This is a genomic window from Pseudomonas sp. MDT1-85, from assembly GCF_054898065.1.
In genome coordinates, this window is the sequence record NZ_CM142715.1 from 2,914,297 (window position 1) to 2,970,851 (window position 56,555).

General features: G+C 59.9%; 52 protein-coding genes (2 of these 52 only partly in view). 28 read left to right on the top strand and 24 right to left on the bottom strand.

The annotated features are described in order from the left end of the window. From ACYZT2_RS13225 to ACYZT2_RS13240, 4 genes are all read right to left on the bottom strand, one after another. Positions 1-221 carry the beginning of a LysE family translocator gene (locus ACYZT2_RS13225; protein ID WP_461972731.1) on the bottom strand. Its footprint begins 400 nt before the window's first position, so 221 of the gene's 621 nt are visible here — the first part of the coding sequence; the start codon lies at positions 219-221; its stop codon lies beyond the left edge, outside the window. Positions 222-509: 288 nt separating this feature from the next. Further along, positions 510-776 carry a DUF6124 family protein gene (locus ACYZT2_RS13230; protein WP_461972733.1) on the bottom strand — a complete coding sequence of 89 codons (267 nt, stop codon included), beginning with the start codon at positions 774-776 and terminating at the stop codon, positions 510-512. A gap of 54 nt (positions 777-830) precedes the next feature. Next, positions 831-1,121, bottom strand: coding sequence for a hypothetical protein (locus ACYZT2_RS13235; RefSeq protein ID WP_461972735.1), 291 nt, complete (start codon positions 1,119-1,121; stop codon positions 831-833). A 247-nt stretch (positions 1,122-1,368) separates the two neighbouring features. Beyond that, the gene (locus ACYZT2_RS13240; protein ID WP_008074349.1) at positions 1,369-1,581 is read right to left on the bottom strand and encodes a DUF1059 domain-containing protein; all 213 of its coding nucleotides are present in this window, start codon (positions 1,579-1,581) and stop codon (positions 1,369-1,371) included. A 225-nt stretch (positions 1,582-1,806) separates the two neighbouring features. Between ACYZT2_RS13240 and ACYZT2_RS13245 the strand changes: the two genes are divergently transcribed. Then, complete coding sequence (locus tag ACYZT2_RS13245) at positions 1,807-2,394, top strand: LysE family translocator (RefSeq protein ID WP_461972737.1); 588 nt, start codon at positions 1,807-1,809, stop codon at positions 2,392-2,394. 310 nt (positions 2,395-2,704) lie between these two features. Here the strand turns inward: ACYZT2_RS13245 and ACYZT2_RS13250 are convergent, their stop codons facing one another. Together ACYZT2_RS13250 and ACYZT2_RS13255 are read right to left on the bottom strand one after the other, a co-directional pair. Further along, positions 2,705-3,538 carry an AraC family ligand binding domain-containing protein gene (locus tag ACYZT2_RS13250; RefSeq protein ID WP_461972739.1) on the bottom strand — a complete coding sequence of 278 codons (834 nt, stop codon included), beginning with the start codon at positions 3,536-3,538 and terminating at the stop codon, positions 2,705-2,707. A 34-nt stretch (positions 3,539-3,572) separates the two neighbouring features. Beyond that, positions 3,573-4,076, bottom strand: coding sequence for a VOC family protein (locus ACYZT2_RS13255; protein WP_461973100.1), 504 nt, complete (start codon positions 4,074-4,076; stop codon positions 3,573-3,575). Positions 4,077-4,432: 356 nt separating this feature from the next. On the opposite strand from ACYZT2_RS13255, the gene ACYZT2_RS13260 reads away from it, so the two are divergent. The 4 genes from ACYZT2_RS13260 to ACYZT2_RS13275 all read left to right on the top strand — a co-directional run bounded on the left by ACYZT2_RS13260 (position 4,433) and on the right by ACYZT2_RS13275 (position 8,350). Further along, positions 4,433-4,888: a (2Fe-2S)-binding protein gene (locus ACYZT2_RS13260; protein ID WP_007906916.1), complete on the top strand. Its 456-nt coding sequence runs from the start codon at positions 4,433-4,435 to the stop codon at positions 4,886-4,888. 24 nt (positions 4,889-4,912) lie between these two features. Beyond that, positions 4,913-7,081 carry a xanthine dehydrogenase family protein molybdopterin-binding subunit gene (locus ACYZT2_RS13265; protein ID WP_461972742.1) on the top strand — a complete coding sequence of 723 codons (2,169 nt, stop codon included), beginning with the start codon at positions 4,913-4,915 and terminating at the stop codon, positions 7,079-7,081. Position 7,082: 1 nt separating this feature from the next. Then, positions 7,083-7,661, top strand: a complete 579-nt coding sequence (locus ACYZT2_RS13270; RefSeq protein WP_461972744.1) for a hypothetical protein — start codon at positions 7,083-7,085, stop codon at positions 7,659-7,661. A 74-nt stretch (positions 7,662-7,735) separates the two neighbouring features. Further along, complete coding sequence (locus tag ACYZT2_RS13275; protein WP_461972746.1) at positions 7,736-8,350, top strand: GGDEF domain-containing protein; 615 nt, start codon at positions 7,736-7,738, stop codon at positions 8,348-8,350. Here ACYZT2_RS13275 and ACYZT2_RS13280 read toward each other — a convergent pair. Continuing rightward, entirely contained in the window at positions 8,341-9,618 is a 1,278-nt protein-coding gene (locus ACYZT2_RS13280) for an amidase (RefSeq protein WP_461972748.1), read from the bottom strand. The two genes, ACYZT2_RS13275 and ACYZT2_RS13280, sit on opposite strands and share 10 nt — an antisense overlap. Then, a complete protein-coding gene (locus tag ACYZT2_RS13285; RefSeq protein WP_461972750.1) occupies positions 9,615-10,040 on the bottom strand; it encodes a VOC family protein in 426 nt (141 codons plus the stop codon). Before ACYZT2_RS13285 ends, ACYZT2_RS13280 begins: the two co-directional genes overlap by 4 nt. Before the next feature lie 113 nt (positions 10,041-10,153). On the opposite strand from ACYZT2_RS13285, the gene ACYZT2_RS13290 reads away from it, so the two are divergent. Further along, positions 10,154-11,020, top strand: coding sequence for a LysR family transcriptional regulator (locus ACYZT2_RS13290; protein WP_461972751.1), 867 nt, complete (start codon positions 10,154-10,156; stop codon positions 11,018-11,020). A 180-nt stretch (positions 11,021-11,200) separates the two neighbouring features. Here the strand turns inward: ACYZT2_RS13290 and fabI are convergent, their stop codons facing one another. The 8 genes from fabI to gloB form a co-directional block, all read right to left on the bottom strand. Continuing rightward, positions 11,201-11,995 carry an enoyl-ACP reductase FabI gene (gene fabI, locus ACYZT2_RS13295; protein WP_090282903.1) on the bottom strand — a complete coding sequence of 265 codons (795 nt, stop codon included), beginning with the start codon at positions 11,993-11,995 and terminating at the stop codon, positions 11,201-11,203. Between the two features lie 21 nt (positions 11,996-12,016). Further along, complete coding sequence (locus ACYZT2_RS13300; protein ID WP_461972753.1) at positions 12,017-13,627, bottom strand: ABC transporter ATP-binding protein; 1,611 nt, start codon at positions 13,625-13,627, stop codon at positions 12,017-12,019. A 1-nt stretch (position 13,628) separates the two neighbouring features. Beyond that, a complete protein-coding gene (locus ACYZT2_RS13305) occupies positions 13,629-14,648 on the bottom strand; it encodes an ABC transporter permease (RefSeq protein ID WP_448723916.1) in 1,020 nt (339 codons plus the stop codon). A gap of 1 nt (position 14,649) precedes the next feature. Next, positions 14,650-15,723 carry a microcin C ABC transporter permease YejB gene (locus ACYZT2_RS13310; protein ID WP_007906757.1) on the bottom strand — a complete coding sequence of 358 codons (1,074 nt, stop codon included), beginning with the start codon at positions 15,721-15,723 and terminating at the stop codon, positions 14,650-14,652. A gap of 4 nt (positions 15,724-15,727) precedes the next feature. Further along, a complete protein-coding gene (locus ACYZT2_RS13315) occupies positions 15,728-17,569 on the bottom strand; it encodes an extracellular solute-binding protein (protein ID WP_461972756.1) in 1,842 nt (613 codons plus the stop codon). Further along, positions 17,566-19,398 (bottom strand): extracellular solute-binding protein, encoded by a 1,833-nt coding sequence (locus ACYZT2_RS13320; RefSeq protein ID WP_461972758.1) that lies wholly within the window; start codon positions 19,396-19,398, stop codon positions 17,566-17,568. Before ACYZT2_RS13320 ends, ACYZT2_RS13315 begins: the two co-directional genes overlap by 4 nt. A gap of 169 nt (positions 19,399-19,567) precedes the next feature. After that, positions 19,568-21,022, bottom strand: a complete 1,455-nt coding sequence (locus ACYZT2_RS13325; RefSeq protein ID WP_461972760.1) for a transglycosylase SLT domain-containing protein — start codon at positions 21,020-21,022, stop codon at positions 19,568-19,570. 99 nt (positions 21,023-21,121) lie between these two features. Continuing rightward, positions 21,122-21,889: a hydroxyacylglutathione hydrolase gene (gloB, locus tag ACYZT2_RS13330; RefSeq protein WP_461972762.1), complete on the bottom strand. Its 768-nt coding sequence runs from the start codon at positions 21,887-21,889 to the stop codon at positions 21,122-21,124. A 65-nt stretch (positions 21,890-21,954) separates the two neighbouring features. Between gloB and ACYZT2_RS13335 the strand changes: the two genes are divergently transcribed. From ACYZT2_RS13335 to ACYZT2_RS13355, 5 genes are all read left to right on the top strand, one after another. Further along, positions 21,955-22,713, top strand: a complete 759-nt coding sequence (locus ACYZT2_RS13335; RefSeq protein ID WP_461972765.1) for a methyltransferase domain-containing protein — start codon at positions 21,955-21,957, stop codon at positions 22,711-22,713. A gap of 92 nt (positions 22,714-22,805) precedes the next feature. Continuing rightward, positions 22,806-23,258 carry a ribonuclease HI gene (rnhA, locus tag ACYZT2_RS13340; protein WP_003180633.1) on the top strand — a complete coding sequence of 151 codons (453 nt, stop codon included), beginning with the start codon at positions 22,806-22,808 and terminating at the stop codon, positions 23,256-23,258. A 208-nt stretch (positions 23,259-23,466) separates the two neighbouring features. Next, complete coding sequence (dnaQ, locus tag ACYZT2_RS13345) at positions 23,467-24,225, top strand: DNA polymerase III subunit epsilon (protein ID WP_461972768.1); 759 nt, start codon at positions 23,467-23,469, stop codon at positions 24,223-24,225. A 230-nt stretch (positions 24,226-24,455) separates the two neighbouring features. Continuing rightward, the gene (locus ACYZT2_RS13350; protein WP_461972770.1) at positions 24,456-26,711 is read left to right on the top strand and encodes an Orn/Lys/Arg family decarboxylase; all 2,256 of its coding nucleotides are present in this window, start codon (positions 24,456-24,458) and stop codon (positions 26,709-26,711) included. 14 nt (positions 26,712-26,725) lie between these two features. Next, positions 26,726-27,340 (top strand): GNAT family N-acetyltransferase, encoded by a 615-nt coding sequence (locus tag ACYZT2_RS13355; RefSeq protein WP_429427533.1) that lies wholly within the window; start codon positions 26,726-26,728, stop codon positions 27,338-27,340. Here the strand turns inward: ACYZT2_RS13355 and ACYZT2_RS13360 are convergent. Both ACYZT2_RS13360 and ACYZT2_RS13365 read right to left on the bottom strand, forming a co-directional pair. After that, complete coding sequence (locus ACYZT2_RS13360; RefSeq protein ID WP_461972773.1) at positions 27,306-28,199, bottom strand: LysR family transcriptional regulator; 894 nt, start codon at positions 28,197-28,199, stop codon at positions 27,306-27,308. The genes ACYZT2_RS13355 and ACYZT2_RS13360 overlap by 35 nt on opposite strands. A gap of 88 nt (positions 28,200-28,287) precedes the next feature. After that, on the bottom strand, positions 28,288-28,524 hold the full coding sequence (locus tag ACYZT2_RS13365) for a hypothetical protein (RefSeq protein WP_461972775.1): 237 nt from the start codon (positions 28,522-28,524) through the stop codon (positions 28,288-28,290). 184 nt (positions 28,525-28,708) lie between these two features. Here ACYZT2_RS13365 and ACYZT2_RS13370 point away from each other — a divergent pair, with 184 nt between their 5' ends. Next, positions 28,709-29,269 carry an NADPH-dependent FMN reductase gene (locus ACYZT2_RS13370; protein ID WP_461972777.1) on the top strand — a complete coding sequence of 187 codons (561 nt, stop codon included), beginning with the start codon at positions 28,709-28,711 and terminating at the stop codon, positions 29,267-29,269. A 202-nt stretch (positions 29,270-29,471) separates the two neighbouring features. Here ACYZT2_RS13370 and ACYZT2_RS13375 read toward each other — a convergent pair whose 3' ends face one another. Then, positions 29,472-30,422: a DUF1853 family protein gene (locus tag ACYZT2_RS13375; protein WP_461972779.1), complete on the bottom strand. Its 951-nt coding sequence runs from the start codon at positions 30,420-30,422 to the stop codon at positions 29,472-29,474. A 124-nt stretch (positions 30,423-30,546) separates the two neighbouring features. Between ACYZT2_RS13375 and ACYZT2_RS13380 the strand changes: the two genes are divergently transcribed. The 8 genes from ACYZT2_RS13380 to ACYZT2_RS13415 all read left to right on the top strand — a co-directional run bounded on the left by ACYZT2_RS13380 (position 30,547) and on the right by ACYZT2_RS13415 (position 41,242). Next, the gene (locus tag ACYZT2_RS13380) at positions 30,547-31,437 is read left to right on the top strand and encodes an NAD(+) kinase (protein ID WP_461972781.1); all 891 of its coding nucleotides are present in this window, start codon (positions 30,547-30,549) and stop codon (positions 31,435-31,437) included. Next, a complete protein-coding gene (locus ACYZT2_RS13385) occupies positions 31,434-32,408 on the top strand; it encodes a metallophosphoesterase (RefSeq protein WP_461973102.1) in 975 nt (324 codons plus the stop codon). The genes ACYZT2_RS13380 and ACYZT2_RS13385 overlap by 4 nt, the downstream gene beginning before the upstream one ends. Next, on the top strand, positions 32,405-33,277 hold the full coding sequence (locus tag ACYZT2_RS13390) for a rhomboid family intramembrane serine protease (RefSeq protein WP_461972783.1): 873 nt from the start codon (positions 32,405-32,407) through the stop codon (positions 33,275-33,277). Before ACYZT2_RS13385 ends, ACYZT2_RS13390 begins: the two co-directional genes overlap by 4 nt. Before the next feature lie 31 nt (positions 33,278-33,308). Continuing rightward, positions 33,309-33,569: a YeaC family protein gene (locus ACYZT2_RS13395; RefSeq protein ID WP_038984092.1), complete on the top strand. Its 261-nt coding sequence runs from the start codon at positions 33,309-33,311 to the stop codon at positions 33,567-33,569. Next, the gene (locus tag ACYZT2_RS13400) at positions 33,566-34,396 is read left to right on the top strand and encodes a DUF2797 domain-containing protein (RefSeq protein WP_461972785.1); all 831 of its coding nucleotides are present in this window, start codon (positions 33,566-33,568) and stop codon (positions 34,394-34,396) included. The genes ACYZT2_RS13395 and ACYZT2_RS13400 overlap by 4 nt, the downstream gene beginning before the upstream one ends. A gap of 10 nt (positions 34,397-34,406) precedes the next feature. Beyond that, on the top strand, positions 34,407-37,064 hold the full coding sequence (pepN, locus tag ACYZT2_RS13405; protein ID WP_461972787.1) for an aminopeptidase N: 2,658 nt from the start codon (positions 34,407-34,409) through the stop codon (positions 37,062-37,064). A 697-nt stretch (positions 37,065-37,761) separates the two neighbouring features. After that, positions 37,762-38,829 carry a WD40/YVTN/BNR-like repeat-containing protein gene (locus ACYZT2_RS13410; protein WP_461972789.1) on the top strand — a complete coding sequence of 356 codons (1,068 nt, stop codon included), beginning with the start codon at positions 37,762-37,764 and terminating at the stop codon, positions 38,827-38,829. 28 nt (positions 38,830-38,857) lie between these two features. Next, positions 38,858-41,242 (top strand): efflux RND transporter permease subunit, encoded by a 2,385-nt coding sequence (locus ACYZT2_RS13415; protein WP_461972791.1) that lies wholly within the window; start codon positions 38,858-38,860, stop codon positions 41,240-41,242. Positions 41,243-41,429: 187 nt separating this feature from the next. Here the strand turns inward: ACYZT2_RS13415 and ACYZT2_RS13420 are convergent, their stop codons facing one another. Together ACYZT2_RS13420 and ACYZT2_RS13425 are read right to left on the bottom strand one after the other, a co-directional pair. Next, positions 41,430-42,149 (bottom strand): FadR/GntR family transcriptional regulator, encoded by a 720-nt coding sequence (locus tag ACYZT2_RS13420; protein ID WP_032835696.1) that lies wholly within the window; start codon positions 42,147-42,149, stop codon positions 41,430-41,432. A 204-nt stretch (positions 42,150-42,353) separates the two neighbouring features. Beyond that, a complete protein-coding gene (locus tag ACYZT2_RS13425) occupies positions 42,354-44,090 on the bottom strand; it encodes an IlvD/Edd family dehydratase (RefSeq protein ID WP_461972793.1) in 1,737 nt (578 codons plus the stop codon). A 189-nt stretch (positions 44,091-44,279) separates the two neighbouring features. Here ACYZT2_RS13425 and ACYZT2_RS13430 point away from each other — a divergent pair, with 189 nt between their 5' ends. The 8 genes from ACYZT2_RS13430 (at position 44,280) to ACYZT2_RS13465 (ending at position 51,019) form a co-directional block, all read left to right on the top strand. After that, positions 44,280-45,602: an MFS transporter gene (locus tag ACYZT2_RS13430; protein WP_461972795.1), complete on the top strand. Its 1,323-nt coding sequence runs from the start codon at positions 44,280-44,282 to the stop codon at positions 45,600-45,602. 156 nt (positions 45,603-45,758) lie between these two features. Continuing rightward, positions 45,759-46,751: an AraD1 family protein gene (gene araD1, locus ACYZT2_RS13435; RefSeq protein ID WP_461972797.1), complete on the top strand. Its 993-nt coding sequence runs from the start codon at positions 45,759-45,761 to the stop codon at positions 46,749-46,751. Between the two features lie 10 nt (positions 46,752-46,761). Then, on the top strand, positions 46,762-48,342 hold the full coding sequence (locus tag ACYZT2_RS13440; RefSeq protein ID WP_461972799.1) for an aldehyde dehydrogenase (NADP(+)): 1,581 nt from the start codon (positions 46,762-46,764) through the stop codon (positions 48,340-48,342). Between the two features lie 200 nt (positions 48,343-48,542). Beyond that, the gene (locus ACYZT2_RS13445; protein WP_258621942.1) at positions 48,543-48,839 is read left to right on the top strand and encodes a DUF5629 family protein; all 297 of its coding nucleotides are present in this window, start codon (positions 48,543-48,545) and stop codon (positions 48,837-48,839) included. Then, the gene (locus ACYZT2_RS13450) at positions 48,826-50,001 is read left to right on the top strand and encodes a lactonase family protein (protein ID WP_461972802.1); all 1,176 of its coding nucleotides are present in this window, start codon (positions 48,826-48,828) and stop codon (positions 49,999-50,001) included. The genes ACYZT2_RS13445 and ACYZT2_RS13450 overlap by 14 nt, the downstream gene beginning before the upstream one ends. Positions 50,002-50,156: 155 nt before the next feature. Then, positions 50,157-50,336, top strand: a complete 180-nt coding sequence (locus ACYZT2_RS13455; RefSeq protein ID WP_429434904.1) for a hypothetical protein — start codon at positions 50,157-50,159, stop codon at positions 50,334-50,336. Between the two features lie 207 nt (positions 50,337-50,543). Then, complete coding sequence (locus ACYZT2_RS13460) at positions 50,544-50,669, top strand: hypothetical protein (protein ID WP_301271561.1); 126 nt, start codon at positions 50,544-50,546, stop codon at positions 50,667-50,669. 92 nt (positions 50,670-50,761) lie between these two features. After that, positions 50,762-51,019: a hypothetical protein gene (locus ACYZT2_RS13465; protein ID WP_461972805.1), complete on the top strand. Its 258-nt coding sequence runs from the start codon at positions 50,762-50,764 to the stop codon at positions 51,017-51,019. Positions 51,020-51,132: 113 nt separating this feature from the next. Here ACYZT2_RS13465 and ACYZT2_RS13470 read toward each other — a convergent pair whose 3' ends face one another. The 3 genes in view from ACYZT2_RS13470 to ACYZT2_RS13480 are tightly spaced (each overlapping or abutting the next) and all read right to left on the bottom strand, a layout consistent with a single transcriptional unit that may run on beyond the window. Then, positions 51,133-51,729, bottom strand: coding sequence for a glutathione S-transferase (locus ACYZT2_RS13470; protein WP_461972807.1), 597 nt, complete (start codon positions 51,727-51,729; stop codon positions 51,133-51,135). Then, on the bottom strand, positions 51,726-55,367 hold the full coding sequence (locus tag ACYZT2_RS13475; RefSeq protein ID WP_461972809.1) for an AAA family ATPase: 3,642 nt from the start codon (positions 55,365-55,367) through the stop codon (positions 51,726-51,728). The genes ACYZT2_RS13470 and ACYZT2_RS13475 overlap by 4 nt, the downstream gene beginning before the upstream one ends. Continuing rightward, positions 55,364-56,555, bottom strand: partial view of an exonuclease SbcCD subunit D C-terminal domain-containing protein gene (locus tag ACYZT2_RS13480; protein ID WP_461972811.1) — the 3' portion only. Its footprint extends 53 nt past the window's final position; the window shows 1,192 of its 1,245 coding nt (coding positions 54-1,245); its start codon lies off the right edge, out of view — the gene reads right to left on this strand; the stop codon is at positions 55,364-55,366. The genes ACYZT2_RS13475 and ACYZT2_RS13480 overlap by 4 nt, the downstream gene beginning before the upstream one ends.

The window sequence follows — 56,555 nt, forward strand, 5'->3', positions numbered from 1 at the left end:
GCATAGAACAGCCATTCCGAGGTTTGCAGCACCACTGATAACCCGGCGGCGGCCAGGGCGATCATCCCGGCAAACGCCAGCAAACGACCGACGCCAGCCACGCAGGCGCGACGATAGCCATAGCGGGTGGCGTTGCTGATCGACAGTAGGTTATTCGGCCCGGGGGCCATGTTCAGGGCGAAACAGGCCGGGAGAAACAGGGTGAGGGTGGCGAGGTCCATGACGACGGTTCCAGTAACGAGAGCCGTATGTTTATCATGAGTGAGGAGTGGGCCGGCCCATACAGCGGCAGACGCAAATCGCCGTACACTTGTGCCGGCTTGGTTAAGGCAAATGCCAGTCGGTTAGCGCAATCCATGTGGGAGCGGGCTTGCTCGCGAAAGCGGTGTGTCAGGCAACATTAATGTTGGCAGATACTCCCTCTTCGCGAGCAAGCCCGCTCCCACAGGATCTGCGCCTTAGCTGACTGGCATTGCTTGGTTAAGTTCGCTTTTCAACAGACGAAGCGACTAGTTCTGCGGATCGATATTGTCCAGCGCCCGGTTTACCGCCAGCTCGCCCAGCATGATGTTCTGCTGAATTCCCAGCATGGTGTTGCGATGCGGGTTTTCCAGAAGGTTTGCAAAATCACTGAGCATGACACTGGCTGATGCCAGTGATTCGCAGGCATGGGCCAGCAAGCTTTCGGTATCCATGTCGGGGGCGACCATGAACATTCTGCTTGGTTTACGGGCAGCATCGAGAAAAACACGGGACAGACCACGATTGATCGGCATTTGCCTTAAATCGCGGTCTGTCCCTTTTAATTTAAGATCAACTGGAAGCGCGTGCTATTTGATCTGCACAATGACCGGACCTTCCGTCACGATCGGCGGGTTCGCGTGGATATTCGATGCGTTTTTCTGAATCCAGTCGCGCGCGACTTTCAAGCTCGCATCGCTGCCAGCCTTGTCCGTGCAAACAGTCACCGCCGTACCGCCATCACCCGTATTCAGCAGTGTGTAACTTACCAGGCCAGGCACTGTCCGCAGGGTAGCTTCGACGTCGGCCTTGCGCTCTTCTAAAAGCTCGAAAAGCTGCTTTGCTCCAGCACCCAAGTAGGTTCTTATAACCGCATACATGGTCGTCTCCTTTGGGAGTTACCCGTTTTTATGCCAATCCAGATCCGTTAATGGCCACCATTACTAAGGTTTCAGTTCGTCCCGGTTTATTCAGCTTAGCCAAACGCTGGCCACGAGCGAAATGCAACGACCATCGGCCACTTTTGGTCGGGGAAACAAGGGACAGACCACGATTGCTGGGCATATGCCTGAAATCGTGGTCTGTCCCTTTTATGTTCCCGTATGCTCCCGTAGGCGGGTCTCCTTCTCAAGCGGGACGCGGTGCTTCAACAGGCGGGGTGCCGTCGTGAAACATTGTTTTCAGTTGAGCACGCAGTTCCGGTGAATCGGTGTGCTTGTGAACGCTGACCGCATGCTGTGCGGCGGCCTCAAGCAGTTCGTTTTCAGAGTCTGCGGACAGCGCGACCGAGCATTTGGAATCGCTTGGAAACTCGCGGCAGTCGATGTATTTACGCGCCATGATCTTCTCCTCCCTACGACGAAGGCAGGCCGTGGCCTGCGTGAACGATCACTCGACGCGATACCCCGTACATCAAACACGATTGCAGGTCGCTTCGAGCGTGCCGACTCTTGAAGTATAGGCCCCGACAGGTTTGCAATAACGCAGAGGGGAGTTTTCTTCAATACGTCGTTCAGGCGGCTCTTTACCTTGAGGCCTGGTTCAACTGAATTGAAGAGGTATGCGATGAGTCTTGTTCTTTCCATGGCCGCGTTTGCGCTGGCCGCTTCCATTACCCCTGGGCCGGTGAACATCGTGGCGTTGAGCTCTGGCGCGCAGTTCGGCTTTCGCGCCAGTCAGCGGCATGTGGCCGGGGCGACTCTGGGGTTCGTGCTGCTGTTGGTGCTGATGGGGTTGGGTTTGCATGAGGTGTTGCAGCGTTGGCCGGCGCTGACGCGGGTGGTTCAATGGGCGGGCGTGGCGTTTCTATTGTTCATGGCTTTCAAATTGGCCACTGATAACGGTCAGCTCGATGCCAAGGAGTCAGGTCGGGCGCCGTCGATGCTGTATGGGGCGGTGATGCAATGGCTCAACCCGAAAGCCTGGCTGGCCTGCGTGGCCGGGATGGGGGCGTTTGTTGCCGATGGCGAAGCGCAGTTGGTGTGGCAATTTGCGGCGGTGTATCTGGTGATCTGCTACTTGTCGGTGGGTTGCTGGGCATATGCCGGGACGTTTTTGCGCGGCTACCTGAGCAATCCGGCGGGAATGCGCCTGTTCAATCGGGTCATGGCGTCGTTGCTGGCGGTGAGTGCGGGGTATTTGCTGTTGCCGTAGGTTTGCGATGGTGGTTCCCGGCACAACTCTTATTGCCATTGCTTTCCCTGTGGGAGCGGGCTTGTCCTAATGCCAATCAGTTAAGCAATTTCATCCGCGACGCACTCTTTGTAGCAGCTGGCGAAGCCTGCGTTCGGCTGCGTAGCAGTCGTGAATCCGGCTGATGCGGTCTGCCTGACATACCGCGATCTCTGATTTTACGACTGCTTCGCAGCCGAACGCAGGCTTCGCCAGCTGCTACAGATCGCATTACGGATTAACTGACTGGCATTAGGACAAGCCCGCTCCCACAGGTTTTGAGTCGCTTGACTCAGCCGCGATACTGCCCCGGTGTCGCCGCCAGATGCTGTTTGAACGCGCGCTGAAAATGCGCCTGATCAGCAAACCCGGCTTCCAGCGCCACATCGGCAATCAACTTGCCGCTACGCAGTCGGTCCCGGGCGAACTGGATGCGCTGGTTGACCAGAAACGCATGGGGCGTCATGCCGTAATGCTGCTTGAACGCGCGGATCAGGTACGACGGCGACAGTTGCGCCGCTTCGCAAATGTCCTCGAGCTTGAGCATCTGCGTGCAGTTATCGCGGATATAGTCGGCGGCCCGTTCCAGCTTGAAATTGGGTTCGCGCAGCGGTTGATCGACGGGGTTGAGCCGCTGTTGCACCTCGGTGAAAAACTCCACCGCCGCGCTGTGCTTGTACAGCGCGTCTTGCTGCGGGTTGATCAACACCTCGTACAAATTCTTAAGGCCGGTAAACAGTTCGACGTCACGATTGTGGGTGATGGAGAACCGGCGAAACGCCGAGTCCTGGCTGAAGCCGAGCTGATGCTGTAAATCGGTCAGCCAAGGCGTCTCGACGTACAGCATCAGGTACGACCACGGCTGGTCGTCGATCGGATTGCAGGCATGCACATCGCCCGGATTCATCAGCACCACGGTGCCGGCACTGACCTGAGATTCCGATTGCTCGTGGATATAGATGCTGCGCCCGGCGGTAATCGCGCCAATGGAGAAATGCGCGTGAGAATGGCGGCTGTAGCAGACCTCGCGACCGTCGGCGATGGAGCGGGCTTCGATGAAGGGCAGGGCGTCGTCGCGCCAGAAACGCGGGGCTTTGTCTGCATCTTTGGCAACGGTGTGCTTCATCTCGGTGTCCTCGGCGGTTCAGCTTTGGAGTGTATTAGCTCTCGCCGTCAAAGGCTCGTTGCAGCGGGGCAATGTCGAGTTTTTTCATTTGTAGCATCGCTGCCATCGCGCGCTGGGATTTGGCTGTGTCGGGGTCTTTCATCATGTCCATCAGAACGACCGGCACGACCTGCCATGACACGCCGAATTTATCCTTCAGCCAGCCGCATTGCTGGGCTTCAACGGGACCGCCCGCAGACAGGCGCCCCCAGAAGTGGTCGATTTCTTCCTGAGTGTGGCAATTGACCTGGAATGAGATCGCCTCATTGAACTTGAACACCGGGCCACCGTTAAGGCCTGTGAAGCTCTGCCCATCGAGTTCGAAGCTGACTGTCATCACTGAGCCTTCCGGCCGACCATGTAATTCGAAACCGGCCTTGCTGTAGTGGGTGGTGGCCGTGATTTTTGAATGATCGAAGATCGCGCAGTAAAACTTCGCGGCCTCCTCGGCCTGATCGTCGAACCACAGGCAGGGCGTGAGTTTTTGAACGCGGTGCATGGCGATGCTCCTCTGCGGGTTAATCACTCTGGATTATCAGCGTAGTCAGCCTGTGGTGGTCCGGTTGTGCCATAGATCGACAAGTCGCGAGAATTCCCCTCAACCCGTTTAGAGCGAATGGGCAGCGACCGGTGGTCGATGAACATGGCTTGTGGGTCAAATTGCGCTTAGCTGTAGGGATAACCCAAGGCGCGCGTAACCGCCGACCTTGTAGGAGCGAAGCTTGCTCGCGAAGAACGATAACGCGGTGTGACAGCAATGACGCCTTCGCGGGCAAGCCTCGCTCCTACAAAAAAAATGATGGCGTCGAGGCAGAGGCGCCCCTTCAGAACACCGTGAGTCTGAGGAAATCCGCAATGCTGACCCTTAATATCAATGGCAAGGACCAGGAACTGGATGTCCCCGCGGACATGCCGTTGCTCTGGGTGCTGCGCGATGTTGCGCACCTGACGGGCACCAAGTTCGGTTGCGGCATGGCCCAGTGCGGCGCTTGCACCGTACACGTCGACGGCGCGCCGCTGCGCTCCTGCATTACGCCCGCCACGGCGGTGGCCCACGGGCAGAAAATTCTCACCATCGAAGGCTTGTCCGCCGATGGCTCGCACCCGGTCCAGCAAGCCTGGGCCGAACTCGACGTGGTCCAGTGTGGTTATTGCCAGTCGGGGCAGATCATGTCGGCGGCCGCGTTGCTGGCGAAGATCCCCAAGCCCACCGACAGCGATATTGACCAGGCACTGTCCGGCAATATCTGCCGCTGCGGCACCTACCCAAGAATCCGCGCCGCGGTCAAACGCGCCGCCGAGATCGGTTGATATCACGTCGAAGGGAGCTGACCCATGAACAGAATCAACCCTGTCTCGCGTCGCGGTTTTCTCAAGGGCAGTGCGGTGTTGGGCGGCGGTCTGGTGGTGGCGTTTGTCATCCCGGGCGCCAATCGCTTTGCCCTCGGCGCCGAGAATCAAGGAAACGTCTTCGCCCCCAATGCTTTTTTACGGATTGGCAACGACAACAGCATCACCGTGCTGCTCGGTCATTCGGAAATGGGCCAGGGCATCTGGACTGGCCTGACCATGTTGATCGCCGAAGAGCTGGACGCCGACTGGTCGAAAATCCGCGTCGAGCATGCGCCAGCCTCGGCGGCCGATTATGGCCTGCCGGGGTTTGGCGGGATGCAGATCACTGGCGGTTCGACGTCGACCTGGATGGAGTTCGACCGCTATCGCCAGGCCGGAGCGGCGGCGCGCTTGATGCTGATCGAGGCGGCGGCCAAGCGATTCGACGTGGCGCCTTCGCAGATTCGCACCGAATCGGGCGTGGTCATTGCCGGCGACAAACGCGCCACTTACGGCGAACTCGCGGATGACGCCGCCAAGTTACCGGTGCCGGATCCGGCCTCGATCAAGTTCAAGGAAGCCAAAGACTGGAAAGTCATCGGCAAACCCACCAAGCGCCTCGACACCCCGGAGAAAATCACCGGGCAGGCGAAGTTCGGCATGGACGTGCAATTCGATGGGCTGATGACGGCGATGGTCGCTCGCCCACCGGTGTTCGGTGGCAGCGTAAAATCCTTCGAAGGCGCCGAGGCACTGGCGGTGCCGGGCGTGCACAAAGTGGTGCAGGTACCCACGGGTGTCGCGGTGATTGCCGATCATTATTGGGCGGCGAAGCTGGGACGCGACGCGCTGAAGGTCGAATGGGACCTGGGGCCGAACGCCGGGCTCGACAGCCAACAGCTGCTGGAGAGCTTTCGTAAACTCGCCGCCACCCCCGGCACTTCTGCCAGCAAGGCCGGGGATGCGACGGCGACGCTAGGCAAAGCGGCGAAGACCATTGAAGCCGAATACAGCGTGCCGTACCTGGCTCACGCGCCGATGGAACCGCTCAACTGCACGGTGAAAATCTCCAAGGATAAATGCGAAATCTGGACCGGCACGCAGTTTCAGACACTTGATCAGATAATCGCGGGGAAGATCACCGGACTCAAACCCGAGCAGGTCGAGATCCACACCCAATTCCTCGGCGGCGGCTTCGGGCGTCGGGCCAATCCGACCTCGGATTTTGTCAGCGAAGCGGTGTACGTCGCCAAGGCAGCGGGCGGGCCAGTGAAAACCGTCTGGGCCCGAGAGGACGACATTCGCGGCGGTTACTACCGCTCGGCGTTTTTGCATCAGGCGCGTATCGGGCTGGGTGCCGACGGCATGCCAATGGCCTGGAAGCATGTGCTGGTCGGGCAGTCGATCCTGACGGGCACCTCGTTCGCGGCGACCATGGTCAAGGATGGCGTCGACAAAACCTCCGTCGAAGGCGTGGCCGACAGTCCTTATCTTGTGGGGCTGGCCAACCACCAGGTCGAACTGCATTCACCGCAAACCGGCATCAGCGTGCTGTGGCTGCGCTCGGTGGGGCACACCCACACTGCATTCGTCATGGAGTCGTTGATCGATGAGCTGGCAGACGCCGCCGGCAAGGATCCGGTGGAATACCGACGCGCTTTGCTCAAGGCGCATCCACGGCATCTCGGTGTATTGAATCTGGCGGTAGAGAAAGCCAACTGGAAAGCACCGTTGCCGGACGGCCACGCATTGGGTGTGGCGGTGCATGAGTCCTTCGGCAGTTATGTCGCCCAGGTGGCCGAGGTGTCCCAGGACAATCTGGCAATTCGCGTGCACCGGGTGGTGTGTGCCGTGGATTGCGGCATTGCGGTCAACCCTCAGAGCATCGCCGCGCAGATGGAATCGGGCATCACCTTCGGTCTCGGATTTACCTTGCACAGCAAACTGACGTTCAAGAACGGTCAGGTGCAGCAGTCCAATTATCACGACTATCAGGTGTTGCGCCTGAACGAGATGCCGGTGGTCGAGGTGCACATTGTCCCCAGCAGCGACAAGCCCGGTGGCATCGGCGAGGTCGGTGTGCCTCCGGTGGCGCCGGCAGTGGCGAACGCGGTGTTTGCCCTGACGGGGCAGCGTCTGCGGGAACTGCCGTTGCAACTGTCGGGGGTGTGAGATGAGACGACATGCGCTTCTTGGCGCGGTGATGCTGATAGGCCTGGGTGGCTATGCCTCGGACCTGTTCGCTGATGATAAAGAGGCGGTGAAGGCGTTCGACACGGTGCAGAAAGTGTTCCAGAACCCGCGTTGCCAGAACTGTCATATCCCTGGCGACTCGCCGTTGCAGTTCGACGCCGGTGTTCCTCACGCAATGAATGTGGTTCGCGGCCTGGACGGTAAGGGCGCAGCCGGTTTGCCGTGTGCCAGTTGTCATGCCGAACGCAATCCGCCGGCCAGTTATGGCCCCAACTCGCCGCCCGGAGCACCGCATTGGAGCCTGCCGCCGGCCGCGCACAAAATGGCCTGGATCGGTCTGCCGGCCGACAAGTTGTGCGCGATGATCAAGGACCGTTCCAGCAATGGCGATCGTGATTTTGCGGCGCTGATCAAGCACGTCAGCGACGATAAGCTGGTGCTTTGGGGCTGGAATCCGGGTGAGGGGCGGGCGCCGGTGCCGGTGCCCCACGATATCTTCGTCACCCAGTTCAAACTCTGGGCCGATGCTGGAGGGCCGTGTCCGGTGGCAGGTAGCTGACCAGCGGCGCGTTTATAGGGAGTCATATCGGGTATGAGCGACTCTAACGTTCATACCCATCAAAGGAGTGAGTGATGTTAACCCCAGGCAAACCGCTCAAACCCGGCGCTGGCGCAGACATGCGTGCGCCGAATGCCCTCGACAGCGCAGATCGCGATGTACTGCGCGATCTGGCGCGAAAGGCCGAGCAAGAGCTGATGGGCGTGCAGATGGCGAGCATGGACGAACTGACGCTGCTCTCCAATCGTCATGGCTTCGAGGCCTTGGCTCAGTTAGGGTTGGAAGCCTGTCAGCAGTTGGGCAAACCAGCGACCCTGCTGTTTTTCGACCTTGATGACTTCAAGCGCATCAACCAGCTGTACGGTCGCGCCGAGGGCGACAATGCCCTGAAAACCTTTGCCGATGTCCTGCGCATCGCCTTTCGTGAAAGCGATGTGATCGGCCGGCTGGGCAGCGATGAGTTTGCCGCCTTGTTGACCGGCGCGGACGCCGTGGAAATCGCCGCGATCAGAGCGCGGCTCGAAGAAATACTCGATGAGCGCAATGCCACGGTGCATCGTGGCTATAACATTCGCTTCAGCGTCGGGCAGATCGAGTTTGATTCTCGGCTACACCAGACAGCGCAAGACTTGTTGGCCTTGGTCGATAAGGCGATGTGCGACCGACAGTTCGACGCTCCTCATTCTTGAGTGGCGTCTTGCAAGACCGCTGCAATGTGCTCGGCTGTTCGCAACAGCCGAGCATCGTCTCTGAACCTCCCGATTATCTGTAACCCTATAGGCAACATGGCTTGGGCGCGTATCAGCGGGATATTCACCTGCGGCCAGCCAAACGCGCCCCAGAACTTGATGAAATCCGACGGTCCGGTGCTTTCCAGGCCCATTGGTGCGACCATCCCGCAAGTGGCGCCGAGCATGGCGTCGAAAGGTTGGCAAAGCTCATTCAAGCGAGGGGCAAGATTAGCCAGGCGCGCCTTGGCGGCGGATTCCTGTTCCCACGCTGTCGCCGCCGCTCGCTCGAACATGGCCTGTATCGAAGGGCTCAATTGTGGCCGGTGTCGCTGAAATTCCTTCGCCAGTGAACGGGCACCTTCGCAATCGTTAATCAACTGATGATCGTCGAACACCCCCTCAAACTCATCCGGCAGCGGCACTTCGCTCACGTGATGGCCGGCGCTACGCAACTGATCCGCTGCCTGTTCCAGAGCACGGGCCACTTCGGGGTCTACTTGATCCCAGCGTGACGTACGGCAGAAACCCAATTGCAGCGGACGCCGTTCGACCTCAGGTACCAGGAAGCCGGGAATCAACACTCGCGCCACGAGGTGCAGATCGCGCATTGATCGTCCATACCAGCCCACGGTGTCGAAGCTCGGCGCCAGCGGTTTTACACCTTCCAGCGACACCAGGCCCAACGACGGTTTGAAGGCGAAGAGGCCGCAGTAGGACGCCGGCTTGAGCAGCGAGCCAGCGGTCTGTGTGCCCAGTGCCAAAGCAAAGAAACCTGCCGCCATCCCGGCTGCCGAACCCGCGCTGGAGCTGCCCGGCGTGCGAGCGAGGTCGTGGGGATTGCGGGTCGGGCCGGTGTGCATGTACGCAAACTCGGTGGTGTGGGTCTTGCCCATGATCAGCGCTCCGGCCTGGCGCAGCAGCGTCACCACGTGGGCGTCCCGGGACGGTTGATGGCCGGCATAAATCGGCGAATAGAATTGCGTCGGATAGGCAGCGGTGTCGAAGATGTCCTTGATGCCGACGGGCACGCCGGCCAGCAGGCCTCGGTCATTGTTTTGCGCAGCATCGACGCGTACCTGCTGGGCGTCGAACGAGACGAAGGCCTGGATATCCGATTCCTGCGCCTGAATGCGTTCAAGAAAGGCTTCGGCGATGGCGGCAGCGGTTGTATTGCCATTGACCACCGCTTCACTGAGGGCGGTGGCATCAAGGGTAGGGCCGATCATTTGGCGAACAACTGATTGATATTTTTGAATGCCTTGAACTCCAGGGCATTGCCGCAGGGATCGAAGAGAAACATCGTCGCTTGTTCGCCCACCGATCCCTGAAAGCGGATACCCGGTTCGATCACGAAGCGCGTGCCAAGAGCTTTCAAGCGCTCGGCCAGCGTCTCCCATTCCTCCATTCCCAATACCACACCGAAATGCGGCACCGGTACGTCGTGGCCATCCACGGCATTGGTATGGGCTACTTCCTGAGAAACGTTTTTCGGTGCCAGATGAATCACCAGTTGATGACCGAAAAAGTTGAAATCGACCCAGTGATCGCTGGAGCGACCTTCTTCCAGGCCGAACACTTCGCCATAGAAACGTCGGGCAGCGGCCAAGTCGTAAACCGGGATGGCCAAGTGAAAAGGGGACAATTGCATTGGGCGTGCCTCGACGGGTTGAGAATTAAGATCGAGTTTAGCCCTGTGCTTTTTGATTGAAAGAGGATAGTTTTTGCGGCGAGCTCAAATTATTTCGATCAATAGGGGGCCCCATGCTGCGTGAACTGAAAACCTTCATTGCCGTGACCCGTCATGGCACGTTCGCTGCGGCAGGTATGCACATTGGCCTGACGCAGTCGGCGGTCAGCGCGCAGATCCGCAACCTCGAACAGGCGTTGGGCATTCGCCTGTTCGATCGCACCGGACGCCAGGCGATTCTCAACGCGGCGGGGCAGCGGGCGTTGCCGATGGCGCGGGAAATCCTTGAGACCTTCAACCGCATGGCCGTCAGTGATAGCGTCGGCGAGTTTCGTGGCGAATTGAAGATCGGCGCGGTGGCCACCGTCCAGACCGGGTTGTTGCCGCGCGCGCTGTTGCGACTCCGGCAACAGGCGCCATTGCTGGAGGCGAAGCTGGTGCCGGGGGTATCCCTGAATCTGTTGAGTCAGGTGGACACCGGCGAAGTGGACCTGGCGATTCTGATCAAGCCGCCATTTGAACTACCCAAGGAATTGTCGGTGCAAGTCATTCGCCGGGAGCCGTTTGTGCTGATCGTGCCGGCAGACCTTGAGGGCGACGACCCGCTGCTGTTACTCGCCAACCACCCTCACGTACGCTACGACCGCAATTCTTTCGGTGGGCGCTTGGTGACTCGTTTTTTACGCGAGCAGCAGATCGATGTGCAGGTGGCTCTGGAGCTGGATGAGCTGGAAGCTATCGTCAAAATGGTCGAATGCGGGTTGGGTGTTTCGCTATTACCCGAGGCGGGGCTGTGGCTTGAGCATGGGGCGAAGGTGCGGATCATCCCGTTGGGTGAGCTGACGTTCTACCGGGAGATCGTGTTGTTGCAGCGTTATAGCCAGCGGAGCCTGCCGATTCAACTGCTGTTTGCCCAATGTCTGTCTCCAATTGACGACTGAACACCATCCCCTGTGGGAGCGAGCCTGCTCGCGATGACAATGTCAGACGCACTGCATGTATCGACTGACGAACCGCTATCGCGAGCAGGCTCGCTCCCACAGGGGGCTGCATCGATTTTGAAATGGCAGGCATAAAAAAACCCGCCTGAAGAGGCGGGTTTTTTGATGGCTAACCGAAGATCACTCTTCGATGTTGCCCATGGCGGTGGTGTTGAAGCCGCCGTCTACGTACATGATTTCGCCGCTGATGCCGGACGCCAGGTCCGAGCACAGGAAGGCGCCGGCGTTGCCGACTTCGTCGATGGTGACGTTACGACGCAGCGGGGTTTGCGCTTCGTTGGCGGCCAGCATCTTGCGGAAGTTCTTGATGCCGGAAGCGGCGAGGGTGCGGATCGGGCCAGCCGATACGCAGTTGACGCGGGTGCCGTCCGGGCCCAGGGAGCCGGCCAGGTAACGCACGCCAGCTTCCAGCGAAGCCTTGGCCATGCCCATCACGTTGTAGTTCGGCATGGTGCGCTCGGCGCCCAGGTACGAAAGGGTCAGCAGGCTGCCATTGCGGCCTTTCATCATTTCGCGGCCAGCCTTGGCCAGGGCCACGAAGCTGTAGGCGCTGATGTCGTGAGCGATGCGGAAACCTTCACGGGTGGTGGCTTCGGTGAAGTCGCCGTCCAGTTGGTCGCCCGGGGCGAAGCCGACGGAGTGCACGATGCAATCCAGGCCGTCCCACTTCTTGCTCAACTCTTCGAAGACCTTGGCGATTTCTTCATCGCTGGCCACGTCGCACGGGAAGCACAGCTCAGGGCTCGAGCCCCAGCCTTGTGCGAATTCTTCGACACGACCCTTGAGTTTGTCGTTCTGATAAGTGAAGGCAAGCTCAGCGCCCTCGCGATGCATGGCGGCAGCGATGCCGGATGCGATGGACAGCTTGCTGGCGACACCGACGATCAGTACGCGCTTACCGGCGAGAAAACCCATGTGTTGCTCCTCTTTTCAGGTTTATTGCGCAGTGGCTGGTGCCAGAAAAGCGGCTTCCAGCAACTGCTGTGTATACGGATGTTTGGGGGCGGCAAAGATACTTTGCGCGTCTCCCTGTTCGACCACTTGGCCATGCTTGACCACCATCAGCTGGTGGCTCAGCGCTTTGACGACAGCCAGGTCATGGCTGATAAACAGATACGTCAGGTTGTACTTGGTTTGCAGTGAACGTAGCAGCTCCACCACTTGGCGTTGCACGGTCCGGTCGAGGGCCGACGTCGGCTCGTCCAGCAAAATCAACGCCGGTTTTAGCACTAATGCCCGGGCAATGGCGATTCTCTGCCGTTGCCCACCGGAAAATTCGTGGGGGTAGCGGTGCCGGGTTTCCGGGTCCAGACCTACCTCCTTGAGTGCCGCAATAATCGCTTGTTCCTGTTCTGCCTCGGTGCCCATCTTGTGGATCCGCAGGCCTTCGCCGACGATCTGGCTCACGCACATCCGTGGGCTCAGGCTGCCGAACGGGTCCTGGAACACCACCTGCATTTCCCGCCGCAGCGGCCGAACCTCACTCTGCGTCAGGCAGTCTAGCTGCTTGCCTTCAAAACGGATGGTGCCTTTGCTACCGATCAGCCGCAATATTGCCAGGCCGAGCGTCGATTTGCCGGAACCGCTTTCTCCCACAATCCCCAGCGTCTGGCCCTGGGGCAGGCTGAAATTAATGCCGTCGACCGCTTTGATATGGTCCACGGTCTTTTTCAGAAAGCCTTTCTTGATCGGGAACCAGACTTTCAGGTCCTCGACCTGCAGCAACGGCGGGCCAATCACATTGGTCGCCGGCTTGCCGCTGGGCTCCGCTGCCAGCAGTTCCCGCGTGTACGGATGCTGCGGCGCGCGGAACAATTCTTCGCACGATGCCTGTTCGACGATGCAACCGCGCTGCATGACACATACCCGATGCGCAATTCTTCGTACAAGGTTCAAATCATGACTGATCAGTAACAACGCCATGCCCAGACGGGCCTGCAATTCCTTGAGCAGTTCGAGAATTTTCAGTTGAACGGTCACGTCCAGCGCCGTGGTCGGTTCGTCGGCGATCAACAGTTCCGGCTCGTTGGCCAAGGCCATCGCAATCATCACCCGCTGACGCTGGCCACCGGACAATTCGTGGGGCAGGGCCTTGAGACGCTTCTGCGGTTCGGGGATGCCGACCATTTCCAGCAGTTCCAGCGTGCGCTTTGTCGCGATTTTGCCGGTCAGGCCTTTGTGGATGCCCAACACCTCGTTGATCTGCTTCTCGATCGAATGCAGCGGATTGAGCGAGGTCATCGGCTCTTGAAAGATCATCGCGATCCGGTTGCCGCGGATGTGGCGGATGGTTTTCTCTTTCAGGGCCAGCAGGTTCTGGTCGGAATAGGTAATGGTGCCGGACGGATGCCGGGCCAGCGGGTAGGGCAGCAGTCGCAGGATCGAGTGGGCGGTCACCGATTTGCCGGAGCCGCTTTCGCCCACCAACGCCAGGGTTTCGCCGCGCTTGATGTCGAAGCTCACGCCTTCGACCACCCGCTGAACGCGCTCGCCGACGATGAATTCGACGGCCAGGTCGCGCACTTCGATCAGATTGTCCTGATTCATTTCACTTCCTCGGGTCGAAGGCATCGCGAGCGGACTCGCCGATGAACACCAGCAGACTCAACATCAGCGCCAGCACCGCAAACGCACTCATACCGAGCCACGGCGCTTGCAGATTGGATTTGCCCTGTGCCACCAGTTCACCCAGGGACGGCGCTCCCGGCGGCAGGCCGAAGCCGAGGAAGTCCAGGGCGGTCAGCGTGCCGATGGCGCCAGTCAGGATGAACGGCATGAAGGTCATGGTCGAGACCATCGCGTTGGGCAGGATGTGGCGGAACATGATCGCACCATTCTGCATGCCCAGCGCCCGGGCCGCGCGCACGTATTCCAGATTCCGGCCGCGCAGGAACTCGGCGCGCACCACATCCACCAGGCTCATCCACGAGAACAGCAGCATGATCCCCAGCAGCCACCAGAAATTCGGCTGCACGAAGCTGGCGAGGATGATCAGCAGGTACAGCACCGGCAACCCGGACCAGATTTCCAGAAAACGCTGCCCGGCCAGATCGACCCAGCCGCCATAAAAGCCCTGCAAGGCCCCGGCGATCACGCCGATGATCGAACTGAGAATGGTCAGCGTCAAAGCAAACAGCACCGAAATCCGGAAGCCATAAATCACCCGGGCCAGCACATCGCGGCCCTGATCGTCGGTACCCAGCAAGTTGTCGGTGGACGGCGGCGCCGGGGCCGGGACTTTCAGGTCGTAGTTGATACTCTGGTAGCTGTAGGGGATCGGCGCCCACAAGACCCAGGCATCCTTGGCCTTGAGCAGTTCACGGATGTAGGGGCTCTTGTAGTTGGCTTCCAGCGGGAATTCGCCGCCGAACGCGGTTTCCGGGTAGCGCTTGAGGGCCGGGAAGTACCAGGCGTTGTCGTAATGCACCACCAGCGGTTTGTCGTTGGCGATCAGTTCGGCACCGAGGCTTGCGCCGAACAGAATCAGGAACAGCCACAGCGACCACCAGCCACGCTTGTTGGCCTTGAACAGTTCGAAACGTCGGCGATTGAGAGGGGACAGGTTCATCTCAATGCTCCCGGCTTTCGAAGTCGATGCGCGGATCGACAAAGGTGTAAGTGAGGTCACCGATCAATTTCACCACCAGCCCCAGCAGGGTGAAGATGAACAGCGTGCCGAAAACCACCGGGTAATCGCGGTTGATCGCTGCCTCAAAACTCATCAAACCGAGGCCGTCGAGGGAGAAAATCACTTCCACCAGCAACGAGCCGGTGAAAAAGATCCCGATGAACGCTGAAGGAAAACCGGCGATCACCAACAGCATGGCGTTGCGAAATACATGGCCGTACAGCACGCGGTGACGGGTCAGGCCCTTGGCCTTGGCGGTGACCACGTATTGCTTGTTGATTTCATCGAGGAAGCTGTTCTTGGTCAGCAGCGTCATGGTCGCGAAGTTGCCGATTACCAATGCGGTCACCGGCAGTGCCAGGTGCCAGAAATAGTCGAGGATCTTGCCGCCGGTGCTGAGTTCGTCGAAGTTGTTCGAGGTCAGGCCCCGTAGCGGGAACCAGTCGAAATAGCTGCCGCCGGCGAACACCACAATCAGCAGGATGGCGAACAGGAACGCCGGGATCGCGTAGCCGACGATGATTGCCGAACTGGTCCAGACGTCGAAGTGGCTGCCGTGTCGCGTCGCCTTGGCGATCCCCAGCGGGATCGACACCAGGTACATGATCAGCGTGCTCCACAGCCCCAGGGAGATCGACACCGGCATCTTTTCCTTGATCAGGTCGATGACCTTGGCGTCACGAAAGAAGCTGTCGCCGAAATCCAGGGTGGCGTAGTTCTTGATCATGATCCACAAACGTTCCGGCGCCGATTTGTCGAAGCCGTACATGTGCTCGATTTCCTTGACCAATGCCGGGTCCAAGCCTTGGGCGCCGCGATAGGCCGAGCCGGCCACCGACACTTCGGCGCCGCCGCCGGCAATGCGGCTGGTGGCGCCTTCGAAGCCTTCGAGCTTGGCGATCATCTGTTCCACCGGCCCGCCGGGGGCGGCCTGGATGATCACGAAGTTGATCAGCAGAATGCCGAGCAGGGTCGGGATGATCAGCAGCAGTCGCCGAAAAATATACGCCAGCATCTGATTACTCCGTGCCCGCAGGGTCGGCTTGCAGTTTGGTTTCGACTTCTATCGGCAGTGACGCGTCGGGCTTGACCCACCAGGTATTGATGCCGATGTCATATTTGGGCGAAACCTTCGGATGGCCGATGTGGCTCCAGTACGCCACGCGCCAGGTCTTGATGTGCCAGTTGGGGATCACGTAATAGCCCCATTGCAGCACCCGGTCCAGCGCTCGGGCGTGGGCCACCAGGCTTTGGCGCGAATCGGCGTTGATCAGTTGCTCGACCAGTTGGTCCACCACCGGGTCTTTCAGGCCCATGGAGTTGCGGCTGCCGGGTTTGTCGGCTGCGTCGGTCATCCAGAACTCACGCTGTTCGTTGCCCGGTGAGTTGGACTGCGGGAAGCTGCCGACGATCATGTCGAAGTCCCGCGAGCGCACACGGTTGATGTATTGCGAGACGTCGACCCGGCGAATCACCAGGTCTATGCCGAGGTCGCTGAGGTTGCGCTTGAACGGCAGCAGCACCCGCTCGAACTCGGTCTGGGCCAGCAGGAATTCGATGGTCACTGGTTTGCCGGTGGCGTCGACCATTTTGTCGTCGGCGATCCGCCAGCCGGCCTCTTGCAGCAGTTGATAGGCCTTGCGTTGCTGGGTGCGGATCATGCCGCTGGCGTCGGTCACCGGGTTCTGGAACGCTTCGCTGAACACTTGCTCGGGAATCTTGCCGCGGAACGGGTCGAGGATCGCCAGTTGATCGGCGTCCAACAGGCCAGTGGCAGCCATTTCCGAGTTTTCGAAGTAACTGCGGGTGCGCGCATAGGCGCCGTTGAACAGTTGCTTGTTGGTCCATTCGAAGTCCAGCAACAGGGTCAGTGCCTGACGCACGCGCACGTCCTGAAACACCGGACGGCGCAGGTTGAACACGAAGCCTTGCATGCCGGTGGGGTTGCCATTCGGGATTTCTTCCTTGATCAGCCGACCTTCGGTCACCGCTGGAATGTTGTAGGCCTTGGCCCAGTTTTTCGCGGCCGATTCCAGCCAGTAGTCGAACTGACCGGCCTTGAGCGCTTCCAGCGCGACGGTGTTGTCGCGGTAGTAGTCGGTGGTCAGCACGTCGAAGTTGTAGAAGCCGCGATTGACCGGCAGGTCCTTGCCCCAGTAATCCTTGACCCGCTCATAGCGCACCGAACGTCCGGCCTTCACTTCGCTGACTTTGTACGGGCCGCTGCCCAGCGGCAATTCCAGGTTGCCCTTGTTGAAGTCGCGGGTAGCCCACCAATGCTTGGGCAGCACCGGCAACTGGCCGAGGATCAGCGGCAATTCACGGTTGTTTTTGTGCTTGAACTTGAACAGCACCTTCAGCGGGTCTTCGGCGACCACTTCTTCCACGTCGCTGTAATAGCCGCGGAAGAGCGGGGCGCCGTCCTTGATCAGGGTCTGGAAGCTGAACACCACATCTTCGGCGCGTACCGGGTGGCCGTCATGGAAGCGTGCTTCGGGACGCAGGTAGAAACGCACCCAACTGTTGTCCGGGGCTTTTTCGATTTTGCCGGCGATCAGTCCGTATTCGGTAAATGGCTCATCCAGACTCTGTTTGGCCAGGGTGTCGTAGATCATGCTGATGTCGTCGGCCGGCACGCCTTTGTTGATGAACGGGTTAAGGCTGTCGAAGCCACCGAACCCGGCCTGGCGGAAGACCCCGCCCTTGGGCGCGTCGGGGTTTACGTAATCGAAATGTTTGAAATCGGCCGGGTATTTCGGCGGCTCGTTGTACAGGGTCAGGGCATGTTGCGGAGCGGCGCAGGCCAGCCCAGCGAACAACAGACCGCTGGCCTGCAAGAGCAGGGCGCGTACGGATTTCATCGATCTTGCTCCGAAGATTTCAGCCACCACGCGCTCAGGCCCAGGGTATAGGGCGGCGTGGTGACGAAGGCGAACCGGTTGCGGTAGGCCAGGCGGTGATAATTGAGGTACCAGTTGGGAATGATGTAGTGCTGCCACAGCAGCACCCGGTCGAGCGCCTTGCCGGCGGCGACTTGTGCATCACGGGTCTGGGCGGCGAGCAGTTGTTCGAGCAAATGGTCGACCACCGGGTTGGCGATACCTGCGTAATTCTTGCTGCCCTTGACCCCGACCTGGCTGGAGTGGAAGTACTGCCATTGTTCCAGGCCCGGGCTGAGGGTCTGGTTGAGGGTCATCAGGATCATGTCGAAATCGAACTGATCGAGGCGTTGTTTGTACTGGGCACGATCAACAGTGCGCAGCCGTGCATCGATGCCGATGCTGGCGAGGTTCTCGACGTAAGGTTGAAGAATGCGTTCCAGGTTCGGGTTGACCAGCAGGATCTCGAAGCGCAACGGTTGGCCGATGCTGTTCTGTAGCCGCTGACCGCTGAGCTTCCAACCGGCCTCGGCGAGCAGCTCCAGGGCCTTGCGCATGGTTTCTCGCGGAATGCCGCGGCCTTCGGTCTGCGGCAGGCTGAACGGCTCGGTGAGTAGCTTGGCGGGCAACTGATCGCGATAGGGCTTGAGCAGCAGCCATTCATGACCGACTGGTAGCCCGGTGGCGGAGAACTCGCTGTTGGGGTAATAGCTCATGGCCCGCTTGTAGGCGCCGCTGAACAGCGTGCGGTTGGTCCACTCGAAGTCGAACATCAGCCCCAGCGCTTCGCGGACCTTGGCCTCGGCGAAGGCCGGTCGCCGGGTGTTCATGAACAGGCCCTGGCTCTGGGTCGGGATCTGATGCGCGATTTGCGCCTTGATCACATCGCCACGGCGCACGGCCGGGAAGTTGTAGCCGTTGGCCCAGTTCTTCGCCTGATGCTCGATGTAGATGTCGAACTCACCGGCCTTGAACGCTTCGAAAGCCACGTCGCTGTCACGGTAGAACTCGACTTCCATGCGATCGACGTTGTACTTGCCGCGATTGACCGGCAGGTCCTTGCCCCAATAATCCTTGACCCGTTCGAAGATAATCTGCCGCCCGGGCGTTACCGAGGTGATGCGATACGGCCCGCTGCCCAATGGCGGCTCGAAGGTGGTGGCCTTGAAGTCGCGACCTTCCCAGTAATGCTGGGGCAGCACCGGCAACTCGCCCAGGCGCAGGATCAACAGCGGATTGCCAGCACGTTTGAAGACGAAACGGATGCGCCGTGGATTGAGGATATCGACCCGCGACACTTCCTGAAGGTTGGTGCGGTATTGCGGGTGACCGTCCTTGAGCAGCAACCGGTACGAGAACGCCACGTCGTAAGCGGTGATCGGCGTGCCATCGTGGAAGCGCGCTTCGGGGCGCAGGTTGAACACCACCCAGCTGCGGTCTTCGCTGTGTTCCACCGATTGGGCAATCAGGCCATAACTGGAGGTCGGCTCATCACCAGATGGCGCGTATTGGCCGGTGCCGACCATCAACGGTTCATTGAGTTCGTTGATGCCGTATTGCAGGAAGTTGCCGGTGGAAACCGGGCTCGAGCCTTTGAATGTGTAAGGGTTGAGCGTATCGAAGGTGCCAAACGCCATTACCCGCAACGTACCGCCCTTGGGCGCTTGCGGGTTGACCCAGTCGAAGTGGGTAAATCTGGCCGGGTACTTGAGCGTGCCGAACTGCGCATAACCATGGCTTTCGCTGATCGTCGCGCTTGCGGGGGAGCTCAAGGCCAGGCTGATCAGGAGCAGGAGGAGGGGACGCTTCAAGTCAGAGATCCGATCCAGGCGGCTTGGGCTTTGTGGGCCGTACAGTAACAGCTTGTATCGACAGGAAAAAGACGGGGGGTTAATGCGCGGTTAATTGTGTCGGTGAACGCCTTGTAGCAGCTGGCGAAGCCTGCGTTCGGCTGCTACAGGGCTGCGATCTTTTCAATTTTTAATGCGGCGAAGCAACTGTCAGCATCTGCCCGGGCTTCAGCGCCTGGCCAACCCGAGGGTTCCAGCGCTTGAGGTGCTGCATTTCAACGTTGAAGCGTTTGGCGACCATGTACAGCGAGTCGCCTTGCTTGACCTTGTATTGGGTCTGTTGCGTATTGTTTGTAACCCTGCCGTTCGCCTTGCCGTTCGCTGCGATCACGGTGTTAACGCGCCCGGATTTGCGCTTGGTTGTGTCCTGCATCACCAGGGTCTGGCCGACCTTCAGGTTCTTGCCGGTCAGTCTGTTCCAGCGTTGCAGGTCCTTGACATCGACCTTGTTGGCCTTGGCAATGGTGCCCAGGTTGTCGCCGCGTTTGACCCGGTAAGCGCGCTTGAGGCTGGCGATTTCGCTGTCGTCTGCCCCTTCGAATACCGGCTTGAGCGATCGCTGACTGATCAGCTCGTCCGGGCGCATGGTCGACAGGCTGGTCGTCAGCAGTTGCGCCTTGGACGTCGGCACCAGCAGATGCTGGGGGCCGTCGATGGTGGTGCGCTGCTTGAAGGCCGGGTTGAGCTGGAACAGTTCGTCTTCGTCGATGTTGGCCACCGCGGCAACCTTGGACAGGTCCATGCGCTGGTTGATTTCGACGACCTGGAAGTATGGTTCGTTGGCGATCGGGTTGAGGTTCACGCCATAGGCATCGGGCGCCAATACCACTTGCGACAATGCCAGCAGTTTCGGCACATAGGCCTGGGTTTCCGCTGGCAGCGGCAGGTTCCAGTAGTCGGTCGGCAGGCCGAGTCGTTCGTTGCGCTCGATGGCCCGGCTGACCGTGCCTTCGCCGGCGTTGTAGGCCGCCAGGGCCAGCAGCCAGTCACCGTTGAACATATCGTGCAGGCGGGTCAGGTAATCCATGGCCGCGGTGGTCGAGGCGGTGATGTCGCGACGGCCATCGTAGAAGCGGGTCTGACGCAGGTTGAAGTAACGCCCGGTGGAAGGAATGAACTGCCAAAGACCCACCGCGTTGGCCCGGGAATAGGCCATCGGGTTGTAGGCGCTTTCAATCACCGGCAACAGCGCCAGTTCCAGCGGCATGTTGCGTTCTTCAAGGCGTTCGACAATGTAGTGAATGTAGAGGCTGCCGCGTTCGCCGGCGCTTTCGAGGAAGGATGGGTTACTGGCGAACCACAGGCGCTGTTGCTCGATGCGCGGGTTGACGCCCAGGTTGTCCTGCAACTGGAAGCCTTGGCGCATGCGCTCCCAGACGTCCTGTGGAATTTGCGGTGTTGGTTTTTCGCTGAGCCAGATGGGTTTTTGCTTGGCTCGAGCGGCGATATTCGGAGTGTGTGTCGCTTCGGTCTGCGGCACATGGCTGGAACAGCCCGCCAAAGTGGCGGACACAGCCACCGCGATGGCTTGAGCCAAGCGGGTCAATGCGTCTGAATTGATGGCTTTACGAATAGGTGACGACATTGGCTGGAAGTAAGTTCCGGGCAAAAATGTCGGGCGATTCTAGAAAGCGCACCCCCTTCGGTCAACCATTCAGAATTTTTGTATCAGCAAGCAGGCTGCCTAGAACGTATCTTTCCAAGCTCGAAGAGCAGCAAAAACCGCACTCGGAGCCCGGTTATTGGTTCCATTCCGTTCGTCCACTTTTTCTTTAACGGATGTTTCGCCGGTACGCAAAAACGGATTGGTGAGCTTTTCCAGTGCCAGCGTCGAAGGCAGCGTCATGATTGCGGCTTCGCGTTGTCGGGTCACTTTGGCCAGGCGTTCGAGGGTATCGGGGTTGCCCGGTTCGACTGCTGCGGCAAATTTCAGATTGCTCAGGGTGTACTCGTGGGTGCAGTAGACCAGCGTGTCTTCGGGCAGCGCTGCGAGGCGGCTCAGCGAGTGATGCATTTGCTCGGGCGTGCCTTCGAATAACCGTCCGCAACCGGCGGCGAACAGGGTGTCGCCGCAAAACAAATGGCCCTGGTGATAAAAGGCAATGTGCCCGAGGGTATGGCCCGGCACCTGGATGACGTCGAAGTCCCAGCCCAGCGCGCTGATGCGGTCATTGTCCTTGAGGGGCACGTCCCGCGCCGGGATGTTTTCGCTGGCCGGGCCGTAGACTGTCGCGTCTGTCGCTTTTTTCAGCCGCTCGACGCCGCCGACATGGTCATGATGGTGATGAGTGATCAAAATATCGCTCAACACCCAACCCGGGTGCGCCGCGAGCCAGGCTAGTACTGGCGCGGCATCGCCCGGATCGACCACGGCGCAGCGCTGGGTGCTGTGGTCTTGTAACAACCAGATGTAGTTGTCGGTGAAGGCGGGCAGGGCACTGATCTGTATCATCGTCGGATTCGCCAAGCGGAAAACAATGGTGCATCTTAGAGCTTCCTGGCGCGTTGGAGAATGCAATGACCGATAAAGCGTTCGCTCAGGCCGATCCTGAGTGGCTGACATTGATCAGCGCGGCCCGTGAATGGCTGTCCGGCCCCATCGGGCAATTTCTGCTGGACGAAGAACGACGCATGCTCGAAGACGAGTTGGGGCGCTTCTTCGGCGGTTACCTGGTGCATTACGGCCCTTCGGCGCAAACACCGCCGTCGGCGCCGCAGGTCCAGCGCAATGTGCGGCTCGGTGCGCCGTTGCCGGGGGTCGAGATCGTCTGCGAAGAGCAGGCCTGGCCTTTGAGCGAGCACGCCGCCGATGTGGTGGTGTTGCAGCACGGGCTGGATTTTTGCCTGTCGCCCCATGGTTTGCTGCGTGAAGCGGCGAGCAGCGTGCGCCCCGGTGGGCATCTGCTGATTGTCGGGATCAACCCCTGGAGCAGCTGGGGCCTGCGTCATGTGTTCGCCCATGACGCCTTGCGCAAGGCTCGTTGCATTTCGCCGTCGCGGGTTGGCGACTGGCTGAACCTGCTGGGCTTCGCGCTGGAGAAACGCCGCTTCGGGTGCTATCGTCCGCCGCTTGCGTCACCCGCCTGGCAGGCTCGTCTGGCCGGTTGGGAGCGCAAGGCCGGTGACTGGCAACTGTCGGGTGGCGGCTTCTATTTATTGGTGGCGCGCAAGATCGTGGTGGGCCTGCGGCCCGTCCGTCAGGAGCGGCGCGAACCGATGGGCAAGCTGATTCCATTGCCGATGGTCAAGGTCAACCGTCGTCACCTCGAACCGTAATACCCATTTTATTTTCCCGGCCGGGTTCGCCCCGGCCTCGGGCATCGTCGATCACTGATCGGCGAGCCACCGCATTTTCTGGATAGATTGGCATGAGCGATAGCGTAGAACTCTTCACCGATGGCGCCTGTAAGGGCAACCCTGGCCCGGGCGGCTGGGGCGCGTTGCTGGTGTGCAAGGGCGTTGAAAAAGAACTCTGGGGCGGCGAAGCCAACACCACCAACAACCGCATGGAGTTGATGGGCGCGATCCGTGGCCTGGAAGAGCTCAAACGCTCCTGCGACGTACTGCTGGTGACCGACTCCCAGTACGTGATGAAAGGCATCAACGAGTGGATGGCCAACTGGAAGAAACGCGGCTGGAAAACCGCGGCCAAGGAACCGGTTAAAAACGCCGATCTGTGGAAACTGCTCGACGAACAGGTCAACCGTCACAACGTCACCTGGAAATGGGTGCGCGGTCACATCGGGCACCACGGCAACGAACGGGCCGACCAACTGGCCAACCGTGGCGTGGATGAAGTGCGTGGGTACAAGCAGGCTTGATTCACTGCTGATGCACCGCGTCGTGGCCAATCGCGAGCAGGCTCGCTCCCACACTTGATCTTCGTTGAGCACAAATTCTGTGAGCCCCGAGTTCAATGTGGGAGCGAGCCTGCTCGCGATGGGTGCAACACGGTCTATCTGAAAGACCCCGGCGAGCGTGTTAACATCGCCGCTTTTGCACGATTGACCCGTTGAGAGCTGAGCACTGATGGCCACCAGATCCGTTGTACTCGATACCGAAACCACCGGCATGCCGGTGACCGACGGCCACCGGATTATCGAAATCGGTTGTGTCGAGTTGATTGGTCGGCGCCTGACCGGCCGGCATTTCCACGTTTACCTGCAACCGGATCGCGAGAGTGATGAAGGCGCCATCGGCGTCCACGGCATCACTAACGAATTCCTGGTGGGCAAGCCGCGTTTCACCGAAGTGGCCGATGAGTTCTTCGAGTTCATCAAGGGCGCGCAGCTGATCATCCATAACGCGGCGTTCGACGTTGGCTTCATCAACAACGAATTCGCCCTGATGGGCCACCACGACCGCGCGGACATCACGCAACACTGCTCGATCCTCGACACCCTGATGATGGCCCGGGAACGTCACCCGGGGCAGCGCAACAGCCTCGACGCCTTGTGCAAACGCTATGGCGTCGACAACTCCGGCCGTGAGCTGCACGGCGCGTTGCTCGACTCCGAGATTCTCGCCGACGTTTACCTGACCATGACCGGTGGCCAGACCAGCCTGTCGCTGGCCGGTAACGCGTCCGATGGCAATGGTTCAGGTGAAGGCGCGGACAACTCCGCCACCGAAATCCGTCGTCTGCCGGCCGATCGCCAGCCGATCCGGATCATCCGCGCGAGTGAAGACGATCTGGCCCAGCACATTGCGCGCCTTGAAGCCATTGCCAAATCCGCCGGCGCTCCGTCGCTGTGGCAGCAATTGGTTGAGGCCAAGGCTCAGGCCTAAAGGCCTTTAAAGATCGCAGCCTTCGGCAGCTCCTACGCCAACCGTGTCAACCATCAGATCAACGGTGGCCCCGATCCTGTAGGAGCTGCCGCAGGCTGCGATCTTTTGATCTTCACAAACGCACCCAATGCCCCACTTCAGGGCACCCCCCCCCTCGCCACATGCGCTCCAACCCTCTACCCTGAGGTTATTGGCACACCACGGTCTGCCGCCTCAGGACACCGAGCCCCATGTATAAAGATTTGAAATTCCCGGTCCTGATCGTCCACCGCGACATCAAGGCCGACACCGTTGCCGGTGATCGTGTGCGTGGCATCGCCCGGGAGCTGGAGCAGGAAGGTTTCAATATCGTCTCGGCGGTCGATTACAACGAAGGACGTCTGGTTGCCTCGACTCATCATGGCCTTTCTTGCATGTTGATTGCCGCCGAAGACGCCGGCACCCATGCTCATCTTCTACATAACATGGCCGAGCTGATCCGCCTTGCACGGGTTCGGGCGCCGGACCTGCCGATCTTTGCCCTCGGCGAGCAGGTGACTCTGGAAAATGCCCCGGCCGATGCCATGGCTGAACTCAATCAGCTGCGCGGCATTCTTTATTTGTTCGAAGACACCGTGCCATTCCTCGCCCGGCAAGTCGCCCGCGCGGCACGCAAATATCTGGACGGTCTGTTGCCGCCGTTCTTCAAGGCGCTGGTGCAGCACACCGCCGACTCCAATTATTCCTGGCACACGCCCGGCCATGGCGGCGGCGTGGCCTATCACAAGAGCCCGGTGGGGCAGGCGTTTCACCAGTTCTTCGGGGAAAATACGTTGCGTTCGGATTTGTCGGTGTCGGTGCCGGAACTCGGTTCGTTGCTCGATCACACCGGCCCGCTGGCCGAGGCGGAGGCGAGAGCCGCGCGCAATTTCGGCGCCGATCACACCTTTTTCGTGATCAATGGCACCTCGACCGCCAACAAAATCGTCTGGCATTCCATGGTGGCCCGCGATGATCTGGTACTGGTAGATCGCAACTGCCATAAGTCGGTGCTGCACTCGATCATCATGACCGGTGCGATTCCGCTGTACCTGTGCCCGGAGCGTAATGAGCTGGGGATTATCGGCCCGATTCCGTTGAGCGAATTCAGCCGCGAATCGATCCAGGCCAAGATAGACGCCAGCCCGCTGACCCAGGGCCGCGAGCCCAAGGTCAAGTTGGCGGTGGTGACCAACTCGACTTACGACGGCCTCTGTTACAACGCCGAGCTGATCAAGCAGAGCCTGGGGAACAGCGTCGAGGTGTTGCATTTCGACGAAGCCTGGTACGCCTACGCGGCGTTCCACGAGTTCTTCGCCGGCCGTTACGGCATGGGCACCTCTCGCAGCGAAGACAGCCCGCTGGTGTTCACTACCCATTCCACGCACAAATTACTGGCGGCGTTCAGTCAGGCGTCGATGATTCACGTTCAGGACGGCGGGGCGCGGCAGCTGGATCGCGACCGTTTCAACGAAGCGTTCATGATGCACATCTCGACCTCGCCGCAGTACAGCATCATCGCCTCGCTGGACGTGGCGTCGGCGATGATGGAAGGGCCGGCCGGTCGTTCGCTGTTGCAGGAAATGTTCGACGAGGCCCTGAGTTTTCGCCGGGCCCTGGCCAATCTGCGTCAGCATATCGCCGCCGATGACTGGTGGTTTTCCATCTGGCAACCACCCTCGGCCGAAGGTATCGAGCAGGTGGTCACCGAAGATTGGCTGCTGCAACCCGACGCCGATTGGCACGGCTTTGGCGGCGTGACTGACGACTACGTGCTGCTCGATCCGATCAAGGTCACGCTGGTGATGCCGGGTTTGACGGCGGGCGGTGCCCTGAGCGCGCGGGGGATTCCGGCGGCGGTGGTCAGCAAATTCCTCTGGGAGCGCGGGCTGGTCGTGGAAAAGACCGGGCTGTATTCTTTCCTGGTGCTGTTCTCCATGGGCATCACCAAGGGCAAATGGAGCACGCTGCTGACCGAGTTGCTGGAGTTCAAGCGCAGCTACGACGCCAACGTCAGCCTGGCCACCTGCCTGCCGTGCGTGGCGCAACACAATATTGCCCGTTATCAAGGCATGGGTTTGCGCGATCTGTGTGATCAATTGCACGCCTGTTATCGCAGCAATGCCACGGCCAAACACCTCAAACGCATGTACACCGTACTGCCGGAAGTCGCCATGAAGCCGGCGGACGCCTATGATCAATTGGTACGCGGGGAGGTTGAGGCTGTTTCGATCGATGCTCTGGACGGGCGGATCGCGGCGGTAATGCTGGTGCCATACCCGCCGGGGATCCCGTTGATCATGCCCGGCGAGCGTTTCACCGAGTCGACCCGTTCGATCATCGATTACCTGAAGTTTGCCCGTACGTTCGACAGCAGCTTCCCCGGATTTGTCGCCGATGTGCATGGCTTGCAACACGAAGACGAGGGCAATGGACGGCACTACACCGTCGATTGCATCAAGGAATGAGGACCTTTCCGAGTATGCAACCAGTTATGAATCCCAAATACCCAGGCCTCTCGGTGCGTGTCGCCGATGAGGGGTTTGCGGCTTATATCTGGGGCAGTGATTTCAGTTTTGAAGTCGCCGCCTATGGTGCCGCGCAAATCGGTAAGCCGGTGGCGCAGTGGCCGGTGACGCCAATCACCCCGTATCGCAAGTGTTACGGCATCGATCCCGAGGAATTCAGCAGTTTTCGCGATGCCGCTGACAGCGAGATTTTCATGGCCTATCTGGATGACGAGCCGGTGGGGCATTTAGTGGTCAGCACCAACTGGAACGGCTTCGCCCATATCGATGAATTGGCGGTGCATGCGCCGGCGCGCCGTCATGGCGTGGCCAAGGCGCTACTGGACGTAGCGCAGTTCTGGAGTCGCAAGAAAAAACTGCCGGGCATCATGCTGGAAACCCAGAACAATAACCTCGGCGCCTGTCGGCTTTATGAGCGCTGTGGCTATGTGGTCGGCGGGATCGATCACCTGCGCTACCGCGGAATCGATCCGAACACCGCTGAAATGGCGCTGTTCTGGTATCGGCTGTTCGATAATCCGCTGGAAAACCCGCTTAGCTCGCCAGCATCGCCACGGCTTGTTCCGTGATGATGTCCAGCAGCGCCTGAACGGCTGAAGAGTGCTCGGCGCTCTTCAGGCTCAAGGCATACACGCTGATTGGTATGGCAGGCGCCAGCGGGCAGGCATCGAGCCCGGCCGATTTGGCCCCGAGGGCGGTGAACGGGTCGACGATCGCCAGGCCTTCACCGGCCTCGACCATGCTGCGCATCATTTGATGAGTCTGGACCCGGGTCTGGATGACCGGAGCAGGGCGCAGCGCATGCAGTTTGTTGTCCAGCGCCGGGCTTAACGGATCGTGACCTTCGAGGCCGACCATCGACTGCCCGGCCAGGTCCTGCAGCGAGATGTACTTCTGTTTCGGTTGCAGCCAGCCATGGGGCGCGAGCAACTGGAGCTTGCCCTGGGCGATGACCTGGCAATGGATGTCGGCGTGGTCCGGGTCATGCAGGCTCAGGCCCAGATCGCTTTCACGCAGCAGCAGGCTTCTGACAATCTCGCGGGTCGGTTGGCTCAGGAGGGTGCAAGGTGCGTCGGGGAGACGTCGGCGCAGGGCCGCGATGCTGTGTGGCAACAGGTGCTGTGCCAACGGCGGGGTGCAGATGATTCGCAGGGGCGGGGCCAAATATTGTTTGAGGCTGCTGGCCAGTCGCTGCACCGGCTCGAGGGCTTCGTAGACGTGGGCGATCTCGACTTGTAGCTCCCGCGCCTCGCGCGTGGCTTGCAGGCGCCCACGCACGCTGGCAAACAGCATGAAACCCAACTGATCCTCGGCGTCACGCAGTGTGCGTTCAACCTCGGCCACCGGCAGCTGCAGCCATTCGGCGGCGGTCCCCAGGTGACCGGTCTGCAGGAGCGCCTGGATAACTTCGATATGACGTAAACGCATGCGTGAAGTCCATGTTCAGCAGGTGAGGGAGTCAGTCACTGAATCCTAACTCAAGTGCGCGCATATGACTTCTGCTCATAACAGCGGGTTATGAGGCGACGTTCGTTTCAGGTTCGCGAGTGAGGGTGACGCCTGATTGCACCAGCACAAATTCGTTGTCGTCGAGTTTGTTGACCCGATCGCCAATGGCCAGCTTATAGGTGGAGACAGGCACCGAGCCGGCGAGTCCGTCGTGCGACGGGGTGGATTCCTGGAACTCATGCACGGAATAAACGCGGCCTTCCGCGTCTCTTGCATGGAACTGACCGACGAGTACTGCTGCCATCTGCTTAGAACCTCTGGAGATAAATCACTCAATTTGCGGCTCTGTAGACCGTGGTTGGGCGAGGTAAGTTTTCCTACAGGAAAAAAATAGTCAGGGGCGGCGTTTTTCCGTCGCCCACTGGTTGAATCGTCATTTGATCATCTATAACTAAGAGCTCTTTCCATCGGACAGTCGAGAATCTTCCATGAGCAACGTCTACGAGATCGCCGTTCTGGTCGGCAGCCTGAGAAAAGGGTCGATCAACCGCAAGATCGCGCTGGCGCTGGCCGAGCTGGCGCCTGCCAATCTGAAGCTGAACATCGTCGAAATCGGCGATTTGCCGCTCTACAACGAAGACATCGATGGCGAGTCACCGCCGGCAGCCTACAGCACTTTCCGGCAACAAGTGAGCTCATCCGACGCGGTGCTGTTCGTAACCCCGGAATATAACCGTTCGGTGCCGGCGCCATTGAAGAATGCGATCGACGTGGGGTCGCGCCCCTACGGCAAGAGCGCCTGGAACGGCAAACCGGGTGCGGTGATCAGCGTTTCACCGGGCGCCGTCGGCGGATTTGGGGCCAACCACAACGTGCGCCAATCCATGGTGTTTCTCAATGTGCCGTGCATGCAACAGCCGGAAGCCTACCTGGGCGGCGCCGGCTCAGCGTTCGACGAGGCGGGCAAGTTGTCGGAGTCGGTCAGGCCGTTCCTGCAGAAATTCATCGATGCGTATGCGCTGTGGGTTGAGCAGCATAAAATGCAATGACCTTTCCCTTGTAGCAGCTGCCGAGCCTGTAGGTCGGGATTGTGTGGATGGTGACGTTGGCGGCGCTGGCGTTGCGGTTGTCTGTCTGAACCGTGTCGGCCCTATCGCGAGCAGGCTCGCTCCCACAAGGATCTTTGCCATAAGGAGATCCAATGTGGGAGCGAGCCTGCTCGCGATAGGGCCCGTCCATTCAACACAAAACTCAACCATTACCCGGCACATTCGGCCAAAGATCGGACACCAGAAACAGTCGCTCGGCTTCTTCCCAATCGCCTTCGCCGTTCTCTGTCAGCCGCACCATCAATTGCGCCGGTGCCAGCGGGTCCAGATCGCTCAGCCATGCACTCAGCTGCTCAGCGTCCCAGGTCTGCTCTTCGGGATAATGCGCCGGCGCCAGCCAGGCATGGCGGGGCAGGGGTTGCCAGCGACCGGATGGGCGCTGCACGACAAAGTCCGTCCAATCCTTCTGATGCAACCAGCTACCGCGCAAATGCTGAGGGTGCGCGCCGCTGGGTGATTCGGCCTGCCCCGGCCACGGATAGAGCAGATAGCCGCCCAGCCACAGATGTGCGCTGAACTGCTGGATATCCAGCGACGCCAGCACTGCACGGCTCTCCGCCCGTGCGGAAATCGGTAATTGATGCTGGCTCAGGTGCTTCAGTTTGCGGTCGAGCCGATCATGACAACCCGGTCCGAGCCACTGCGCGGTGTCATGGCCGTCACCGTTCTGTGGCCCAAGATAGAGCTTGATCGCCAGTTCCAGGTGATGCACGCCATCGCGATCACGCAGCAGCATGTCCAGCTCACCCAATGTGTGGCCTTCACGGCGGATCGGCATGTTGGCGGCAATCAGATCGATGCCCGGCGCGTGCCGCACGGCGTATTGCCACAACCGCTCGTAATACAGACCCAGACGTCGGGTCCTGGCTTGGGCCAGCCAGTGCAGCAAGTCGTAACTGTCGCGATCCAGTTGCCTGAGCCAGTGTTCCAGGCGCTCCGGTGCCTGCACCCAATCGCTGCCGGCCAGTGGATGACGCTGTGGCCACGGGGTGACGCTGAGCATCGGCGGCGCGAGGATGACCCAAGCCAGGTCGCGCACTTCTGGGTGGCGCAACTGGTGAGGTAACTGGAGCAAATCTGGAAATAGGATCATCTTGCGAGCATAGCCCGAAACGCGAGCGCACCGTCGTGGCTGAAAGGGTTTTGTCTACGCCGCGCTTTCGCCCATAATCGTGTTTTTCGCCGTCGCAGGCCCTCCGCGTCCCAATAGGAGCCCCATGGAGCAATTTCGTAATATCGGCATCATCGGTCGCCTGGGCAGTTCTCAGGTGCTGGATACCGTCCGCCGACTGAAACGGTTTCTGCTCGATCGTCACCTGCACGTGATCCTCGAAGACACCATTGCCGAAGTCCTGCCGGGGCATGGCCTGCAAACCTCATCGCGCAAGATGCTCGGTGAAGTCTGTGACATGGTGATTGTGGTCGGTGGTGACGGCAGTCTGCTGGGCGCCGCCCGTGCGTTGGCCAAGCACAATATTCCGGTGCTCGGCATTAACCGGGGCAGCCTGGGGTTCCTGACCGATATTCGCCCCGATGAGCTGGAAGTCAAAGTCGCCGAAGTGCTCGACGGCCACTATCTGGTGGAAAACCGCTTCTTGCTGCAAGCCGAAGTCCGTCGCCACGCCGAGGCCGTCGGCCAGGGCGATGCACTGAACGATGTGGTGCTGCACCCCGGCAAATCGACGCGGATGATCGAGTTCGAGTTGTACATCGACGGCCAGTTCGTCTGCAGTCAGAAGGCCGACGGCCTGATCGTTGCCACGCCGACCGGTTCGACCGCCTACGCGCTGTCTGCGGGTGGCCCGATCATGCACCCCAAGCTCGACGCTATTGTGATTGTGCCGATGTACCCCCATACCTTGTCAGGCAGGCCGATCGTGGTCGATGGCAACAGTGAGCTGAAAATCGTCGTGTCCAAAGATATGCAGATTTACCCGCAAGTCTCCTGTGACGGGCAGAATCACTTCACCTGCGCGCCCGGTGACACCATCACCATCAGCAAGAAAGCGCAGAAACTGCGGCTGATTCATCCGCTGGACCACAACTACTATGAAGTCTGCCGGACCAAACTCGGCTGGGGCAGCAAGTTGGGTGGTGGAGGCGACTGATGCTCGATCCCGCGCGTAGCTACGACCTGATCGGTGACGTGCACGGTTGCGCTCTGACCCTTGAGCACTTGCTCGACCGGCTCGGTTACCACAAACAGGCTGGCGTCTGGCGGCATCCGTCGCGCATGGCGGTGTTCCTCGGCGACATCATCGACCGCGGCCCACGGATTCGCGAGGCGCTGCACATCGTCCACGACATGGTCGAGGCCGGGCAGGCGCTGTGCATCATGGGCAACCATGAATTCAACGCCCTCGGCTGGAGCACGCCTGCGCCGCCGGGCAGTGGCCAGCAGTTCGTGCGCGAACATACGCCACGCCATGCGCGCCTGCTCAAGGAAACCCTGACCCAGTTCGAAGATCATCCCGAAGATTGGCATGACTTCCTGCAATGGTTTTATGAACTGCCCTTGTTCGTCGATGCCGGGCGTTTCCGGGTGGTGCATGCCTGCTGGGATGCCGGCCTGATCGAGCCGTTGCGCGGGTTGTTCCCCGACGGCTGCATCGATGAACATTTCCTCCAGGCCTCTGCGGTGCCGGGCAGTTTTGCCTGCACCGTGTTCGATCGCCTGTTGCGCGGTACCGACATGCGTTTGCCCCACGGGTTGACCATGACCAGCGGCGATGGCCTGACGCGCTCGTTTTTCCGCACCAAGTTCTGGGAAGACGACCCGCAAACCTACGGAGACATCGTGTTCCAGCCCGACGCCTTGCCTGAGCCGGTGGCCCGCACACCGCTGTCGTCCAGCGAAAAAGACACCTTGCTGCGTTACGGCGTCGATGAGCCGTTGTTGTTCGTCGGTCACTACTGGCGCAGCGGCAAACCGGCGCCGATCCGCCCGAACCTGGCGTGCCTGGATTACAGCGCAGTGCTCTACGGCAAACTGGTCGCTTATCGTCTGGATCAGGAAACCCGTCTCGACCCGCACAAATTTGTCTGGGTCGATGTCGAGCGGCCGGAGGTGCTGCAATGACGGCGGTGGCGGTATTGCGTCTGCCTCTGGCGGTGGATTTGAGCGGGTTCGTCAAACTGCTGCAGCGCATGCAAGTGCCTCATCGGGTCAGCGAAGAGGCGGGCGAGCAAGTGCTGTGGGTGCCGGCCAACATCAGCGAAGACGTACGCTCATTGTACGAACGCTTTCCGGCGGGCGACCCCGATCAGCAACTGGATATCCCGATCGAGCAGGCGCAGCCGCGTCCAGGCTTCGCCGAGCAGTTGCGCCTCAGCAAGGCTACGGCGTTGGTGCTGTTGCTGAGCCTGATCGTCGCCATGGTGACGCTGCTGGGCGAGAATCTCGAAACGATACGCTGGCTGACCTTCCTCGATTTCCGTGTGGTCGGTGAGTACATCCATTTCACGCCATTGGCCGACAGCCTGGCGGCGGGGCAGTGGTGGCGTCTGGTGACGCCGATGCTGATCCACTTCGGCATCCTGCACCTGGCCATGAACGGCATGTGGTACTGGGAGCTGGGGCGGCGCATCGAGTCGCGTCAGGGCAGCATCAACCTGATCGGCCTGACGCTGCTGTTCAGCCTGGTGTCCAACTATGTCCAGTTCCTTTTCAGCGGTCCGAGCCTGTTTGGCGGGTTGTCCGGGGTGTTGTACGGCCTGCTCGGACATTGCTGGATCTTCCAGGTTCTATCGCCGAACCCGGCGTATCGCCTGCCCCGAGGGGTGTTGGTGATGATGCTGGTGTGGTTGCTGGTATGCCTGTCGGGGCTGGTCTCGATGATCGGTTTCGGCCAGATTGCCAACGCGGCCCACGTCAGCGGGTTACTCATCGGATGCTTCACCGGTTTGTTGGGCGGTTTGTACAACCGCCGTAAACTGACTTCCAAATAAGTTATGTGAATTAAAGAGCGCGGAGCCCTTGATGTCCTCTTTTAACGAAATGATCAAAAACATCACCCCGGATATCTACCAGAGCCTGAAACTGGCGGTGGAAATCGGCAAATGGTCCGACGGTGGCAAACTCACCGCCGAGCAGCGCGAACTGTCTCTGCAAGCGATGATCGCCTGGGAAATCCAGAACCTGCCCGAGGAAGAGCGCACCGGCTACATGGGCCCGCAGGAATGCGAGTCGAAGTCGATTGAAGTGCCAAACATTCTGTTCAAATCGGATGCCATCCATTGATCGAGATTGGCCGCGGTGCAATCAGCAAAATGTCGACGCGCCTTGACGGGCCGAACGTTCAGTACGCTTTTCGTCTGGGCGACGCCGAGGTACCGGTCAATCCGTTGATCGGCACTACGGTGCGCCTGGAATACCTGGGGGCGATCCACTGCACCCATTGCGGACGCAAGACCAAAACCAGTTTCAGCCAGGGTTATTGCTACCCGTGCATGACCAAACTGGCCCAGTGCGACCTCTGCATCATGAGCCCGGAACGTTGCCACTACGACGCTGGCACCTGCCGCGATCCGGAATGGGGCGAAAAATTCTGCATGACCGATCACGTGGTGTATCTGGCCAATTCGTCGGGGATCAAGGTCGGCATAACCCGCGCCACCCAGCTGCCCACCCGCTGGCTCGATCAGGGCGCCAGCCAGGCTTTGCCGATCATGCGCGTCGCGACCCGCCAGCAGTCAGGCTTCGTCGAAGACCTGTTCCGCAGTCAGGTAGCCGACAAGACCAACTGGCGTGCTTTACTCAAGGGCGATGCCGTATCGGTGGACCTGGCGCAGGTTCGCGATCAGCTGTTTGAAAGTTGTGCGCAAGGTTTGCAAGGTTTGCAGGAACGATTTGGCCTACACGCAATCCAGACCATTACCGATGCCGAACCGCTCGAGATCCGCTATCCGATCGAGCAATACCCGGTCAAGATTGTCAGCTTCAACCTGGACAAGAACCCGATTGCCGAAGGCACGCTGTTGGGGATCAAGGGGCAGTACCTGATTTTCGACACCGGCGTGATCAATATTCGTAAATACACGGCCTACCAGCTCGCCGTGCATCAGTAAGGATTCCAGTATGCGCACCGAACAACCGAAGATGATCTACCTGAAGGACTATCAGGCGCCTGAGTACCTGATCGACGAAACGCACCTGACCTTCGAGTTGTTCGAGGACCACAGCCTGGTCCATGCGCAACTGGTAATGCGCCGCAATCCTGAACGTGGCCCGGGCCTGCCGCCGCTGGTGCTGGACGGCCAACAACTCGAGCTGCTGTCGGTGACATTGGCTGACCGTGAGTTGAGCACCGCCGACTACCAATTGACCGAGAACCACTTGACCCTGCAACCAACGGGGACAAGCTTCACGGTCGACACCAGCGTCAAGATCCATCCGGAAACCAACACCGCGCTGGAAGGCCTGTACAAATCCGGCACCATGTTCTGCACCCAGTGCGAAGCCGAAGGTTTCCGCAAGATCACCTATTACCTCGACCGCCCGGACGTGATGAGCACGTTCACCACCACGGTGGTCGCCGAGCAGCACAGCTATCCGGTGCTGCTGTCCAACGGCAACCCGATTGCCTCGGGTCCGGGCGAAGACGGCCGGCATTGGGCGACCTGGGAAGACCCGTTCAAGAAACCTGCCTACCTGTTCGCGCTGGTGGCCGGTGACCTGTGGTGCGTCGAAGACACCTTCATCACCATGACCGAGCGCTCCGTGGCGCTGCGCATCTACGTCGAGCCGGAAAACATCGACAAGTGCCAGCACGCCATGAACAGCCTGAAGAAGTCCATGCGCTGGGACGAAGAGGTTTACGGTCGCGAGTACGACCTGGACATCTTCATGATCGTCGCGGTCAACGACTTCAACATGGGCGCCATGGAAAACAAGGGCCTCAACATCTTCAACTCCAGCGCCGTGCTGGCCCGCGCCGAAACCGCTACCGACGCCGCGCACCAGCGTGTGGAAGCGATCGTTGCCCACGAATACTTCCACAACTGGTCGGGCAACCGCGTGACCTGCCGCGACTGGTTCCAGTTGTCGCTGAAGGAAGGCTTCACCGTGTTCCGCGATTCCGGCTTCTCCGCCGACATGAACTCGGCCACGGTCAAACGCATCCAGGACGTTGCTTACCTGCGTACCCACCAGTTCGCCGAAGATGCCGGCCCGATGGCTCACGCAGTGCGCCCGGACAGCTTCATCGAGATCTCCAACTTCTACACCCTGACCGTGTACGAAAAGGGTTCGGAAGTGGTCGGCATGATCCACACCTTGCTTGGCGCTGACGGTTTCCGCAAAGGCAGCGACCTGTACTTCGAACGCCATGACGGCCAGGCCGTGACCTGCGACGACTTCATCAAGGCCATGGAAGACGCCAACGGTGTTGACCTGACCCAATTCAAACGCTGGTACAGCCAGGCCGGGACACCGCGTTTGGCGGTGAGCGAGTCCTACGACGCCGCAGCGAAAACCTACAGCCTGACCTTCCGCCAGAGCTGCCCGGAAACCCCGGACAAAGTGGAAAAACTGCCGTTCGTGATTCCAGTGGAACTGGGCCTGCTCGACAGCAAGGGTGGCGAAATTGCCCTGCGTCTTGCCGGTGAAGCCAGTGCTCAAGGTACATCGCGGGTTATTTCGGTGACTGAAGCCGAGCAGACCTTTACCTTCATCGACATCGCTGAAAAGCCACTGCCTTCGTTGCTGCGCGGCTTCTCGGCGCCGGTGAAACTGAGCTTCCCGTACGACCGCGATCAGCTGATGTTCCTGATGCAGCATGATAGCGATGGTTTCAACCGCTGGGATGCCGGTCAGCAATTGTCGGTGCAGGTGCTGCAAGAGTTGATCGAACAGCAACAGAAGGGCGAAGCGCTGGTGCTGGATCAGCGTTTGGTTTCAGCGCTGCGTACCGTGCTGTCCGACGATACGCTGGATCAGGCGATGGTTGCCGAAATGCTCTCGTTACCGGGCGAGGCGTACCTGACTGAGATCAGTGAAGTGGCTGACGTAGACGCCATTCACACGGCTCGCGAGTTTGCCCGTAAGCAATTGGCTGAAGGCTTGTTCGAGGCATTGTGGCTGCGTTATCAGGCCAATCGCGATCTCTCGAAGAGAACGCCGTATGTGGCCGAAGCCGAGCATTTCGCCCGCCGCGCGCTGCAAAACATTGCGCTGTCGTACCTGATGCTCAGCGGCAAGCCGGAAGTGTTGGCGGCGACCCTTGAGCAGCTCGACACCAGCGACAACATGACCGAGCGTCTGACGGCGTTGGCGGTGTTGGTCAATTCGCCGTTTGAAGAACAGAAAGCCACGGCGTTGGCGACCTTCGCCGAACACTTCAAGGACAATCCGCTGGTCATGGATCAGTGGTTCAGCGTTCAGGCTGGCAGTACATTGCCGGGCGGTCTGGAGCGGGTCAAAGCCTTGATGCAACACCCGACGTTCACGATCAAGAATCCGAACAAGGTGCGGGCACTGGTCGGCGCGTTTGCCGGGCAGAACCTGATCAACTTCCATGCAGCGGATGGTTCCGGGTATCGGTTCCTGGCGGATCTGGTGATCGAGTTGAACGGCTTCAATCCGCAGATCGCTTCTCGCCAACTGGCGCCGCTGACTCGCTGGCGCAAATACGACGACGCTCGTCAGGCGTTGATGAAAGGTGAACTGGAGCGGATTCGCGCTTCGGGGCAACTGTCCAGCGATGTGTTTGAGGTGGTCAGCAAAAGCCTGGCCTGAGTTTGGTCTTGCTCCCGCAGGGTTCACTCGGACCCTGTGGGAGCGGGCTTGCCTGCGAAGGCGGCCTGACAGCCGGCCAGTCTCTTGCAGATGCACATCGTCCTCCTGTGGGAGCGAGCCTGCTCGCGAAGCTGTTGATCTTGCCGTTGCCGTTGCTTCGGCTTTTGATTTTGATCTTGATCTGTTGCCCCTTTCCCAGAGGCCGAACGCAGGCGTTGCGCAGGGAGCACCGCGGCAAGGATGCCGCGGTAGCCGCCCCCGGCCATGGATGGCCGATGGCGGCGGGCCCCCGGAGCAATGCCGGAGTGAGGGCATGCAGAGCCTAAGCGAGGCACCGAATGGCGGGGCAAAAAGCGCTTTGGTTACTTTCGCGCTTTTCGAAAGTGACTCGCTGTAAAAGCGAAACCAATAGCCGCCGTGACCGCAGAAACGGATATGTACACCAAAATCCAAAGCCCAATCACCCCACCTGATACCCAATCATTCACCCCCACCCCATACCCCTCAGGTTAACAAAACATAACGTGGCGTCGATTGTCAGACCTTTCCAAACCCCGATAGGATAAGCCAGCTTCCGAAGGGGCTCTGGATTGCGGGTTTCAGGACTATGCTCCTGAATAGGTCAATCCCGATGAGCATCCCTTACGGCGCCCTGAAGGGTTGAACGACCTAACAATAATAATGTGAGGGAAGGTCTATGAGTGAGCCTGTCATGGGTGTGAGTATTTGCCGCCCGCCGGCGTTACGCAGGTTCGCGTTGCTGGCTACAGCGCTCTCGCTGTTGGGCTGTACCGTGCTGTCGACGCCTGCGCTGGCCGCTGCCGCGTCGGCCACCGACGTGGTTTATTCCGTTGAATCCGCCAAGGCCAGCAAAGGCCTGATGCTCGATGTCGTGCACGCCGGCAAACGCCTGGTGGCGGTCGGCGATCGCGGGCACATTCTGTATTCCGATGACCAGGGCGCGACCTGGATCCAGGCCAAGGTGCCGACCCGGCAACTGCTGACGGCGGTGTTTTTTGTCGATGACAAACACGGTTGGGCTGTAGGCCATGACGCGCAGATCCTCGTCAGTGAAGACGGCGGCATCACCTGGACCAAACAATTCGAAGACCTGACACGCGAATCGCCGTTGCTCGACGTCTGGTTCAAGGACATTAACATCGGCTTTGCCGTGGGCGCTTACGGTGCCTTGCTGGAAACCACCGATGGCGGTAAAAACTGGGAAAATGTCAGCGATCGCCTCGACAACGAAGACCAGTACCACCTCAACGCCATTGCAGCGGTCAAGGATTCCGGCATTTTCATCGTCGGCGAGCAGGGCAGCATGTTCCGCTCCGCCGATGAAGGGCAGACCTGGGAAAGGCTTGAAGGCCCCTATGAAGGCTCGCTGTTCGGTGTGATTGGCACTGCGCAACCGGCCACGCTGCTGGCCTATGGGTTGCGCGGCAATCTCTACCGTTCCACGGATTTCGGCAGCACGTGGGAGCAGGTCGAGCTCAAGGCCGCACGTGGCACACTGGAATTCGGCCTGTCTGGCGCCACGCTGCTCGACGACGGTTCCATCGTGATCGTCGGCAATGGCGGCAGCATTATTCGCAGCACCGACGACGGCGAAACTTTCAGTGTGTTCAACCGTCCGGATCGCATTTCCGTCTCGGCGGTGACTGCGGCAGGCAACGGTAATCTGATTCTGGCAGGACAGGGTGGCGTTCGCGTCACTTCGCCCACCGGCGCAGAGAATGGAAAAAACGGGTCGTCCAAATGAGCCGGGCAAATAATAAGAAGGCGGGTCTATGACATCCTTAAGCACTCCTCATCAGGACAAGGCGACGTTTCTTGAACGCCTGATTTTCAACAACCGCCCGGCAGTCATCGTCATCTGCCTGCTGGTCAGTATTTTCCTGTTCTGGCAGGCAACGCTGATCCGGCCGTCCACCAGTTTCGAAAAAATGATCCCACTCGAGCATCCATTCATTGAAAAAATGATGGAGCACCGCAACGATCTGGCGAACCTGGGCAACACGGTGCGGATTTCCGTGGAGGCCACCGATGGCGACATCTTCTCCAAGGAGTACATGGAAACCCTGCGTCAGATCAACGACGAGGTGTTCTACATTTCCGGTGTCGACCGTTCCGGCCTCAAGTCGTTGTGGAGCCCGAGCGTGCGCTGGACCGAGGTGACGGAGGAGGGCTTTGCCGGCGGTGAAGTGATTCCCCAGAGCTATAACGGCTCCCAGCAAAGCCTCGACCTGCTGCGCAACAACGTGCTCAAGTCCGGGCAAGTTGGGCGCCTGGTGGCCAACGACTTCAAGTCGAGCATCGTCGACATCCCGCTGCTGGAGTCCTACCCGGACCCGCAGGATCAGGGCAAATTGCTGGCGCTGGACTACCGCAAGTTCTCTCACGAACTTGAAGACAAGATCCGCAACAAGTTCGAAGCCCAAAACCCCAACGTGAAGATCCACATTGTCGGGTTTGCCAAGAAAGTCGGCGACCTGATCGATGGGCTGGTCATGGTGGTGATGTTCTTCGGCGTCGCCTTCGTCATTACCCTGATCCTGCTGTACTGGTTCACCCACTGCATGCGCAGTACCGTGGCGGTGTTGAGTACCACGCTGGTGGCGGTGGTCTGGCAGCTCGGCTTGATGCACTTCTTCGGCTTCGGGCTTGACCCGTATTCGATGCTGGTGCCGTTTCTGATCTTCGCCATCGGGATTTCCCACGGCGTGCAGAAAATCAACGGTATCGCCCTGCAGTCCAGCGAGGCGGAGAACGCGCTGACTGCGGCACGCCGTACATTCCGTCAGCTGTTTCTGCCGGGGATGATCGCGATCCTTGCGGATGCGGTGGGCTTCATCACGCTGTTGATCATCGACATTGGCGTGATTCGTGAGCTGGCCATCGGCGCGTCCATCGGCGTGGCGGTGATCGTGTTCACCAACCTGATCCTGCTGCCGGTGGCGATTTCCTACGTCGGTATCAGCAAACGCGCCGTCGAACGCAGCAAGAAAGACGCGCACCGCGAACATCCTTTCTGGCGCCTGTTGTCGAACTTTGCCAGCCCCAAAGTCGCCCCGATTTCCATTGCCCTGGCGCTGATCGCTTTCGGTGGCGGCCTCTGGTACAGCCAGAACCTGAAAATCGGCGACCTCGACCAGGGCGCGCCGGAACTGCGTCCGGACTCGCGTTACAACAAGGACAACAGCTTCATCATCAACAACTACTCCACCAGTTCCGACGTATTGGTGGTGATGGTCAAGACCAAGTCCGAAGGTTGCTCGCGTTATGAGGCCATGGCGCCGATCGACGAGCTTATGTGGAAAATGCAGAACACCGAGGGCGTGCAGTCGGCGATCTCGCTGGTGACCGTGTCCAAGCAGATGATCAAGGGCATGAACGAGGGCAACCTGAAATGGGAAACCTTGTCGCGCAACCCGGACGTGCTGAACAACTCCATCGCCCGTGCCGATGGCCTGTACAACAACAATTGCTCCCTGGCGCCGGTGCTGGTGTTCCTCAACGATCACAAGGCCGAAACCCTGGACCGCGCCGTGCATGCGGTGCAGGACTTCGCCAAGGACAACAACAAGGAAGGCCTGGAGTTCATCCTTGCCGCCGGTAATGCCGGGATCGAAGCGGCCACCAACGAGGTGATCAAACGCTCCGAACTGACGATTCTGATTCTGGTGTACATATGTGTCGCAACCATGTGCATGATCACCTTCCGTTCCTGGGCGGCGACCTTGTGCATCGTGCTGCCGCTGGTACTGACCTCGGTCCTCGGCAACGCGTTGATGGCGTTCATGGGCATCGGCGTGAAAGTGGCGACTTTGCCGGTGGTGGCGCTCGGGGTGGGGATTGGCGTGGACTACGGGATCTACATCTACAGCCGTCTGGAAAGCTTCCTGCGTGCCGGCCTGCCGCTGCAAGAGGCGTACTACCAGACGCTGAAGTCCACGGGTAAAGCTGTGCTGTTCACCGGCCTGTGCCTGGCGATCGGCGTGTGCACCTGGATCTTCTCGGCGATCAAGTTCCAGGCTGACATGGGCCTGATGCTGACCTTTATGCTGCTCTGGAACATGTTCGGCGCATTGTGGCTGCTGCCAGCGCTGGCGCGGTTCCTGATCAAGCCGGAAAAACTGGCAGGGCAGAAGGGCAACTCGCTGTTCGCTCACTGACCGGGCGCTGAAATAATAAAGCCGCAACCAAGGTTGCGGCTTTTTTATACCTCAAATTCGACACAGATCCCCTGTGGGAGCGAGCGTGCTCGCGATAGCGGTGTGTCAGCCACTTAAATGTCGAATGTTAAACCGCATCGCGAGCAGGCTCGCTCCCACAAGGAATTGTCACAACAGTTGAGTTGTGTCAGGAGGGATCAGTACCCAACACCACATTCAACGCACTACGCGCATCATCCAGCTGCACCAGCGTCGCATGCCGCGCGCCCAGCGCATCGCGATTCTCGATAGCGGTCAGGATCGCCTTGTGCCGTGGCATCGCCAATTCATGCAGATTCGGCCGTTGGTTGGAGTGCTTCAACGCTTCGGCAATCGCCACCGACAACATGTTGCACAGGTTCGCCAGCAAGTCGTTATGCGTCGCGTCGGCGATGCGGCTGTGGAAATCCAGATCCGGTTGCAACAAGGCTTCAGGCGTCGGCGCCGCTTCCATGCGTTGGTAGGCCTCGCCGATAGAGGCAATGTCTTCGTCGGTGGCAAACTGCGCGGCCAACGCGGCGGCGGCCGGCTCGATGATGCTGCGCACGCTGGTCAGCAGATCAAAGAATTCATTTTGTGGACTGCTTTGCATCAGCCAGTGCAGCACGTCCGGGTCGAGCATGTGCCATTCCTTGCGCTGCTTGACCACCGTGCCGACCCGCGGACGGGAATACACCAGGCCCTTGGCGACCAATACGCGAGTGGCTTCGCGCAGCACCGGCCGGCTGACCGCGTATTCCTCGCACAACAGGGCTTCGGCGGGCAGTTTGTCGTCCGGTTTGAAACGTCCCGAGACGATCTGCATCCCCAGTTCCTGGACGATGCGCGAGTGCATGCTTTTGCGGTCGGAGGGTTTGCGGTAATCCATGGGGAACGGCGCGATCCTGTGCGATGGGGTGCCGCGCATGATAGCAGGCGCGGCAAGTGATGGTCGCTAGCGCGAGATTCTGATGCAGACGCAGAACCAATGTGGGAGCGAGCCTGCTCGCGATAGCGGTTGAACATTCAACATTTAAGTTGGCTGTCAGTCCGTCATCGCGAGCAGGCTCGCTCCCACAGGGGATAGATGGTGTCAGTGAGAATGACGGGGGACTTCAGAGCCCCGGCAACCAACCAGGAAATCAAAGTCGCAACCCTGATCCGCCTGCAGCACATGGTCGATGTACAGCTGACGATAACCGCCCACGATCAACTGCTGCTGCGGCTGCAGATCCGCCATGCGCGCCGCCAGCTCCGCATCTGGAATGTCCAGGTGCAAACGCCCGTTGGCGCAATCAAGCTCGATCCAGTCGCCTTCCTTCACTGTCGCCAAAGGCCCGCCAGCCGCCGCTTCCGGTGCCACATGCAGAACAACAGTGCCGTAAGCAGTGCCGCTCATGCGTGCGTCGGAAATCCGCACCATGTCGGTCACGCCCTGGGCGAGCAGCTTGGCCGGTAATCCCATGTTGCCGACTTCGGCCATGCCCGGATAACCCTTCGGACCGCAGTTTTTCATCACCAGAATCGAATGGGCATCCACGTCCAGTTCCGGATCGTTGATCCGCGCCTTGTACATGTCGAAGTTTTCGAACACCACCGCGCGCCCGCGATGTTGCATCAATTCGGCACTCGCGGCGGAGGGCTTGAGCACCGCACCGAGTGGCGCCAGATTGCCGCGCAACACACAGATCCCGCCGTCGGCGCGGATCGGATTGTCGAGGGTGCGGATCACTTCGTCCTGGCCGTAGATTGGTGCGTCCTTGGTGTTCTCGCCGATGGTTTTGCCGTTGACGGTGAGGGCATTCGGGTTCGGAATCAGGTTCGCTTCGCCGAGGCGACGCAGCACCGCGGGCAAGCCGCCGGCGTAGTAGAACTCTTCCATCAGGAAGCGCCCGGAGGGTTGCAGATCGACAATGGTCGGCATGCCGCGACCGATGCGGGTCCAGTCATCCAGGTCCAGCTCGACGCCGATGCGCCCGGCGATGGCTTTCAAGTGGATCACTGCGTTGGTCGAACCGCCGATGGCGGCGTTCACCCGAATGGCGTTTTCGAAGGCTTCCTTGGTCAGGATCTTCGACAGTTTCAAATCTTCGCGGACCATCTCTACCGCGCGCATGCCCGACATGTGCGCCAACACATAACGGCGCGCATCGACCGCTGGAATCGCCGCGTTGTGAGGCAGGGAAGTGCCGAGTGCTTCGGCCATGCAGGCCATGGTCGAGGCCGTGCCCATGGTGTTGCAGGTACCGGCCGAGCGTGACATGCCGCCCTCGGCCGCGAGGAAATCGTCAATGGTGATGGTGCCAGCCTTGACCTGTTCACTGAGCTGCCAGACCACCGTGCCCGAGCCGATGTCCTGGCCTTTGTGCTTGCCGTTGAGCATCGGTCCACCGGTGACGACGATTGCTGGCACGTCGCAACTGGCCGCGCCCATCAGCAGCGCCGGGGTGGTTTTGTCGCAGCCGGTAAGCAGCACCACGCCATCGATCGGGTTACCGCGAATCGCTTCTTCGACGTCCATGCTCGCCAGGTTGCGAGTGAGCATCGCGGTGGGGCGCAGGTTCGATTCGCCGTTGGAGAACACCGGGAATTCCACTGGAAAGCCGCCGGCTTCGATCACTCCGCGTTTGACGTGCTCGGCGATTTGCCGGAAATGCGCGTTGCACGGGGTCAGTTCCGACCAGGTGTTGCAGATGCCGATGATCGGCTTGCCGTGGAACTGGTGGTCGGCGATGCCCTGATTCTTCATCCAGCTGCGGTACATGAAGCCGTTCTTGTCGGCAGTGCCAAACCATTGGGCGGAGCGCAGGGTGGGTTTCTTATCAGACATGATCGCTTCTCTTATTGTATGACTATATTGTTCGAGCTACGCCGTAACATAAGCGCAATCTCGGCTGTTTGGAAGTGTTGGTGGTTAAATAGTATTACTATATAGTCGTTTCAACGGAGGGATGGCCCTGGCGGTTTTCCGCGAGAGGCGTCCCCCGAGGTTCTATAACAACAATCGGAGACCGAACTCATGAGCCAGGAACTGCGGCTTATTCGTCGCATCACGCTGAAATTGATTCCCTTCCTGATCCTGCTGTACCTGATCGCCTATGTGGATCGCTCCGCGGTAGGTTTCGCCAAACTGCACATGGGCGCCGACATTGGCCTGGGTGATGCGGCTTACGGCCTTGGCGCCGGGCTGTTCTTCATTGGCTATTTCTTGCTGGAAATCCCCAGCAACCTGATGCTCGACCGCTTCGGCGCCCGACGCTGGTTCGCGCGGATCATGGTCACCTGGGGTGCCATCACCATTGGCATGGCGTTCGTCCAGGGACCGAACAGCTTCTATGTGATGCGTTTTCTGCTCGGCGCGGCCGAAGCCGGGTTCTTCCCGGGCGTTCTGTACTACATCACCCAATGGTTCCCGATTCGCCATCGCGGCAAGATCCTCGGGTTGTTCATCCTTTCCCAACCCATCGCGATGATGATCACCGGCCCGGTGTCCGGCGGCTTGCTGGGTATGGACGGCATTCTTGGCCTGCACGGTTGGCAGTGGCTGTTCATCGTCATCGGTATGCCGGCGATCCTGCTGACCTGGCCAGTGCTGCGTTACCTGCCGGATGGCCCGCAGCAGGTGAAGTGGATGGACCAGGCCGAGAAAGACTGGCTGACCGGCGAGCTGAAAAAGGACCTGGAGCAATACGGCCAGACTCGCCACGGCAATCCGCTGCATGCGCTGAAGGACAAGCGCGTGTTGTTGCTGGCGCTGTTCTATCTGCCGGTGACCCTGAGCATCTACGGTCTCGGTTTGTGGTTGCCGACGTTGATCAAGCAGTTCGGTGGCACTGACTTGGTGACCGGCTTCGTGTCATCGGTGCCGTACATCTTTGGAATCATCGGTTTGCTGATCATTCCGCGCAGTTCCGACCGCTTGAATGATCGCTACGGTCATTTGGCGGTGCTGTATGTGTTGGGCGCCATCGGTCTGTTCCTCAGCGCTTGGTTGACGGTGCCGGTGCTGCAATTGGCGGCGCTGTGCCTGGTGGCGTTCGCGCTGTTTTCCTGCACCGCGGTGTTCTGGACCTTGCCGGGCCGCTTCTTCGCCGGCGCCAGCGCGGCGGCGGGGATCGCGTTGATCAACTCGGTGGGGAACCTTGGGGGTTACATCGGCCCGTTTGTGATCGGTGCGCTGAAGGAGTACACCGGCAATCTGGCGTCGGGGCTGTACTTCTTGTCCTGCGTGATGGTGTTCGGCCTGGTGTTGACCGGTGTGGTTTATCGGCTGCTGGAGCGTAAGCACGTGCTGCCGGTCGATGAATTTGCAGCCAGTGCGCGTGGGGCAACCCGCACCTGAATCTGAGGATTAACACCCATCAACTGTGGGAGCGAGCCTGCTCGCGATGACGGCCTGATATTCAACATTGATGTCGGACTGATTGGCCTCATCGCGAGCAGGCTCGCTCCCACATTGGTTTTGTGGCGTTTTCGAGTTTGTTTAAAGGAGAAAATCATGCGTTTAGTTCAGTTCGAACTGAGTAACGGCGAGCGCCGAGTGGGCGTGGTCGAAGAGGGTCTGGTGCGCGAAGTGCAGGATGCGCGCTCGGTGCGGGATCTGGCGCTGGCGGCGATCGAAGCGGGGGTCAATCTTGAGCAACAGGTGCAAACTCTGGAGCTGGGCATCAGCCATGACTATTCAGCGCTGCTGGCCAATCTGCAAATCCTCCCACCGCTGGATCACCCGGACCCGGCGCACATGCTGGTCAGCGGCACCGGCCTGACCCATCTGGGCAGTGCTTCGGCCCGGGACAAAATGCATCAACAGGTCGGCGACGAAACTGCGATGACCGACACCATGCGCATCTTCAAGTGGGGCGTGGAGGGCGGTAAACCCGCGACCGGCCAGGCTGGCGTGCAACCGGAGTGGTTCTACAAGGGCGACGGCAGCATCGTTGTGCGACCGGGCAAACCGTTCCCGCTGCCGCCTTTCGCCGAAGATGCAGGGGAGGAGCCTGAACTCAGCGGGCTCTATGTGATCGGTCACGACGGCAAACCGTATCGCCTCGGTTTCGCGGTGGGCAACGAGTTCTCCGATCATGTGATGGAGCGCAAGAATTACCTTTACCTGGCCCATTCGAAATTGCGCAGTTGCAGCTATGGCCCGGAGCTTCGGGTCGGCGAGTTGCCCCAGCACTTGGCCGGCACCAGCCGCATCCTGCGTGACGGTGAAGTGTTATGGCAGAACGAGTTCCTCAGTGGCGAAGCGAACATGTGCCACAGCCTGGAAAACCTCGAGTATCACCATTTCAAATACAGCCAGTTCCTGCGCCCCGGTGACGTGCATATTCACTTCTTCGGCACCGCGACCCTGTCCTTCGCTGACGGCATTCGCACCCAACCGGGTGATGTGTTCGAGATCAGTCAGGCCGAGTTCGGCGCGCCCTTGATCAACGGCATTGAGCCCGTTGAAGCGGCGTTTGAACCCGGCACCGTCGGCACACTTTAAGGAGACACCCATGACCCGGATTCTTGGCCACAACTACATCGGCGGTCAGCGCAGCGCTACCGGCACCGTCAAACTTCAGAGCATCGACGCCAGCACTGGCGAGGCTTTGCCTCACGATTTCTATCAGGCCACCCTTGAAGAAGTCGACGCCGCCGCGAAGGCCGCCGCCGCTGCTTACCCGGCCTATCGCAGCCTGAGCGCCGAACGACGTGCGCAATTCCTCGAGGCGATAGCTGATGAGCTGGACGCGCTGGGCGATGACTTTGTCGCCGTGGTCTGCCGCGAAACCGCGTTGCCGGTGGGCCGTATTCAAGGTGAGCGGGGTCGCACCAGCGGCCAGATGCGTCTGTTCGCCAAGGTGCTGCGGCGTGGTGATTTCTATGGGGCGCGAATCGATCGGGCATTGCCTGAACGCAAGCCACTGCCGCGTCCGGATCTGCGTCAGTACCGCATCGGTCTCGGACCGGTCGCCGTGTTTGGCGCGAGTAACTTTCCATTGGCGTTTTCCACGGCGGGTGGCGACACCGCGTCGGCATTGGCCGCCGGTTGCCCGGTGGTATTCAAGGCGCACAGCGGCCACATGGCAACCGCTGAGTGGGTGGCCGACGCCGTGATCCGCGCCGCCGAGAAAACCGCCATGCCCGCCGGTGTGTTCAACATGATCTACGGTGGCGGGGTGGGTGAGGCGCTGGTCAAGCACCCGGCGATTCAGGCGATCGGTTTTACCGGCTCACTGAAAGGTGGCCGTGCGCTGTGCGACATGGCCGCGGCACGTGCGCAGCCGATTCCGGTGTTCGCCGAGATGTCGAGCATCAACCCGGTGATCGTGTTGCCTCAAGCGTTGGAAACTCGGGCTGAAAGTGTCGCCCGTGACCTCACGGCTTCGGTGGTGCAGGGGTGTGGGCAGTTCTGTACCAACCCGGGGTTGGTGATCGGCATTCGTTCGCCGCAGTTCAGTGCGTTCGTGCAGCAGGTGGCGGGGCTGATTGGCGATCAACCGGCGCAAACCATGCTCAATGCCGGTACGTTGAGCAGCTACGGCAAGGGTCTGCAGAAGCTTCTCGCGCATCCGAAGATCGAGCATTTGGCCGGCAGCCCGCAACAAGGCAATCAGGCGCAACCGCAACTGTTCAAGGCCGATGTGAGCCTGTTGCTCGATGGCGATGAAGTGCTGCAAGAAGAAGTGTTTGGGCCGACCACGGTGTTCGTCGAAGTGGCGGATCAGGCGCAACTCAGTGCCGCGTTGAACGGTTTATATGGGCAGCTGACGGCAACGATCATCGGTGAGCCGGCGGACTTTGAGCAGTTCGGCGAGCTGACGGCATTGTTGGAACAGAAGGTCGGGCGGATCCTGCTCAACGGCTATCCGACCGGCGTGGAAGTCTGCGACTCGATGGTTCATGGCGGGCCGTATCCGGCGACATCCGATGCGCGCGGCACCTCGGTCGGCACCCTGGCCATCGACCGTTTCCTGCGCCCGGTGTGCTTCCAGAACTACCCCGACAGCCTGCTGCCGGAAGCACTGAAAAATGGTAATCCGCTGCGCATCCAGCGCCTGGTTGATGGCAAGCCATCGCGTGATGCCCTCTAGAAAATGAACACTAACCCTGTGGGAGCGAGCCTGCTCGCGATAGCGGTCTGGCAGTCACCTTGATGTTGAATGTGCCGCCATCATCGCGAGCAGGCTCGCTCCCACATGTGCTCGGTGGCGTGTGCGAGTGTTGTGACCAACACGAGTCCACTCCCACATTGAGCTATCATTGCGTTTTTCCCATTCAAAGATTGACTGCCATGACTGCCGTAACCAACACCTTGATCGAAGCCCTCGAACATTGCGACATGCTGGAAATCGACGGGCTGCACGCGTTCGACTTCTCTCTTGATGAAGACGATAACCTGCACATCGAATGCATGGACGGTCGGGCGCTCAAGCGCTGGGAGTTCAGCGTGGCGCAGATCGCGGCGGCGACTTTCGATCCCGACTTGAAGAGCTGGATCATCACCGGCGATTCCGGCGAGCACCGGTTGGTGCCCATGGAAGCGTTCGGCGGTGGTGACGACGAGGACGAAACGAATGAGGATGCGTAACCTCTGGCCACTGTTGATGGCCGGCAGCGTCGGCGCGATGGGCGTGCAAGCGGCCCCGGCCGACAGTTACGAGTTGCTGGTCGGGTCGTACACTGCCGGCCAGAGCCAGGGTATTTATCGTCTGAGTTTCGATAGCCGCACCGGGCAGATCGACGCCAACCCCTTGCAAGTGGTGAAGAGCGCCAACCCGTCCTGGCTGACCGTGTCCAAGGATCAACATCGCTTGTTCGTGGTCAACGAAAACGGCCCGGGGCAGGCCGATCCGGTGGGGCGCGTCAGCAGTTATGCGATTGATCCCAAGACCCACGAGTTGAGCCTGATCAGTCAGGTGCAGACCCTGGGCAACGAACCGACGCACTCGAGCGTCAGCGGTGATGCCAGTCACGTGTTTGTCAGCAACTACTCGGTGGCTGAAGATCCGGGCGGCACGCTGGCAGTGTTGCCGGTGGGCACCGATGGCAAGCTAAAACCCGTCGTGCAAATGAGCAGCCATCCGTCCAGCCGGGTCAACCCCGAGCGGCAGAAGTCGGCGCACGTGCATTCGGTGGTTTCATCGCCGGATGGCCACTACGTGTTTTCCAACGACCTGGGGGCGGACAAGATTTTCGTCTATCGCTTCGATCCCAAGGCCAATCCAGACCTGCCCTTGACCGCCGCCAAACCAGCGTTCGTCCAGTTACCACCCGGCAGCGGGCCGCGACACTTGCTGTTCAGCGCCGATGGCAAACACGCTTGGCTGACCATGGAAATGAGCGCGCAGGTCGCGGTGTTCGATTACCGGGATGGCAAACTTGAGCAAACGCAGATGGTCGATCTGGCGGCGGGTCTGCCGACATCGGGCAAGGCGGCGGCTGCGCTTCACGCCTCGGCCGATGGCAAGTTCCTTTACGTCAGCAACCGTGGCACCACCAATCAGTTGCTGGTGTTCACCATCGACCCGGCGACGGGCCACCTCAAGGAGCTTCAGCGCCGCTCCGTGGATGGTGATCACCCGCGCGAGTTCAGCCTCGATCCGAGTGGCAAGTTTGTGCTGATTGCCAACCAGAAGAGCAATCAGATTGTCGTCGTCGAGCGCGATGCCAAGACCGGTATGTTGGGTAAAACCGTGCAGAAACTGCCGATGGATGCCCCCAGCGATCTCAAGTTCCTGGTGCGTCAGTAAACCGCAGGCCCCGGTTGATGGGGCCTGCAACCTTCTATTAATGAGACTGATATCGGCTAATGCTACAAAGCATTTCAAGGCGCCGACCCTCGGGAGTTAAGTTTGCTTCACGGCCCCACCGGGCAAGCAAGCCAACTGAATCGAGGACTACCGCAATGAACTTCAATCTCTTCTCCGTGATCGCCGCTTCCGCTATCTCCGCCACTGTTGCTCTGCCCGCCAATGCCAACGTTGAAATCAGCGACAAAAAATCCCACACCCAAAGCTACACCCCGAAATACCTGCAACAGAGCGCCAACTTCTACGCCGCGCTGGATCACAAAATCCAACACTGAAATATAAGCCCTGCACCTTTTATGCAGGAGCGAAGTCACTTGCCGATCGAGCTGTAAGGCATCGAAAAGCCCCAAAGTGATGTCGCTCCTGCATAACGCGTTTACGACAGCATCATATTGCTATCAATGTATTGCTTGATATCACATGGCCATGAGTTTAAATTTGACGCTGATTTTTTGACTCCTTCCCCAATAAGGATCGACAGCATGGCAATGCGTCTGGCAGTGGTTCTCCTGTTTCTCTATTCCACCCCGATTCTGTCGGCCGCCGAGCCCGTTCCCAACGAGCCTGAAGCGGCCCGCGAGCGCTTGATGAGCTTTATCGAGGACTGAACACGCCAAGTCGCTTATCCCGCCATTCAATTTGAACACCGCGCGCAAAACGTAAGGGTCGATCACGCCGACGTCGCGGCAGTGGTGGGGGCATGAAAGGACGCAAACTCTGGGTCATCGCCTTCCTGGCGTTCATGACCAATGGCGCTTCTTTGCTTGGGATCGGGCAGGGCTCGGCGGGGTCGGTGGCGCGGGCCATCGAATGCAACCACAACATCGCACACAACATTCAGACGGCCAAGGCCTTGGGGTTGCTGGTGGGCAATCCGCCGATCAAATCCAATGGCGAATTCTTCGGGCCGTTCCAGGTGGATTGCTCGGCGTTGGGGATGTGCGCGGTATTGGCATGAATCCCCACCCCCCTGTAGGAGCGAGGCTTGCCCGCGAAGAATCCACTGCGGTGTTCAAATAAACCGCGTCATCGTTCTTCGCGGGCAAGCCTCGCTCCTACACGGGGGATCGGTTATTTCTTCATTATTGATGTGAGCAGGTCTGACTCGATGAAGCGCTGCAACCACGCCTGCAATCGCACATAAGGCGTCTGCCCGAACCACTCGCGATCCACGTGGGCGAATTGCCGTACGAACGGCATCAAGGCGACATCCGCCAGGCTCGGATGCCCGGCCAGCAAGTAGTCGCGCCCCTCCAGCAACTCATCCAGCTTACGCAAAAACACCTCGCCCTCTGACCGGTAAAACTCCATCGGCTGCTCAGGATAACGCTCGGCATACTTGTAGCGATTCAGGTGCACCTTGAACACTTGATCGTTCTCTTCGATCAGTGCAGCGCTGCGCTGCTGTTCTTGCGGTTCATCCTTGAGCAACCAGTCCTGCGGATCGTTCTGCGCCAATGCCCAGCGCATGATTTCCAGGCTCTCATCGATCACCTGCCCATCCACACTCAGCACCGGCACCGTGCCTTTGCTCGACAGCGCGAGCATTTCGGCCGGTTTGGCCTTGAGGCTGACCTCGACGATATTCACCTCAACCCCTGAATACCGCAGCGCCATCCGTGCGCGCATGGCGTAAGGGCAGCGGCGGAACGAATACAGCGTATTCATTTCACCTCCAGCGTACTCAGGCCGTTGCCTTGGCGGTGGACCTGAATCTGCACCGGAATCCGTTCATGCATTTCCTGAACGTGGGAAATCACCGCGACCTTGCGGCCCTGCGCTTGCAGACCGTCGAGGGCGTCCATGGCCAGTTGCAGGGATTCCGGATCGAGGCTGCCGAAGCCTTCGTCGATGAACAGCGATTCGATTTTCAGCGTGCTCGAAGCCATCGACGCCAAACCGAGCGCCAACGCCAGCGACACCAGGAACGTCTCACCGCCGGACAGCGAATGCACCGAGCGCAGTTCATCGCCCATCTCGGTGTCCATCACCAATAACCCGAGCATGCTACCGCCACGTTTCAGGCGATAGCGCCGCACCAGTTGCCGCAACTGGACGTTGGCGTGATGCACCAGCAGGTCGAGGTTGTAGGCCTGGGCGATCTTGCGGAAGGTGTCGCCGGTGGCCGAACCGATCAGCGCATTCAAGCGTGCCCAGCGCTGGTATTCGGTATAGGCGTCGGCGATCTGCTGCGCCAGCGCCTGATTGGCGTTTTGTCGGCGCTGATCCTCGGCCTGTTCAGCGCGCAATTCGGCGCAACGGTGTTCGCTGGCGGCGAACAGGTTTTGCAGGTCGGCAAGTGCCGTGCCCAGTTGTTCGGCATCCAGATTGCCGTTGTGCTGCGCCTGATGATCAAGCAGGCGCTGATCGCGCTCCTGCAACAGCACCCTCGCTTGCTCGATGGCTTTTTCGCTCTGCTGCAATCGTTGACGCAGATCGCTGACGTGTTGGTCGTCGACGCTCAACAGATCTTCCAGTCCGCCGTCGTCCAGCTCTGGATGTTGCGCACGCCAGTCGGCGATCTTGCCGCTCAGCTCGCGATCTTCAGTTTCCAGAGCCCGCGAACGTTCTTGCTGCGCTTTGAGTTCGGCGGCCAATTGCACAAGCCGTGTGCGCACGGTTTGCAATTCCTGATTGGCCGTCGCTTCAGCAGTACGGGCCCGTTCGACGGCCTGATCCAATTGCTGTTGCCACTGTTCGGCGCTGGCGTGTTCGCCCAGCAGTTGCATCAGTTGTTCCTGGCAAGCTTGTTGCTGCCCGGCCAGTGCCGTGAACTGCTGCTGCGCAGTTTCCAATTGCTGGATGCGGGTCTGCTGACGGTCCTGTTCTTTCTCCAGCGTCTGCTGGCGCTGTTGCTGTTCGCCGAGTTCATCGCGCTGCTGGTCGAGTTGTTGCAGGCGCTGGGCGATCTGCCGGTCGAGCTGCATGAAGGTCGCGGCAGGTTCGTTGCGCAAGGCCTCGAGCGTCTCGGCCGGCAGCAGGGTGCTGAACGCCGTCAGTTCTTCGTCCAGGCGTTGGCGATCGCTGCTCAATTCACGTTGCTGGTTGATCAGGTGTTGTGTTGCTTGCTGACTCGCCGCTTCGGCGCTGCGCAGTTGCTGCGCCAGGCGTGCTGCGTCCTGTTGCAGGGTGAGCAGGGCGGTTTGCCGTTGTTCGTCTTGAACGATGCTTTGGTTCAGCTGGCTGTTTTGTTGGATCAGCCAGGCATCGCGTTTAGCGGCGTCCTGGGCCAACAGTTGCGCGGACAGTGGGTGCGCTTCGAGGCTCGGCGTCAGATCTTGTTGCTGAGTCGTGAGCTGTTCCTGCTGCTGTTTCAGCTCTTTCAGTTGAGCGATAATTCCGCTGTATTGCGCTCGCAGATCGATGACTTTTTCATTAAGTAAGTCGACGGCCTTTTTGGCGTTGGCTTGCTCGTTTTCATCGTGACGACCCAAGCTTTGCAGCAATGCTTCTGGCTGATGGTAAGGATGCTCGGCACTGCCACATACGGGGCAGGGCTGATCGTCCTGCAATTGTTCGCGCAGTTGCTCGACGCTTTCGCTGCGGGCCAGTCGCTGACGCTCCAGCAGTTCTCGGGTGACAGTCAGCGTCTGTTCGGCAACTGCCAGTTCAGCCTTTGCCTCGCCACCTTCGCAGGTCAGGCGATCTCGTTCTTGCAGCGCTCCCTGATGTCGCTGCTGCAGCTCGGCGCCGCGCTTGTCCAGTTCCTGCTGGCTGGCCCACAGACGTGTCAGCTCTTCAAAGGCCCGCAGTTGCTTGCGGTTGTCTTGCAGCAGACTGCCGAGGATCTGAATCTGCTCGGCCACCGCTTCAGGTTCGGCGCCGGCCTCTTTGTACAGCACCTCAAGGCTCTGGCGCTGGGCGGTCAGCTCCTCGGCGGCACGGGCGGCGCTTTGCTCCAGGGTGGCCAGTTCGGCCTGGCCCTTGTTCAGGCGATTACCGATCAGCATCAGCTGTTGCAGGCGATCGCGGTAGGCGTTCCAGGCATCGCTCAACGGCGCCAGATGGGTGCTTTGTTCAAGCTCGCCGGCAATCCGCTGCAACCGTTCGGCGACCTGTTTCTGTTGGTCGAGCAAACCCTGAATCGTGCCCTGACCCTGAGTGCAGGCCAGCTCCGCCTGCTGCTTGAGGTCGGCACTGAGGCTGGCGTCCTTGACCAAGCGGGCGAGGGTGCTTTGCTCTTCGAAGGCCTGACGCAGCAGGGGCGCGCTGGAGGTGTGTTGGCTTTGCGCTTGGGTCAGCGCCGTTTGGGCGGTGCTCAGGCTCTGTTCGAGTTGAGTCTGTCGCGCGGTCAGTTCACGTTGCTGTTGCGTGTGCTGCTGAATCTGCGCCGCCAGCGGCGTGAGCTGAGCGATGAGCTCGGTCTTGCGTGCGAATTGATGCCGTTGCGGGGCCAGTTGTTCCAGGCGGGTCAGCTTCAAGCGCTCGCCTGCCAGGCTGTTCCAGTGTTGCTGGGCCGATTGCAGTTGCTCGGTGGCACTCTGTTGCGCGTCCTGCAACTGGCGCAAGTCCTTGAGCCAGGTGTGTTGCAACTCCAACTGTTTGAGCTGCGCCTGTTGGGTCTTGAGTTGCTGCTGAGCGTCGTTGAAGCGCTCATCCAGCTCAGCCCGGGCTTCCGGCGACAGCGGCGTGACCCCGGTGGCCTGATCCTGCAACAACTTGTGGGCTTCGCGAGCTTCTTTGGTCTTGTCGAAAGCCCGACGACCGAGACGGGTGTAGAGCGCCGTGTCGGTGAGCTTTTCCAGCAGTTCGCTGCGGTCGTTGTCGTCAGCCTTGAGGAAGGCGCTGAACTCGCTCTGAGCCAGCATGACGGCGCGGGTGAACTGTTCGAAGTTCAGGCCCAACGCGGCTTCGAGCTGAGCTTTGTATTCACCTTTCTGGCTGGCCAGCAGTTGATCCTGATCGATGTCGCGCAGGCTCTGGCGACTGATTTGCAGCTTGCCGCCAGCCTTTTCCCGAGCGCGATTGGCCTCCCAGCGAGCGCGATAGCGGCGACCGTCGATACCGACGAAATCCACTTCCGCATAGCCTTCACCGGTGCCACGACGCAACAGGGTGCGCGGGTCGCCGGTGCCGATTTCGCCATCGGCGTCCGGGACCTTGGCATCGCGACCGGTGTTGTTCAGGCGCGGCACGGCGCCAAACAGCGCCAGGCACAGGGCGTCGAGCAGCGTGCTTTTGCCGGCACCGGTCGGCCCGGTAATCGCGAACAAACCGGCACTGGCCAAGGGCTCCGCAGTGAAGTCGATTTCAAACGGCCCGGCCAGGGAGGCGAGGTTTTTCAGGCGGATCGCGAGGATCTTCATGACTGTTCGCTCTCCATCTGCACGTCTTGCAACAGCTCGGCGAAGTCCTTGAGCGTTTGCTCGTCGACCTCACTACCGTAGTTGTCCTGCCATGCGCGGCTGAACAGTTCCTGCGGCTTCATCTGATCCAGTTCGATCAAGGTTGTGCCGTCATCGACGCCGTCGCGGCTGCCATTGCCGGCATATTCGGCGGCAATCCGCACCAGCCGCACGGCTTTGCCTTGCAACGCCGTTTCCACTTGATGGCGTAGGTCCGGTTGCGGTTCATCGAGGCGGACCCGTACTTCCAGCCACGGCTGGCGATGGATATCGGCGAGCAGGTCGATGTTGGGCAGATCGGCCAGTTGCAGCAGGATCTCCGCCAACGGCGCGGAGCCGAGGCGTTGCAAGTGGACGGAACGCGGAATCAGGCGTGGTTCGACGCTGACCAATGTTTCGCCATCAAGCTGAATGTCGAGAATTTGATGCTGGTAATTGATCTCGGAGAACGACAACGGAATCGGCGAGCCGCAGTAGCGAATGCGCTCTTCACCGTTGACCTTCTGCGGTTTGTGCAAGTGCCCGAGGGCGACATAACTGATGCTCGGCCCGAACAGGCTGGCGGGCAAGGCTTCGGCGTTGCCGATGATCAGGCTGCGCTCGGAATCTTCCGAAACCGAACCGCCGGCCATGTGCGCATGGCTGATGGCGATCAACGCCTGGCCCGGCTTGCGCTTGGTGTTCGCGGCTTCAATCAGCCATTCATGAACCTGGCCGATGCCGCGCAAATAGTTATCGCCCAAATGCGCGCCCGTCACTTCAGCGGGGCGCAGGAACGGCAGTGCCAGGCACCAGGCGGCAATTTCACCGCTGGCATCAGGCAACGGCAGCAACAGACGTTCGGCATCCAGTTGACCGTCATCGAGCCACAGCACGCGACCGAGGGCGTGAGTGCGCAAGCGCCGCAGCAACGGCGCGGGCAGTTCGATTCGCGAACCTGAATCGTGGTTGCCGGCGATCATCACGATGGTCAGCGACGGCTGCTGTTCGTGGGCGCTGACGATGAAATCGTAGAGGCGTTCCTGGGCTTTGACCGGCGGGTTGACCGTGTCAAAGATATCGCCGGCGATCAGCAGCACATCGGGCTGGTCCAGCTTCAGCTGGCGCAGCAGCCATTCGATAAAGCAGGCGTGTTCGAAATCGCGCTCC

Excerpts from the sequence above, each read along its gene's own strand:
- ACYZT2_RS13230 (WP_461972733.1), bottom strand. The coding sequence starts at position 776 with ATGCCGATCAATCGTGGTCTGTCCCGTGTTTTTCTCGATGCTGCCCGT.
- ACYZT2_RS13235 (WP_461972735.1), bottom strand. The coding sequence starts at position 1,121 with ATGTATGCGGTTATAAGAACCTACTTGGGTGCTGGAGCAAAGCAGCTT.
- ACYZT2_RS13240 (WP_008074349.1), bottom strand. The coding sequence starts at position 1,581 with ATGGCGCGTAAATACATCGACTGCCGCGAGTTTCCAAGCGATTCCAAA.
- ACYZT2_RS13245 (WP_461972737.1), top strand. The coding sequence starts at position 1,807 with ATGAGTCTTGTTCTTTCCATGGCCGCGTTTGCGCTGGCCGCTTCCATT.
- ACYZT2_RS13250 (WP_461972739.1), bottom strand. The coding sequence starts at position 3,538 with ATGAAGCACACCGTTGCCAAAGATGCAGACAAAGCCCCGCGTTTCTGG.
- ACYZT2_RS13255 (WP_461973100.1), bottom strand. The coding sequence starts at position 4,076 with ATGCACCGCGTTCAAAAACTCACGCCCTGCCTGTGGTTCGACGATCAG.
- ACYZT2_RS13260 (WP_007906916.1), top strand. The coding sequence starts at position 4,433 with ATGCTGACCCTTAATATCAATGGCAAGGACCAGGAACTGGATGTCCCC.
- ACYZT2_RS13265 (WP_461972742.1), top strand. The coding sequence starts at position 4,913 with ATGAACAGAATCAACCCTGTCTCGCGTCGCGGTTTTCTCAAGGGCAGT.
- ACYZT2_RS13270 (WP_461972744.1), top strand. The coding sequence starts at position 7,083 with ATGAGACGACATGCGCTTCTTGGCGCGGTGATGCTGATAGGCCTGGGT.
- ACYZT2_RS13275 (WP_461972746.1), top strand. The coding sequence starts at position 7,736 with ATGTTAACCCCAGGCAAACCGCTCAAACCCGGCGCTGGCGCAGACATG.
- ACYZT2_RS13280 (WP_461972748.1), bottom strand. The coding sequence starts at position 9,618 with ATGATCGGCCCTACCCTTGATGCCACCGCCCTCAGTGAAGCGGTGGTC.
- ACYZT2_RS13285 (WP_461972750.1), bottom strand. The coding sequence starts at position 10,040 with ATGCAATTGTCCCCTTTTCACTTGGCCATCCCGGTTTACGACTTGGCC.
- ACYZT2_RS13290 (WP_461972751.1), top strand. The coding sequence starts at position 10,154 with ATGCTGCGTGAACTGAAAACCTTCATTGCCGTGACCCGTCATGGCACG.
- fabI (WP_090282903.1), bottom strand. The coding sequence starts at position 11,995 with ATGGGTTTTCTCGCCGGTAAGCGCGTACTGATCGTCGGTGTCGCCAGC.
- ACYZT2_RS13300 (WP_461972753.1), bottom strand. The coding sequence starts at position 13,627 with ATGAATCAGGACAATCTGATCGAAGTGCGCGACCTGGCCGTCGAATTC.
- ACYZT2_RS13305 (WP_448723916.1), bottom strand. The coding sequence starts at position 14,648 with ATGAACCTGTCCCCTCTCAATCGCCGACGTTTCGAACTGTTCAAGGCC.
- ACYZT2_RS13310 (WP_007906757.1), bottom strand. The coding sequence starts at position 15,723 with ATGCTGGCGTATATTTTTCGGCGACTGCTGCTGATCATCCCGACCCTG.
- ACYZT2_RS13315 (WP_461972756.1), bottom strand. The coding sequence starts at position 17,569 with ATGAAATCCGTACGCGCCCTGCTCTTGCAGGCCAGCGGTCTGTTGTTC.
- ACYZT2_RS13325 (WP_461972760.1), bottom strand. The coding sequence starts at position 21,022 with ATGTCGTCACCTATTCGTAAAGCCATCAATTCAGACGCATTGACCCGC.
- gloB (WP_461972762.1), bottom strand. The coding sequence starts at position 21,889 with ATGATACAGATCAGTGCCCTGCCCGCCTTCACCGACAACTACATCTGG.
- ACYZT2_RS13335 (WP_461972765.1), top strand. The coding sequence starts at position 21,955 with ATGACCGATAAAGCGTTCGCTCAGGCCGATCCTGAGTGGCTGACATTG.
- rnhA (WP_003180633.1), top strand. The coding sequence starts at position 22,806 with ATGAGCGATAGCGTAGAACTCTTCACCGATGGCGCCTGTAAGGGCAAC.
- dnaQ (WP_461972768.1), top strand. The coding sequence starts at position 23,467 with ATGGCCACCAGATCCGTTGTACTCGATACCGAAACCACCGGCATGCCG.
- ACYZT2_RS13350 (WP_461972770.1), top strand. The coding sequence starts at position 24,456 with ATGTATAAAGATTTGAAATTCCCGGTCCTGATCGTCCACCGCGACATC.
- ACYZT2_RS13355 (WP_429427533.1), top strand. The coding sequence starts at position 26,726 with ATGCAACCAGTTATGAATCCCAAATACCCAGGCCTCTCGGTGCGTGTC.
- ACYZT2_RS13360 (WP_461972773.1), bottom strand. The coding sequence starts at position 28,199 with ATGCGTTTACGTCATATCGAAGTTATCCAGGCGCTCCTGCAGACCGGT.
- ACYZT2_RS13365 (WP_461972775.1), bottom strand. The coding sequence starts at position 28,524 with ATGGCAGCAGTACTCGTCGGTCAGTTCCATGCAAGAGACGCGGAAGGC.
- ACYZT2_RS13370 (WP_461972777.1), top strand. The coding sequence starts at position 28,709 with ATGAGCAACGTCTACGAGATCGCCGTTCTGGTCGGCAGCCTGAGAAAA.
- ACYZT2_RS13375 (WP_461972779.1), bottom strand. The coding sequence starts at position 30,422 with ATGATCCTATTTCCAGATTTGCTCCAGTTACCTCACCAGTTGCGCCAC.
- ACYZT2_RS13380 (WP_461972781.1), top strand. The coding sequence starts at position 30,547 with ATGGAGCAATTTCGTAATATCGGCATCATCGGTCGCCTGGGCAGTTCT.
- ACYZT2_RS13390 (WP_461972783.1), top strand. The coding sequence starts at position 32,405 with ATGACGGCGGTGGCGGTATTGCGTCTGCCTCTGGCGGTGGATTTGAGC.
- ACYZT2_RS13395 (WP_038984092.1), top strand. The coding sequence starts at position 33,309 with ATGTCCTCTTTTAACGAAATGATCAAAAACATCACCCCGGATATCTAC.
- pepN (WP_461972787.1), top strand. The coding sequence starts at position 34,407 with ATGCGCACCGAACAACCGAAGATGATCTACCTGAAGGACTATCAGGCG.
- ACYZT2_RS13410 (WP_461972789.1), top strand. The coding sequence starts at position 37,762 with ATGAGTGAGCCTGTCATGGGTGTGAGTATTTGCCGCCCGCCGGCGTTA.
- ACYZT2_RS13415 (WP_461972791.1), top strand. The coding sequence starts at position 38,858 with ATGACATCCTTAAGCACTCCTCATCAGGACAAGGCGACGTTTCTTGAA.
- ACYZT2_RS13420 (WP_032835696.1), bottom strand. The coding sequence starts at position 42,149 with ATGGATTACCGCAAACCCTCCGACCGCAAAAGCATGCACTCGCGCATC.
- ACYZT2_RS13425 (WP_461972793.1), bottom strand. The coding sequence starts at position 44,090 with ATGTCTGATAAGAAACCCACCCTGCGCTCCGCCCAATGGTTTGGCACT.
- ACYZT2_RS13430 (WP_461972795.1), top strand. The coding sequence starts at position 44,280 with ATGAGCCAGGAACTGCGGCTTATTCGTCGCATCACGCTGAAATTGATT.
- araD1 (WP_461972797.1), top strand. The coding sequence starts at position 45,759 with ATGCGTTTAGTTCAGTTCGAACTGAGTAACGGCGAGCGCCGAGTGGGC.
- ACYZT2_RS13440 (WP_461972799.1), top strand. The coding sequence starts at position 46,762 with ATGACCCGGATTCTTGGCCACAACTACATCGGCGGTCAGCGCAGCGCT.
- ACYZT2_RS13445 (WP_258621942.1), top strand. The coding sequence starts at position 48,543 with ATGACTGCCGTAACCAACACCTTGATCGAAGCCCTCGAACATTGCGAC.
- ACYZT2_RS13450 (WP_461972802.1), top strand. The coding sequence starts at position 48,826 with ATGAGGATGCGTAACCTCTGGCCACTGTTGATGGCCGGCAGCGTCGGC.
- ACYZT2_RS13455 (WP_429434904.1), top strand. The coding sequence starts at position 50,157 with ATGAACTTCAATCTCTTCTCCGTGATCGCCGCTTCCGCTATCTCCGCC.
- ACYZT2_RS13460 (WP_301271561.1), top strand. The coding sequence starts at position 50,544 with ATGGCAATGCGTCTGGCAGTGGTTCTCCTGTTTCTCTATTCCACCCCG.
- ACYZT2_RS13465 (WP_461972805.1), top strand. The coding sequence starts at position 50,762 with ATGAAAGGACGCAAACTCTGGGTCATCGCCTTCCTGGCGTTCATGACC.
- ACYZT2_RS13470 (WP_461972807.1), bottom strand. The coding sequence starts at position 51,729 with ATGAATACGCTGTATTCGTTCCGCCGCTGCCCTTACGCCATGCGCGCA.
- ACYZT2_RS13475 (WP_461972809.1), bottom strand. The coding sequence starts at position 55,367 with ATGAAGATCCTCGCGATCCGCCTGAAAAACCTCGCCTCCCTGGCCGGG.